This is a genomic window from Peteryoungia rhizophila, from assembly GCF_004912145.1.
GTDB lineage: Bacteria > Pseudomonadota > Alphaproteobacteria > Rhizobiales > Rhizobiaceae > Allorhizobium > Allorhizobium rhizophilum.
In genome coordinates this window covers 1-57671 of record NZ_STGT01000002.1, presented here as the reverse complement: position 1 = coordinate 57671, position 57671 = coordinate 1, and the positions used below count along the sequence as shown (strand labels likewise).

The window sequence follows — 57671 nt, the reverse complement described above, 5'->3', positions numbered from 1 at the left end:
GTATTGCGGTTTTCCGCTCCGTTGAGGGTGATCCGCAGCCGTCCGTCCTGCGTCTCGACCACCTGGCTTCTGACGAGGCCCGCCGGGTCGACGATGTCCACCACCGGCGTCTTGTAAGCGTCGAGCTGCGACGTGTAGAACAGAAGCCAGGTCAGCATCTCCTCGTAACGCGTCGTCTGCGCGAGGTGGTCGATCCGGGTCAGACCGACATCCGCACCGTATTCAGAAACCCCTTCGATCGCGGTGAACTCGACGTCGAATATGCGAGCGAGCTCGCTCTTCTGATCGAGGAAATAGACGATGCCGCCGCCCACGCCACGGATCGCCGGGACCTGCAGCTCGCCTGGGCCCACAGCCTGGCGAAAATCCTCGGCACCCAGCTCCAGGGCCCGCGCATGCGCCTGAGCCGCATCATCGACCATGAGGCCAAAGGCATAGGCATTGGCACCATGGACGAGATAGGAGGCATTGGCGAAGCCCCTCTCTTCCCTGTTGATGATCAGATTGATTTCGCCCTGACGATAGAGCGTGACCGCCTTGCTGCGGTGCCGGGCGACCGCTGTGAACCCGAGCATTGAGAACAGCGCCTCCAGGTCCCGCTCCTCGGCGTCACCTGCCGCGAATTCGATGAAGGCGACACCTAAGACCTTGGCACGGGGCGGCATGGCGGGGACAGGGATGCGGATCGCCGGCTCGGCACGCGCCACCTGATCCATGAGGTTGACGAGCGACCGTCGACCATCCTTCGAAATGGCATCTGGCGATCCACCGCGAAACTGGTCGTTGAAGATCTCCAGCGAGAGATAGCCGTTGTAACCGGTTGCCGCGACGGCCTCCATAAAGGCCGCAACCGGCAGATCCCCCTCGCCCGGCATGTTGCGGAAATGCCGGGACCAGTAGAGGAGATCCATCTCGATCAGCGGCGCATCGGCAAGCTGCACAATGAAGATGCGGTCGCCGGGGATCGTGCGGATCGAGTTGAGATCGATCTTCCGGGACAGGGTATGGAAGCTGTCCAGAATCAGCCCGATGTTGGCATGGTCCGCTCGACGCACGATCTCCCAAGCGTCACGATGGTCGTTGATATGCCGCCCCCAGGCGAGAGCCTCATATCCCACCTTCAGGCCGCGGCGGGCCGCTCGCTCGCCCAGCGCGTGAAAGTCCTCTGCAGCCCGATCGACCCCGCCGAGAGAGACTGGCGACGTGTTGGAGCAGATCAACATCATGTCCGTGCCAAGTTCCATCATGAGATCGAACTTGCGCTCGGCGCGATCGAAATTGCGGGACCGAAAGGGTTCGGGCATGCCCTCGAAATCGCGGAACGGCTGAAACAACGACACAGCAAGGCCATGATCGCGAACCATCTGGCCCACTTCAGCCGGCGAACGATCAAAGGCGAGGAAGTCGTTCTCGAAGATCTCGACGGCGTCGAAGCCGGCCCGCGCGATGGCTGCGAGCTTTTCTTCGAATTCACCGCTGATGGAGACTGTTGCAATCGAGGTCCTCATACCGGATCTCCCTGCATTTCGCGTAGAGAACTGCAAGCCGCCAGGACGCCATCAGGAGAAGCACTTCGGGAAAGCGGCAAGGCGATCGACGCCGTCACGGGGCGAGCGATAGTAAGCATCGCGGACATGTCTTCCTCCTCCCTGCCCCTCCTGGGCTGTTATTGCAATCATTTGGACCGGCGCCACAGCAGCGTCCCAGCTGCCGGCAACGCCGCCTCATTCTTTCATGCGCTCTGCAGGCGGACCTCGCCGCCTCCGCGCGTCAGCATCTCGAAATGACCGAGCATACGGCTCACGTCAGGTTCGAGACCGGTGAACAGGGAAAATGCCCCGACCGCCTGGAAGACGGCCATCCCGCCGCCGTTCGCCACGCGACACCCGCGCCTGCGGGCGGCCTGCAAGAGCGCCGTGTCGAGCGGAAAATACACGATCTCGGCAACCCAGAGCGACGGTCTCAGCAAGTCCGCGGGCAAGGGAATGCCTGGATGCTTGTCCATACCCATGGGCGTGGCATGCACCAGTCCCGTCGCCCGTTCGACGCTGGTCGAGAGTTCTCGAACCGGCTCGACACGCGCCTCGGGGAAAAGTCCCGCCATCAGCGATGCCAATTCGGCAGACTTCGTCTGGTCGATATCGGAGATGGCCAGCGCCTTCGCCCCCATCTCCAGCACGGCAAAGGCTGTCGCAGCGCCAGCCCCGCCTGCACCGATCTGAATCACGGACGTCAGATCTGCATCCGGCAACTGCCGCGTAAGCCCCTGCGCAAAACCCCACCAGTCGGTATTGTGCCCGATCCGCTTCCCGTCCCGCAGCACAACGGTATTTACAGCACCCAGCTTGCGCGCATCATCCGAGACGTCGGTGAGCAGCGGTAGAATCTTCTGCTTGCAGGGATATGTGATGTTCAGACCGCAGAACCCCCGCTCCTCCGCCTCGACAATCAGGTTTTCGAGGTCATCGGGACCGAGCTTGCGTTCGTTGAGGTCGATGAGTTCGTAAGAGTAGTCGAGGCCATGGGCCAGCCCCTCCTGCATATGCATGGCAGGCGTCAGCGACCGCTGGATGCCATATCCGATCAGCCCGGCCCGCATTATGTCACGCTGTTTCGTCATGACGGCTCCCATTTCCGAAGCGAGATCAACCCATCGCTTCAGGCCTCCCAACCTGCATTGGACGGTAATGTACTAACTAGTTAGTGTCAACAGCTCGCAGCTTGATGCGTTGGAGCCGTGGCTCTATGAACGGAAAGCTCGGCGCGCCACATGAAAGCCGTGAGCGCCGACCGGGGTGGAGAAACATGACGAAGACGGCGAGGGAAACGCGCAGGAATGATCCCGGACGCACGCGGGAGGACATTCTCGATGTGGCGACGGAGGAGTTTGCCGAATTCGGCCTGTCCGGCGCGCGGGTCGATTCGATCGCGGAAAAGACGCGCACATCCAAGCGGATGATCTATTATTACTACGGCAGCAAGGAAGGCCTCTATCTCGCCGTCCTGGAAAAGGCCTATCGGAAGATCCGAACGCTCGAAGCAGACCTGCAACTCGGCGAGCTACCGCCGGACGAAGCCCTTCGCCGATTGATCAGCACGACCTTCGACCACGACGAGCACAATCCCGACTTCGTGCGTCTCGTCAGCATCGAGAACATTCACCACGCCATGCACATGAAGCGATCGAGCGAGATTGCCGACCTGAACATTTCGGTTATTCGCACCCTTCAGGACATTGTCGACCGCGGCCTCGCAAGCGGAATGTTCAAACGCCGCGCTGATGCCATCGACGTCCATATGCTGATCAGCGCCTTCTGCTTCTTCCGCGTTTCGAACCGCTACACCTTCGGGACGATCTTCAAGCGCGACCTCTCCGAACCGGAGCTATACGCGCGCCATAAATCGATGATTGCGGATGCTGTCCTCGGATATCTGCGCTCAAGCGAGCCCTGAGTAACCTCTTGGCTAAGGCGCCATCTGGAAACTGTCAGGCTGGCGATTGCCGCGCCAACTCGGAACCGCCGACCTGACTAGACGATCCCACCGGAGCCACCCTTCACGGCCGGCCGTTCGCTGGCCACCCGCGCACGATAACCGCTCGCCCGGTAAGTGGCTACCGGATCGATGGCGCCACCGGCACGGCGACGAGCTTCGGCCAGGATCGGCTCGACATCGGTCCGATAGGCTCTCTTCAATGTCTCGGACGCCATGAGAGCGTCATTTTCGCTTTGATGGCCTTCCAACGCGACCCGATCCACGAGCAGGGCCTGCGCATATGCACGGCGGATCTCGTTGGCGCTGGAAATGAGGCTTTCGATCGGATCCGTCACATTGTGGCTCTGGTCTATCATGTGCGCGGGGTGGAAGCCTTTCAGTCCGCGATGTTCCGCATCCACCAGTTCGTTAAATACCAGGAACAGGCGATAGGGCTCGACCGAGCCGGCATCGAGATCGTCGTCGCCATATTTGCTGTCGTTGAAGTGGAACCCACCGAGCTTGCCGAACTGGATGAGCCGGGCGACGATCATTTCGATATTCGTGTTCGGCGCGTGGTGGCCGAGATCGACAAGGCAATAAGCCTTTTCGCCGAGCGTCTGCGCGATCAGGTAATTCGTGCCCCAGTCCTGCACCACCGTCGAGTAGAAGGCCGGCTCGTACATCTTGTGCTCGGAGAACAGGCGCCAGTCGTCCGGTAGCGCCCTGTAGATGTCACGCATCCCATCGAGATAACGCTCGAACTGACGGGTGAAATTGCTCTGGCCCGGAAAGTTAGACCCGTCACCGATCCAGACGGTGAGTGCCTTTGAACCGAGCGCCCGACCAATCTCGATACATTCGAGATTGTGCTCGACCGCCTGACGGCGCGTTGCAGCATCCACATGGCTGAGTGAACCATATTTGTAGGAATGCGCCTGATCCGGAGCGTCCGAAAAGGTGTTCGAGTTCATTGCATCGAAACCGAGCCCGAGCGCAGCAGCCTTGGCCTTCAGCTCCTTGGGGTCCGCCTTGTCCCAGGGGATATGCAGCGACACCGTCGGCGTAGCCCGGGTCAACTGATGGATGACCCCGCAATCGTCCAGCTTGTCGAAGATGTGACGTGGCTCGCCCTGACCCGGAAAGCGGGCGAAGCGCGTACCGCCGGTACCGACACCCCAGGAGGGAACGGCGACGAAGAACTCGGCGACCTTCGCAGTGATAGCCTCGATGTCGATCGAGCTGCGCGCGAGCTTTTCACCCAGCGCCTGATAATCACTGCGCTGTGCAGCCTCGCGTCTTTGGTTTTCATCCGCAACGATCTCGGCGGCAATTCGGTTTTCACTCATGCTTTCCTCCACCTCGCGCGATCGACTGCAATCGCAGCGCGTTTGTCTGCAGCGCTGATGGCGCCACCCTCGCCATCAATCTCATTTTTGGCAAACCACCTTTTGTCGCGACTGGCGCCCCGGCGACTTAAGCCATCAGCGCGGGAAGCTCTGCGAATTGCCTGCATCCACATTGATGATGTTGCCGGTCGATTTCGCCGAGAGATCGGAGGCCAGGAAGTAGATGGCCTCCGCGATGTCCTCCGGGAAGACGTTGAGCTTCAACATCGACCGCTTGCGGTAATGCTCCTCGAGATCATCCACCTCGATCTTCGAAGAGGCAGCACGCTGTTCGCGCCACTCGCCGTTCCAGATCTTCGAGCCCCGTAGCACCGCATCCGGATTGACCGTGTTCACACGGATGCCAGCATCTGCGCCTTCAAGCGCCAGGCAGCGCGCGAGATGGATCTCGGCTGCCTTTGCCGTGCAATAGGCGGAAGCGTTCGGCGATGAGGCAAGACCATTCTTCGAGGCAACGAAAACGACGTTGCCACCGAGCTTCTGACGCCGGAACAGACGGAAGGCTTCGCGCGACACGAGGAAATAGCCGGTAGCCAGGATGCTGATATTCTTGTCCCACATCGCAAGCGTCGTGTCTTCGACCGGCGCCGACGAGGCGATCCCGGCATTCGAAACGAGAATGTCGACGCCACCGAATTCCACACAGGCCTCTGCAAAGGCCCGGATGACCGCGTCCTCGCGGGTCACGTCGAGCTGTGCCGAACGCACAACATCCGCACCATGCCGCTTGGAGAAATCCGCGACTGTCTGCTCGAGTGCTGCCGCATCGATATCGGCCAGCACCACGCAGGCCCCTTCCGCCATCAGCCGATCCGCCGTTGCCCGGCCAATGCCGCCGGCACCGCCGGTGACGAAGGCGACGCGACCGGCCAGGCTCTTCGGCTTCGGCATGCGCTGCAGCTTTGCCTCTTCGAGCAGCCAGTATTCGATGTCGAATGCTTCCTGCTCAGGCAGCCCCTGATACTCGGAGACCGTCGAGGCGCCACGCATCACGTTGATCGCATTGACATAGAACTCACCGGCAATGCGGGCCGTCGCCTTGTCCTTGGCAAAGGACAACATGCCGACGCCCGGAACCAGAAAGATGACCGGGTTCGGATCACGGATGGCAGGCGAATTGTCGTGCTTGCAGGTCTCGTAATAGCGGGTGTAGTCGGCCCTATAAGCTCCGAGCGCTTGGTCGAGGCCAGCAAGAACCGCATCGACATCCGGCTGTGTCGGATCGAAATCGACGATCAACGGCCGGATCTTGGTGCGCAGGAAATGGTCCGGGCAGGACGTTCCCAGCGCGCCAAGCGGCTGCAGATGGCTGGAATTGACGAATTCGAGCACGGCATCCTGATCGTCGAAATGGCCGAGCTTACGCTCGCCCTTGCCGATCCGTCCGCGGATCTCGGGCATCAGACGCGCGGCAATCGCGCGGCGCTCGTCTGCCGGCAGGCTCTTCGACACGGCACCGCCGAAGATCGTCTTGCCCTCGGTTTCCTTCGCGAACCACTCGATCGCCTTGTTGATGATCTCAAGCGTCAGCAGGTAGCAATCCTTGGCATCATCGGCCCAGGTGAACAGGCCATGGCTTTCGAGAACCAGGCCCTTGGCGGTCGGATTGGCCTTCACGAAGGCTTCGAGATCGAGGCCGAGCTGGAAACCGGGACGTCGCCACGGCAGCCAGCCGATCTCGGAGCCGAAAATCTTCTGCGTCAATTCCTTCGAATTCTTCGAGGCCGCAATCGCGATGATCGCGTCCGGATGCATATGATCGACATGCGTGAACGGCACGAAACCGTGCAGCGGGGTATCGATCGAAGCGGCGCGCGGATTGAGATTGAAGGTGCAGTGCGGCAGGAAACCGACCATACGGTCTTCGTCTGCCACGCCCTTGTAGATGCCCTTCAGTGCTTCCAGCTTGTCCTGGTAAAGCGTCGCGAAACCATCGAGCTTGATTGTGCCGACGTCGCCGCCGGATCCCTTGACCCAGAGAACCTTGACCGTCTCACCGGTCAACTGATCCGCTTCCATCACCTTTGCGGACGTGTTGCCGCCCCCGTAATTGGTGATCCGCTTGTCGGCACCGAGCAGGTTGGAGCGATAGAGAAGCTTGCCGGGCTCGTCGAGCTTGGCGGCATGAGCATCATCCCAACGGCTTTCGAGAAGGCGGGTTTGACCCGTCATGTTCTTCCTCCCTGCAAATATGCCTCATGGACCGCCGTCGGCAGACCATCTCCTTCTTGCCCGAAGGTATCGCGCAGGCCACGTCCAATTGTCAATCAATTTCGATCATTTCTTTTCATTGTGCGGTGCAATATTATTATTTTTGATCGTTTCTGATTGACAGCGTAAAAACATTGCGAATAAATCATCATCGGGAGGACCCCATGCACGAACGCGAACGCCATCGCATCATTCTGAGCGCGATCCAGGAAAAGCCTGTGATCACGGTGCAGGATATTGCCGAGCTGACCGAGGCTTCCGAAGCCACGATCCGCCGGGATATCGCGTCACTTCACGTGCAGGGAAAGCTGAGACGCGTCCGGGGTGGGGCGGAAGCCGTGCATCCGCCGCAGCTCGGCAACCTTGCCGCCCGACCTTTCCGCGTATCCGAATCGGTCAACATCGACAAGAAACGCGCAATCGCACGCGCCGCCGTCGAACTCTGCGAAGAAGGGGATTCGATAATCATCAATGGTGGCACCACCACCTTCCAGATGGTCCATTTCATGTCGGCCCGGCGCCTGCAGGTGATGACCAATTCTTTCGCGATTGCAGAACATCTGGTGAAACATTCGAAGTGCACGGTCTCGGTGCCCGGCGGCGCGATCTATCGCGACCAGAGCCTGATCCTGTCACCATTCGAGAATGACGCAATCCGCAATTTCTATGCACGCCGCATCTTCATTGGCGCGCAGGGCATCAATGCTCTCGGCGTGATGGAATCGGATGCACTGGTCATCCAGAGCGAACAGAAACTGGTACGCCAGGCCGAAGAGCTGATCGTCATGGTGGACTCGAGCAAGTTCGCCAAGCGGTCCAGCCTGATCTTGTGTTCGCTAGACAAGGTCTCGACGATCATTACCGACGACGGAATTTCCGACGAGGCGGCCGCCATGGTCACCGATGCCGGCATAAGGCTCATGACCGTGAGGCCGATGGCTTCATCGGCAAGGGAGGATACCTCGTCGGTCGCCTAGAGGAGGCGACCGACGAGGGAGGGTAAAGCAGTTCATTAACCTGGGAGGAAAACATGAAACTGACAAAAATTCTGCTGGCCGGTGCAGCCATTGCGCTCGCCACCATGGGCTCTGCCGCACAGGCAGCCGACATGAAGATCGCACTCGTGGTCAAGTCGCTAGGCATAGGCTTCTTCGAAGCCGCCAACAAGGGCGCACAGGAAGCAGCCAAGGAACTCGGTGGCGTTGAAGTCATCTACACCGGCCCGACCTCGACGACGGCTGAAGGCCAGATCGAAGTCATCAACTCGCTGATCGCCCAGGGCGTCGATGCCATCGCGATCTCGGCAAACGACCCGGACGCAGTCGTCCCGGCCCTCAAGAAGGCTATGGACCGCGGCATCAAGGTCATCTCGTGGGATTCCGGCGTAGCGCCTGAAGGCCGCATCATGCACTTGAACCCGTCGTCCAACGCGCTGATCGGCAAGATGTGCCTACAGCTCGCCGCCAACCACCTGCCTGATGGTAAGGGTGACTTTGCAATCCTCTCGGCGACCACCACCTCCACGAACCAGAACATCTGGATCGAGGAAATGAAGGCGCAGCTGAAGGACTTCCCCGGCCTGAACCTCGTAACCACCGTTTATGGTGACGACCTCGCCGACAAGAGCTACCGCGAAGCAAACGGCCTCCTGACCTCGCAGACCAACGTCAAGGTCATCGTCGCCCCGACCACCGTTGGCGTTCTCGCCGCCTCGCAGGCCGTCAAGGATGCCGGCAAGATCGGCGACGTCTACGTCACCGGCCTCGGCCTCCCCTCCGAAATGGCGGGCGCCATCCAGTCGGGTGCCACGAAGGAATTTGCCATCTGGAACCCGATCGACCTCGGCTACTCCGCCACCCAGATCGCCTATCGTCTCGCCAAGGGCGAAACCGATGCGGCTCCGGGTTCGGAAATCGAAGCCGGCCGCATGGGCAAGATCAAGGTTGGTGACGGTGGCGAAGCCGCCATGGCCGATCCCTTCGTCTACAACGCCTCGAACATCGAGGAATTCTCCAAGATCTTCTAATCTCGGCGAACCAGACCCGGCGGCTCAAGCCGCCGGGATTTCACTCATTCGGTAAGCACATGATGACCGTTCAATCTGCCAAGCTCGCGGCGGGCGCGATCCCGGCTGGCGAGCCCATTCTCGAAATGCGGGGCATTTCCCAGATCTTCCCGGGCGTAAAGGCCCTGGATCGGGTCGATATCGCCCTCTATCCGGGCAAGGTGACCGCGCTGATCGGCGAGAACGGCGCCGGCAAGTCGACACTGGTCAAGATCCTCACAGGCATCTACCGTCCGAACGAGGGCGAGATCTTGATCGACGGCAAGCCCAGGAGCTTTGCCAATGCCCAGGACGCCATCGACGCAGGTGTCACTGCCATCCACCAGGAAACGGTGCTCTTCGACGAGCTGACCGTCGGCGAGAACATCTTTCTCGGTCACGCCCCCCGAACCCGCTTCGGGCTGATCGATTGGCGCACCATCAACGAACGCTCCCGCGACCTGATGAAGGCGCTGGAAAGTGACATCGATCCCACGACGAAACTCAAGGACTTCTCGATCGCCCAGCGCCACCTCGTGGCCATTGCCCGGGCGCTCTCGGTCGACGCGCGCATCGTCATCATGGACGAGCCCACCGCCGCCCTTTCCCGCAAGGAGATCGACGATCTCTTCCGCATCATCGAGGGCCTGAAGCGTCAGGGCAAGGCGATCCTCTTCATCAGCCACAAGTTCGATGAACTCTACGAGATCGCGGACAACTACGCCGTCTTCCGCGATGGTCGCATGGTCGGCTCGGGCGTGCTCAAGGACACGCCTCAGGACGAGATTGTGCGGCAGATGGTCGGCCGCGACGTGCACGATGTCTTCCCGAAGGTCGAAGCCGTCATCGGTGCGCCGGTCCTGAGCGTCCGCGGCTACAGCCACGAAACCGAATTCCGCGACATCAGTTTCGATCTGCGCAAAGGCGAGATCCTCGGCGTATACGGCCTGATCGGTGCCGGCCGCTCGGAACTCTGCCAATCGATCTTCGGCATCACCCGCCCTAAATCCGGTGCCCTTCAGCTTGAAGGCAAGAACATAACCATCAGAGACACCGCAGACGCGATCACCGCCGGCATCGTCTATGTGCCAGAGGAACGCGGACGTCACGGTCTGGCGCTCGAACTGCCAATCTACCAGAACATGTCCCTGCCCTCGCTGATCCGAACCTCCGTCTCAGGTTTCCTGAAAGCGGCCAATGAATTGAAGCTGGCGCGCCGCTTCGCCGAACGGCTCGACCTGCGGGCAGCCGCTCTGTCGGTTCCGGTCGGCACCCTGTCCGGCGGCAATCAGCAGAAGGTCGTGATCGGCAAGTGGCTCGCCACCTCGCCCAAGGTCATCATTCTCGATGAACCGACAAAAGGCATCGACATCGGCTCCAAGGCCGCCGTCCACGGCTTCATCTCCGAGCTTGCCTCCGAAGGCCTCTCGATCATCATGATCTCGTCGGAACTGCCCGAAATCCTCGGCATGTCGGACCGTGTCATGGTCATGCGCGAGGGTCTGCAGGCCGGTATCTTCGAGCGCGAGGGCCTGACGGCCGAGACGCTCGTGCGCGCCGCAACCGGCAATGCGTGAGGAATGACAATGCAGAACCTCTTCAAGAACCGGGAAATGCTGCTGGGCCTGATCATCATCGGCATGATCCTGAGCTTCACCACGCGCGCACCCAATTTCGCCTCGCCTGAAAACCTGGCGAATATCTTCAACGACACCTCGATCCTGATCATCCTGGCACTCGGCCAGATGGTCGTGATCCTGACCAAGTCGATCGACCTGTCGGTCGCCGCCAATCTCGCTTTTACCGGCATGGCGGTCGCAATGCTCGACAGCGCCTATCCGGGCCTGCCACTCGCCCTCCTTGTGCTTGTTGCAATCGGCATCGGCGCAGCACTCGGCGCCATCAACGGCTTCCTCGTCTGGGCCCTGCAGATCCCACCGATCGTCGTGACGCTTGGCACACTCACCATCTATCGCGGCATGAGCTTCGTGCTCTCGGGCGGCGCATGGGTGAATGCCCACCAGATGCAGCCAGACTTTCTGGGCGTGCCGCGCCTGCCGGTGCTGGGCTTGCCGATCCTCTCCTGGGTCGCGATCGCGGTCATCCTGCTGATCGGCTTCATCCTCGCCCGCACCCCCTTCGGTCGCTCGGCCTACGCCGCCGGCGGCAACCCGGTCGCGGCCATCTATGCCGGCATCGATGTCGGTCGCGCCCGCTTCCTCGCCTTCGTGCTGTCGGGCGCGCTTGCCGGCCTCTCAGGCTATCTCTGGGTCTCACGTTACGCCGTCGCCTATGTCGACATCGCCGCCGGCTTCGAACTCGACAGCGTCGCTGCCTGCGTCATCGGCGGCATCTCGATTGCAGGCGGCATCGGCACTGTCATAGGCACGGTGCTCGGTGCCCTCTTCCTCGGCGTCATCAAGAATGCCCTCCCGGTCATCGGCATTTCGCCCTTTGCCCAGATGGCGATCTCCGGCATCGTCATCGTGCTCGCGGTGGTCTTCAACGCTCGAGCCGAACGCAAAAAGGGACGTATCATCCTGCGTGATCGCGCAGCCACAACGGAGGGGGCAGCATGAGCACCTCGACCAGCCAAACCCACGAGACACGGGTCATTCCCGATCGCCTCGAGACACCGTTCCGTCGCCTGCTTGGCAGCTGGGAGGTTCTCCTCTTTGCTGTCGCGATCATGATCTTCATCGCGAATTCGCTGGCCTCTCCCTATTTTCTCAATGCCTGGAACCTCTCGGACGCCACTTTCAACTTCACGGAAAAGGCGCTGATCGCCTTTGCCATGGCGCTCCTGATCATCGCCGGCGAGATCGATCTCTCGGTCGCCGCCATCATCGCGCTCGCCTCGACCGCCATGGGGTATGCCGTTCAAATGGGAATGGGGACACCTGGTCTCGTCGCTATCGGCATTACAACCGGCCTTGCCTGCGGCGCTTTCAACGGCCTGTTGGTCGCCGGCCTGAAACTGCCGTCGATCGTCGTGACGATCGGCACGATGAGCCTCTTCCGCGGCATCTCCTATCTCGTGCTGGGTGACAGAGCCTTTGGCAAATATCCTGCGGACTTCGCCTTCTTCGGCCAGGGTTATGTCGTCTGGGTCATCTCGTTCGAGTTCGTCCTGTTCCTGGTTGTGGCCTGTCTCTTCGCCATCCTGCTGCATCGGACCAATTTCGGCCGCCATGTCTATGTGATCGGTATGAACCCTCTGGCCGCACGTTTCTCCGGCATCCCGGTCGAGCGCGTGAAGTTCATCCTCTTCTTGCTGACCGGGCTGATGAGCGGCATCGCCGCCGTCTGCCTCACCTCCCGGCTCGGCTCCACCCGCCCTTCGATCGCTCAGGGCTGGGAGCTCGAAGTTGTCACCATGGTCGTGCTCGGCGGCGTCTCAATCCTTGGCGGTTCCGGGACGATTGTCGGCGTGGTGATCGCCGCCTTCGTCATGGGCCTCGTCACCTTCGGCCTCGGCCTCCTGAATGTCCCTGGCATCGTCATGTCCATCTTCATCGGATTGCTGCTCATCATCACCATCGCGCTCCCCATCGTCGCGCGACGGATCAAGCATGCGAGGAACGCCTGATGAGCCAGACCGAACGTCACGTCTTCAAGATGAAACTCAATCCCGGCATGGAAACGGAATACCGCAAGCGCCATGACGAGATCTGGCCAGATCTAGTCGATCTTCTGCATGAAGCCGGCATCAGCGACTACACCATCCATCTCGATCCGGAGACCAACCTGCTGATCGGAGTCCTGACGCGCAAGAAGACACACGGCATGACGGACCTACCCTCCCATCCCGTGATGCAGCGCTGGTGGGTACACATGGCGGATGTCATGCAGACCAACCCGGACAACTCGCCATGGGCGGTCGACCTGAAACCCGTCTTTCACATGCCATGACAGAAAGCCTTGAGCGAATAGCCGTCATCGACATCGGCAAGACCAACGCCAAGGTGGTCATTGTCGATGGGCGGACAGGTGCGGAAGTGGCCGTCCGCAAGACTGCCAATATCGTGCTGGCCGGCCCGCCCTATCCGCATTTCGATACAGAACGGCTATGGGCCTTCATCCTCGACACCCTTGCCGAGTTCGCAGTCGACCCGGGCTTCGATGCCCTATCCATCACCACACATGGTGCGAGCGCGGCCCTGCTCGACGACAAAGGCGCACTTGCGCTGCCCGTGCTCGACTACGAACACACCTACCCGGACGAGGTGAACCGGGCCTATGACCTGATCCGACCGGACTTCAGGGAAAGCTTTTCACCCCGTATCACCGGAGGTCTCAATCTAGGTGCGCAGCTCCACTTCCAGCGAGACCGTTTTCCCAACGAGTTCGCGCGTGTCTCGACCATCCTCACCTATCCGCAATACTGGGCCTATCGCCTGACGGCTATCGCGGCCAACGAGAAAACTTCGCTCGGATGCCACACCGATCTATGGCTTCCCTTTGCAGACCAATATTCGGCTCTCGTCGACCGCCTTGAGATTGCGGACAAGATGGCGCCGATCCGCTCCGCATTCGATATCCTGGGCGATATCCGACCGGAAATCGCACGAAGGCTCGGCCTGTCGAAACCGGTCCCGGTCTATTGCGGCATTCATGATTCCAACGCATCGCTCTTGCCGCACCTCGTCGGCTTCGGCCTTCCCTGCACGGTCGTATCGACAGGCACATGGGTCATCTGCTTTGCGCCCGGAGGGCAGCCCGAAAAGCTGGATAGCGAGCGGGACACGCTTGCCAACGTCGATGCCTATGGCACCGCCGTACCGTCCGCCCGTTACATGGGCGGCCGCGAATGGGAGATTGCGACGAAAAAGCTGGCGGCCGTGACAGCGGAAGCGGAATGGGCGGCCGTCGCAGACGTGGTATTACACGAGCGCATGTTGTTGCCGAGCAGCGTAAGCGGCACCGGTCCGTTTCCGTCCATGAAAGGTCGATGGCATTTGGAAGCGGAGAAGGTTGCAGAACGTCAGGCCTCGGCCAGTCTCTACCAGGCCTTGATGACAGTGACCTGTCTCGACATGATCGATTCCAAGGGGCCGATCATCGTCGAGGGGCCTTTCGCCGCGAACCGCATTTTTGTCGCAGCCTTGCACAGCCTGACACGACGAGATGTTTACGTATCAACATCGCAGACCGGCACATCGTCGGGTGCGGCACTTCTTGCGGGGATCCGGCCATCGTGCCCACCCCGTTTCGTCGACGAGACCATTCCCGGACTCGACCGCTACGCTGCGACATGGCGGAAACTGATTGCCTTAGAAAGGGATCAATGAGCCGCCCGAAGCGCTGAATTGCAGGCCAAACCCAAGCGTCGACGACCACAGAAATATGACCGATTAAGTCATCTTTATTGACCCCGCGCATTTTTCTGGCCAAAGGTACCCCCGTGTCCCGGCAGCCGTGCAAGCCACCGACGATGGGCGAGAGGCGAGAGAGTTGACCTATCTACACCAGATGCAGACCGAGATAGACGGCATTCGGGCCTTGCTGCCGGCTAAATGGCGCTCATTGGACGGCATTGTCGGTGTGCATTGGGATGCGGAGGGCCATGCGGGTGCCAGCGGCTACTATCTGTCTCCTGATCCCCGCATCATGTTCTTCTTCAACGACGTGAGCACCCAGATCCAGGTCGCCGACCAGCGCGGGGAAGTCGGCCACGGTGAGCGCGGAATGGCGCGGGCGATCTATGTCCCGGCCGGCGTTCCCATGTGGACGAGGTTCACGCGGCGCCACCGCTTCTCGCACCTCGACCTGCATCTGCACCACGATCGGATGATGCGCTACATTTCGCCAGTGATCGGCACGTCGGCTGCACGCGCGACACTGAAACAACCTGTGGAACTGCACGACCCGGGACCGCTGACCAGTCTGGCGAACCTCGTGGTCGAAGAGCTCTCGACACATGTCCGGCACACGGCTTTTGCCGAAAACCTGATCGGCAGCATCGTCACCGGGCTCCTCGATCTGCAGGGGGACGAGACGAGTGTTGGTGCCGCCAGTGGGCGGCTGACCCAGGCACAACTGAACCGACTTTCGGCCTACTTCGCCAATTGCGGTGGTCGGCGCCTCGCCGTGAAGGAGATGGCGGATGTGGTCGGGCTGTCCGAAAGCTGGTTCGCGACCGTGTTCCGTCAGACGACCGACATGACCCCGCTCCAGTGGCAGCTGGCACGCCGCATCGACCTCGCACGAAAGCTGCTCGGCGATACCTCGATGAGCATCGCCGAAATCAGCGTCCAGCTCGGCTTCACCGACCAGGCGCACTTGACCAAGGTCTTCCGCAGCGTGACCGGCGAGACCCCTGCCGCCTGGCGGCGCGCACATCAACTGGATTGAGGAAGCGCGCCCCGCCAGATGTGAAGCCGGCGGGGCCCGTTCATCTCACCAGGTCTGGCGGATGGTCGCGTAGATGGTGCGCCCCGGATTGTAGAAATCGGCACCGTAACCAGCGTTCGCAATATACTTCTCGTCGAACACGTTGCTGACGTTCAGTTCAAAGCTGGTGTTTTCCCGGATCTTGTAGGTCAAGGCTGCATCGAAGACGATATTGCCATCGGTCGAGCCCGTATTGGCGTCCGTGTAGAAGTAAGAGCCGATATAGCGAGCCCCGCCACCGACAGTCATGTCGCCCCGCTGCCCGTCCCCATCGATCGTGTAGTTCAGCCAGAGCGAAGCAGTCTGGCGCGGAACCATGGCGAGCTCATTGCCTTCATTTCCAGCAGTGCCGTTCTCCATGATCTCGGACACGAGGTAAGAGTAACCGCCGGTCAAGCTGAGATTGTCGGTGAGCTCTGCCTTGGCTTCCAGATCGATACCACGAACGCGCACTTCGCCGATCGTCTCAGGCAGTGCGGTTGATGGGTTCGTTCGCGTGATATTGGTCTTCGTCAGATCATAGATCGATGCGGTGAACAGAGCCGGGAAAGCCTCCGGGCTATATTTCACACCAAGCTCCATCTGCTCCCCACGCTCGGGATCAACGCCGACGCTTGGAGGGGCGACGGACTCGGCATAACTCGCATAGACCGCGAACTCGTCCGTGACGCGATAGGTCGCGCCGATACGCTTGGAAAACTCGCTGAAGTCACCCGCGCTTTCGGTCGTGATCGGAGAACCGTTGGTGTACCACTCGGTATCCACCGAAGACAGATCCATCCAGTCGTTCCGCAAACCGACGGATACGATCAGCTTTTCCGCGAATGTCGCCTCTTGCTGCAGGTACAAACCAACCGTCGACTGCTTGCTGACATCGGCGACATAGGGCGTCGCATAGGTCGGCGCGCCACTATAGACCGGATTGGTCCAGTTGATGTCCGGCGCACTCATATAGTAGGTCGTGCCGGTCCCATTGTGGCGCTTGTAGTCGAGACCTGCGAGCGTTCTGCTCTCAACGAAATCGAAGCTTCCATCATATTGCAGATGGGCATCGATGAGGAAATCTTCTCGATTCTGCGCGTTGCCGTAATAGTCTCGCGAAACGGTCGTCCCGGCATAATCGGGAGTATTGTCCTGAACATAGGCATAACCGAAGCCTGTATTCGACTTGCTGTAGCGGGCATTTGAGCCGAACGTCAGGCCATTCCCGAAATCGTGGTCGAACAACACACTGAAGGTGTTCCGGTTCGTCGTATCGTAATTGTAGTCCGGCTCGCCGAGAAACACACTGCGGTCGAGATTCGTGCCGATCGGATGCCCACCACCACCGGGAACGCTGTCACGGTTGAGGTGATCGTAGACCAAGCTCAAGCTGGTCATGTCCGTTGGCCGCCAGGTCAGGCCGCCCATGATGAACTTCTCGTCGTCCTGTGAGAAATCGTATTCCTTCTCGGCATTCTGCAGCTTGCCGGTCAGGCGGTAGGACAGGGTATTGTCCTCGGTCAGATTGTCACCGAAGTCGAAGCCGACTTCACCACGCTTGTTCGACCCTGTCGTGCCATAGACTTCGCCGAAGCGATCCGTCTTGGGTAGCTTCGTCGCATAGTTGATGGCACCACCGGGGTCCGATACGCCGTAGACCGTCGAGCTTGCCCCCTTCAGGACCTCCACACGTTCGAACGCGTAAGGCTCCTCGCGGACGCCGCCGAAGGGGTCACCGAGGGTGAGGCCATCGCGATAGGCCCAGGCGTCGAAGCCGCGAATTTTATAGTAGTCGAAACGGTCGTCGGAGCCGTAGAAATCTGCGGTGACGGCAGGCGTGTACTGAAGCACCTCTTCGATACTCTTCGCCGCACGCTGCTGGATTTCCTTGGCCGTCACGACGGAAACCGATGCGGCGGTATCCATGATGTCTGTGGTCATACGGCTGCCGGCTGCCGCTTTCGTTGCAACCACGGTCTTAGAATCCGCGTCACCCTGACCGGCGCCCTCCACGGTGATGGTCTGGAGAACGGTGGTTTCGCTATCCGCGTCCTGCGCTCCCGCAAATGCAGGCATCAAGGCGATGAAAGCTGTGCAGCCCAAAAGCACGGCAGTACGCTGGCGGATGGAAGCTCGGCTCGTGCTTCCGGAAGAAATGACTCTGATCATGATGTTTCCAGGATTTGGCGTTCAGACATTCCGTCTCGACGACCCCTGAGGATCATCGTCGGGAGCCAACCGATATCCAGGATCAACTTGCAGTCTCCTTCGGCCCTATCCCCAAGCCCGGCTCGCCACAGATTAATCCCTCATCGGTCTGCCGGCCATTAACTGGATAATTTTCATCCAGTATTGTAGAATCCCCTTTTTTGTAAATTCCCCCGGAAAATCAAGAGGCGCTTTTGCCAGCGCGGTGCAAAAAGCTTGACCCCACCCGGTGAAGCTGAGAGGGAAAGTCAACTTAATCAAGGGATGATTGTGACCCATGCGGATCAACTTGCATCACCTGGGGCTTGCCGCCGCGCTCCTGTGCCTGTCATGGACCACCTCCGTGCGAGCGGCCGAACAGACCCGTTTTCCACTCGATATTTCTCATGCGCTCGGAAAGACCACGATCGCCGCGAAGCCGAAACGCGTGGCGACGGTTGCCTGGGCCAATCATGAAGTGCCTCTCGCTTTGGGCGTGATCCCCGTCGGCATGGCCGCGGCGAATTTCGGCGACGATGACGGTGACGCGCTGCTGCCCTGGGTGGCTGAACGCCTGAAGGAACTCGATGCCGATGCACCGCAACTCTTCGATGAAGGCGATGGCATCGATTTCGAAGCTGTCGCCGGCACGCAGCCGGAGGTCATTCTTGCCGCCTATTCGGGATTGAGCCAGTCTGACTACGACACCTTGAGCCAGATTGCCCCGGTCGTCGCCTATCCGCAGGCGCCCTGGTCGACGGACTGGCGCGAGATGATCCGTTTCGACAGCGCCGGCCTCGGCCTCGCTCAGGAAGGCGAAACGCTGATTGCCGACATCGAAGAGAAGATCGCTGCGGAAGTTGCGAAATATCCGGAGTTGAAGGGCAAGACGGCCATGTTCGTCACCCATCTCGACGCTCATGATCTCAGCATCGTCAACTTCTACACGACGCAGGACACACGCGTCCGCTTCTTTGCGGATCTCGGTCTCTCCATGCCGAAAAGTGTGACGGAGGCGTCTTCGAACGGAAGTTTCGCCGGTTCGATCAGCGCCGAGCAGATCGATCTCTTCGATGACGTCGACATCCTCGTGACCTATGGCGACCGGGGATTGATCGAGGCCATGAAAGCCAATCCGCTGCTCGCCCACATGCCGGCCGTCAAGCATGACGCGATCGTCACGCTGGGCCGCGATCCAGTCGGCACTGCCGCCAACCCTACGCCCCTCTCGATCACCTGGGTGCTACCCGCCTATGTCGCCATGCTGGCAGAAGCGGCCAGAAAGACGGAATGACGGCGCTGGCGAGACATCAGGCACACCGGCAATCGTCCGGTCGCGCGACAAACACCAGCCGATTATTCTGGCTCGGTACGGTCGTCGCAATCGGCGTCGCGGTCGCGGTCCTGTCACTGATGATCGGCACGCGCGATGTCCCGGTGGCCGATGTTCTGGCTGCAATCTCTGGCGATACATCGACGCTGGATCGCGCAGCAGTGGCGACGCGCATTCCGCGGACCATCCTTGCCTTGATGGCAGGCGCGGCCCTCGGCCTCGCCGGCGCCGTCATGCAGGGTGTCACGCGCAATCCGCTCGCCGACCCCGGCATTCTCGGAATCAATATCGGCGCCTCGCTGGCAGTGGTCGTCGGCGTCGCGTGGTTCGGCATCAGTTCCGCCCACACCTTCATCTGGGTCGCGATCGCAGGCGCGGCAGCGACTGCGGTCTTCGTCTATGTCATCGGCTCGATGGGCCGCGGTGGCGCGACGCCGCTGAAGCTCGCGCTGTCAGGCACGGCGACATCGATTGCCTTTTCCTCGCTGGTGATCGCCGTCGTTCTTCCCCGGGCAGACATCGCCGGCGGCATCCGCTCCTGGCAGATCGGCGGTGTCGGCGGCGCGACGTTCGAACGTATGGAGCCGGTTTACGCCTTCCTCTTGGTCGGCTTCGTCCTGTGCCTCCTCTCGGCAAGACGGCTCAATGCGCTGGCCCTCGGCGACGAACTCGCAGCCGGCCTTGGGGAACGCGTGGCACTTGCCCGGGGCATGGCAACGCTCGGCGCCGTGATGCTCTGCGGCGCAACGACAGCCGTCTGCGGTCCCATCGGCTTTGTCGGTCTCGTCGTTCCGCATGCCTGCCGACTGCTGGTCGGCGTAGACCATCGCTGGCTGCTGCCGTTCTCGGCACTTGGAGGTGCTATTCTGCTGACCACGAGCGATGTCCTGGGACGTCTCGCAGCTCGCCCGGCCGAATTGGAAGTCGGCGTCGTCACCGCCCTGATCGGCGCACCCTTCTTCATCTTCATCGTCCGGCGACAGAAGGTGAAAGACCTGTGAACGGCCTCCAGATCCCTCCGCTGACGGCTGCGATGATCGCATCGAGCCGTCGCCGCCAGGCCCGGCATCGTCACGCGCTTCTGGCCTCAATGATGGTCCTGGGGCTGCTCGGCTTCTTTCTGACGCTGATGGCAGGACAGACTTTCACCCCCATTCCCGACGTCGTGCATGTTCTCATGGGTGAGAGTGTTCCCGGCGCCGATTTCACCGTCGGCCAGTTGCGCCTGCCGCGGGCTATTCTCGCAATCGTCGCAGGTGTCAGCTTCGGGCTGGGTGGAGCAGCCTTCCAGACGATGCTGCGCAATCCGCTTGCCAGCCCTGACATCATCGGCATCACGTCCGGAGCAAGCGCAGCGGCGGTCTTCGCGATCGTCATTCTGTCGCTGAGCGGCCCCACCGTCTCCTTGCTTGCCGTGGCCGCCGGTCTCGCGGTCGCGCTTCTGGTCTATGGCCTCTCGGCGAAAAATGGTGTGGCCGGTTCGCGCCTCATCCTCGTCGGGATCGGCGTTTCGGCCATGTTGGAAAGCATGATTGCCTATGTGCTCTCCCGCGCCCCCGCCTTCACCCTGCAGGAAGCCATGCGCTGGCTGACCGGCAGTCTCAACGGGGCAAAGCTCGAACAGAGCCTCCCCGTGATGGCATCCCTTCTCGTCTTCGGGGCGCTCATCCTCTTCAAGGCGCGCGATCTCGAAGCCATGCGAACCGGCGACGAGACGGCAACGGCTCTCGGGGTGAACGTACCAGCGACGCGCCTCATCGTGATGATTTCAGCCGTGGGATTGATCGCCACCGCCACCGCCGTCACCGGCCCGATCGCCTTCGTCGCGTTTCTCGCTGGCCCGATCGCCACCGGCATGTTCGGGCGCCGCAGTTCCATACTTCTGCCGGCCGGTTTGGTAGGCGCCGTGCTGGTCCTGATCGGAGACTTCGTCGGTCAGTTCCTGCTTCCCGGCCGCTACCCGGTCGGCGTTGTCACCGGCGCGCTCGGCGCCCCCTATCTCATCACCCTGATCATCCGGAACAACCGCCGCGGAGGTACTCCATGACCGATCCCCGCCTCGAGGCGAAATCCCTTTCTGCAGGCTATGGCGAGAACCTCGTCCTCAATGACCTGGACCTCGCCATTCCCTCCGGCCGGATCACCGCGATCGTCGGTGCCAATGCCTGTGGCAAATCCACCCTGCTCAAGGCCCTGTCACGGCTGATCGCACCCAAGCGCGGCGAAGTCCTGCTCGATGGCCGGGCGATCCACCGGCTCCCGACCCGTGAACTCGCCCGGCGGCTCGGTCTGCTTCCGCAGTCCCCCATCGCGCCGGACGGCATCACGGTCATGGATCTCGTCAGCCGGGGCCGACATCCGCATCACGGTCTTTTCGCCTCCTGGACTAAAGCTGACGACAAGGCCATCGCAGACGCACTCGAGGCCACCCAGACCGCAGACCTCGCGGAGCGTCCGGTGGACGAGCTGTCAGGCGGCCAACGGCAGCGGGCATGGATCGCCATGGCACTGGCGCAGGAGACCGAAATCCTGCTTCTCGATGAACCCACGACTTTCCTCGACATCAGCCACCAGATTGACGTGCTCGACCTGCTGACGGATCTCAATCGGTTCCGCCGCACGACCATCGTCATGGTCCTGCACGACCTGAACCTCGCGGCTCGATATGCAGACCATCTCGTCGCCATGCTCGACGGCAAGCCATTCCGGACGGGCGCCACCCAGTCCGTGCTCACCGAGGACATGGTGCGCCACGTCTTTGGCCTTGAAAGCAAAATCCTCACCGACCCGACCTCGGACAGACCGATGATGCTTCCCATCGGACGTCACCATATGCAGCAGCCCTCCGTTTCCAATCTTCAGGCACGATCATGACCGATTTTCAGCCCGCCCGTCTCTCAGGGGTCGCACACCCCGCCGATGTCAGCGCCATGCTCGACGAGATCTGCGAACATTTCGTCGAGCATTCCGACGTCGTCCACAAGGGCGGCATCGCCACCCTCAAATCGGAGGACTGGACGATCGACATCGCAACCATGAACGACCATCTGGCAATCGAGATCAGTACGGACAGCGACGAAGCGCTGGCGGCGACGCGCACCATGTTCGCCGAGCACCTCTTTTATTTCGCGGGCGACGAACCTTTCTCGCTCGAATGGTCGAAGCCCGCGCCGAAGGTGAGACCACCCGGCTTTGTCGAGGCGAAGGTCGTATCGGCGCATGACGTGACCCCACGCATGCGCCGCGTCACCCTGTCTCTCGCGGATGTGTCGCCCTTCATCGGCGGCAACATGCATGTTCGATTACTCGCGCCGCCGAAGGGCCGGCCGCCGGTCTGGCCGAACCTCCAGGAGAATGGCCGGATCGGCTGGCCCGAAGGCGACGACGAATTGGTCGTCAGGGTCTACACGATCCGCTCCGTCGATCCGGAAGCCAACCATGTTTGCATCGACATCCTGCAGCATCCGGCCGAAGGCATTGCCACGCCCGGCGCGGACTTCGCGCGCGATACGGTGCCCGGCGAGCGCGTTGCACTCATGGGACCCGGCGGAGGTGGCCTGCCTGACGCGCAGGATATATTATTCGCGGGAGATGAAAGCGCGCTTCCCGCCATCCTGCGCATGGTCGAGGAGGCACCGCCGGGCGTGACGATGAAGGCGATCATAGAAATCGAAGACGCCGGCGAGGAGCAGCCTCTCCGAAGTAAGGGGCAAGTACACGTCGAGTGGCTTCATCGTGCGTCCTACGCGCCGTATGCAGCCGGCACTCTAGTAGAACGTGTGAAGGCGGCGCTCGATACGGTGGACGAAAGCACCTTCGTCTGGTTCGCAGCCGAGAAGGCAGACGTCCGCACGATCAAGCGTTATCTGGCTGAGCGAAAGCGCGATAGAAAGCGGCAGTATGTTGCCTGGTACTGGGAGAAGGACGCGTAACGCAACCAAGCGCACGGCAGAAACAGGAAAGCTCCCCGGCGTTCGAGCCGAGGAGCTTGGTGCGGCAATCCAGTAGCGGAAATCTGAATTGAGGGATCGCCAGGTCGGCGTCCCTTATCGGCAATCGGTCAAAGATTGCTCATGTGAAGATCGAGCAACTCATCATAGCAGGACGTGTTCGCGGCAAGCACGGGATGCCCATCGAGGAACTCGGCGCCGCTTCCCGGGAAGGCAAGGCTCTTGCCCCCGGCTTCACGCACGAGGCAGAACCCCGCCATGCAGTCCCACGCCCGCATATGGGGCTCGTAGTATCCGACCAGACGCCCGGCTGCGACATAGGCGAGCATCAGCGCGCCCGACCCGTTGCGAATGAAATTGCCGCCGCGCTGCATCAGACCTGCGATGATCGCGCCGACACGTTCAGGCGTGACGTAGCTGTTGCAGCCGATGCCCGTCATTGCGTTCTGCAGGTTGCGGGTCGGATCGAGGCGCAGGGGCTTGCCGTTGAGCGTCGTACCGAAACCATGGGCCGCCGCGAAGAGTTCGTCCGAGCAGGGCACGTGAATGACACCGACGACCGGTTGGCCATCCCGAACGATCGCGACGGACACGCACCAGGTCGGCATGCCGTTGACGAAGGGAGCAGTGCCGTCGATGGGATCGACAACCCAGGTGAAGCCGGAGGAGCCCTCATCGTGTCCGAATTCTTCTCCCAGAAACCCGTCATTGCCGTAGATGTCGGCCACCTGCTCCTTGAGAAAGGTCTCGACATTTCGATCGGCGATAGAGACCACATCCTGCAAATCCCGCTTCGTCTCGATCACCAACGTGTCGCGCCGGTTGAAATAGTCGAGCGCCATGGCGCCCGCCTCCGCCGCCAGCGTCTTGGCTAGCGCAAAACGCGCTGCGAGTGCCGTATCATTCACTGTCATTCTCATTATCCTTGGTCTTTTTGAAAAATTATCAGCCGCTGATCACGGCAATGCCACGGTTCTTGAACGCGAGTGTGACATCACTTGCAGCGGCGTGGGCACGGTCGACGTCATGATCAATCACGAAAAGCGTCCCGACATCGGTCTCGACTTCATATTCGACATGGCCGCCGAGATAGGCAGAGTGAAGGACGCGACCCCGCAGCCCCTCCGCGCCGGCTGCACCGATCCTGATCGCACCGGGTCGGACTGCAAGCTTGGCCGGGCCCCGACCCGCGCTGGAACGGAGGCGATGCTCAAGATTGCTCACCCGCACCAGCACCTCGCCGGCATCGGAATTGACAACCTCGCAAGGCAACACGTTGGCCTCTCCCATGAAGTCGGCAATGAAGGGCGAGGCCGGGGCCTCATATAGTTCGCGCGGGGCGCCGGACTGGGCAATCTCGCCATCCTTCATCACGATGATCCGATCGGAGACGGCGAGCGCCTCGTCCTGGTCGTGGGTAACGTAGACGGCCGTGAAGCCGAGGCGCTGCTGGAGGTCGCGGATTTCGGTGCGGACGCGACGGCGCAGACGTGCATCGAGGTTCGAGAGCGGCTCATCGAGCAGCAGCACCTGCGGCTCCAGAACCAGGGCACGGGCGACGGCGACGCGCTGCTGCTGGCCGCCTGAAAGTTCTGCCGGCAGGCGATGGCCCATGCCGGCGAGGCCGACGAGCTTCAGGCCCTCTTCGGCCTTCTCGCGCGCTTCCTTCTTGCCCAAACCAGACGACTCCAGGCCATAGGCGACATTTTCCAGCGAGGTCATGTGCGGAAAGAGCGCGTAGGACTGGAAGACCATGGAAACGTCGCGCTCATTGGCGGGCAACATGGTCACATCCTTGCCGCCGATCAGGATCTTGCCGGAGGTCGGGTGTTCTAGGCCCGCCAGCATGCGCAGCGTCGTCGTCTTGCCACAACCGGAGGGGCCGAGCAGGGTCACCAGCGTGCCGGGCTCGATGGTGAGTGACAGATCATGGATGGCAGTGAAGGCGCCGAAGGTCTTGCGAACATTCTGAAAGGTGACGGATCCGGCTTTGACGGTGATCATGCGGTTTTCTCCTGACCGAGAGGAACGGGGCTGTTGTTGCCGAGACCGGCAACACGATTTTCACGGCGCAGCTTGCGTTCGCCGACAAGGAGCTGGAAGCCGGCGATGACGGTGATCATCACGACGATCAGCATCGAGGAATAGGCGATCGCCACCCCATATTCGCCGTTCTCGACAAGGCCGACGATGTAGGAGGTCGCCATGTTATGTTCGGCGCTGACGAGGAAGATGACGGCGCTGATCGAGGTGATGGCGCGGACGAAGGAGTAGACCAGTGCTGCAGTAATGGCCGGCCGCAAGAGAGGTAGGATGATCTTGCGCACGGTACGGAAGCTGTCTGCTCTCAGCGTCAGTGAAGCCTCGTCCAGGCTTTTGTCGAGCTGGCTCATCGCGGCGATCCCGCCGCGCACGCCGACCGGCATGTTGCGGAAGACGAAGCAGGCGATGAGGATGAGGGCCGAGCCTGTTATTTCGAGCGGCGGCAGGTTGAAGGCCATGATGTAGCTGACGCCGATGACCGTTCCCGGAATGGCAAAGCTCATCATCAGGGCGAACTCGAAGAGGTTCCGGCCGGCAAACTTCTGCCGAACGATAATGTAGGCCGTGAGCAGACCGACAGCGGCTGTCAGAGGCGCGGAGATGAGCGAGATTTCCATGGTCGTCCAGAACGAGTTCCAGGCAACACCCGTCCAGGCGATCGAACCATTCTGGATGCTGACGGAAAAGGCTCGAGCGTAGTGATCGAGGGTCAGCGTGTTATCAAGGCCCCAGGTGGTAACGAAGCCACCGACGAGGATCATGCCGTAGACGACGACGGTGAAGATCATCCAGGGGATGACGATCGCATGCACGCCGATCGAGATGCCACGCGGCAGGGCGATGTGAGCGCCACTGTCACCCTTGCCGGTCACGGTCGCGAAGTTCTTGCCCGACAGCCAGAGGCGCTGGGCGAGGAAGGCCGAGAGCGTGAAAAAGAGGAGGACCAGCGCCAGGACGGCGGCCCGCGACGGATCGTTCTGCGAGCCGACCACGGCGAAGAAGATCTCGGTCGAGAGCACGCCATTGCTGCCGCCGAGGACCAGCGGGTTGCCGAAGTCGGCCATGCTTTCAATGAAGCCGATCAGGAAGGCATTGGCGAGGCCCGGCTTCATGAGAGGCAGAGAGACCCGCCAGAAGGTGCGCCAGCGGTCGGCCCTCAGAGTTTGCGAAGCCTCTTCCATCGATGGGCTGACGCCCTCGACGACGCCGATGAGGACCAGGAAGGAAATCGGGGTGAAGGACAGCACTTGCGCAATCCATATGCCGGTCAGGCCATAGAGCCAGCGGCCAGGCTCGATACCAAACAGGCTGGACAGGGCTTCGGTGACTACGCCGGCGCGACCGAAGAGAAGGACCAACGCCAAGCCAATGACAAAGGGCGGCGTGATGATCGGCAGCACTGTGAGAAGCCGCAGGCCCTTCTTGAAAGGAAAGCGGGTGCGGGTCGCCACGAGTGCGAAGGCGAGGCCCAACAGGGTGGAGGCGGATGCCGTCATGATGGCGAGCGTGAAGGTGCGCCAGGCAACGCCGCATCGGCCATCCCCGATGAGGCAGCTCAGGCTCCAGATGCCCGGATCCTGCATGTTGCGGATGAAGCCATCCGGCTTGAAGGAGCCATCGAAATCCTGAACGGCAGCCACGAGCATGCTGCCGATCGGATAAAATACGAAGACGAAAACCAGAAACACAAGCAGTGAAATCGAACCGACGACGAAGGCGTCGCCCTTCATCACGCCGCGCTCGACGAGACCGAAGGCGAACATGAGGACAAAGACGATCGCCATGGTGACGGCACCGGCACCCATGGATGGCTGCCCGTCGGAGAGCGGTCCGAAAAGGGTTTCGCTGATCCCCCAGGTCCAGCCGGAAAACCCGACCGCAAGTCCCTGGAGGCAGAGATAGACGAGGCCTGCCGCGCCTGCTGCCGCAAAGAACGCACCACGGCGCATCGGGTCAGCAATGAAACGTGCTGCGAAACCGAGACCGAAGAAGAGGACGACACCGAGAAGCCAGAGGCGGCCGTAACCCAGAAGCTGCAAAACGCCCGGCGCGGTTTCTTCGGTGAACGGGAACGCGCGCAGCCAGGCAAGGCCGAAGAAGCCGCTTTCCAGCCTGTACCAGGGAAGCAAAATGAAGGATGCGGCTCCAAAGGCCAGCAACAGGTCCAGTCTGCGGTTGCCATGTCTCATGGTCGACCTCATTCAAAGAAATTAGGAAGAGAGCAGAAGGAGCCGGCGGTCCACAAACCGCCGGCGGATAGGGTCAATCGTCAGTTGGCGACGGCGCCGATCTCACGATCCCAGCGTTCCAGCAGCGCCTTGCGCTTCTCTGGGTCGCCGTAGGTCTTGAAGTCGTAGTCGATGAGCTTGATATCCTCGAAGCGAGGCGCTTCCTTCGGGATCTCCGCGGTCTTGTTGGACGGCAGCTGGAAGGACTTGGCATCCTTCATGCGCGACTGGACCTCCGGCTTCAGCGACCAGTCGTACCAAGTCTTGGCGTTCTCCATGTTGCGAGCACCCTTGACGATCGACATGGAGCCGATCTCGTAGCCGGTGCCTTCGCAAGGTGCGATCGACTTGACCGGGAAGCCTTCGGCGGTCTGCGCGACGGCGTCATGCATGAAGACGATGCCGAGGCCGGTTTCGCCACGGGCAGCCGCCTTCACCGGTGCGGAGCCCGACTTCGTGTATTGCGAGATGTTGCCGTTGAGCGCCTTCAGATACTCGAAGGCCTTTTCCTCGCCCATGATCTGCACGAGCGATGCGAGCGCCGTATAGGCTGTTCCGGACGAATTGGGATTGGCCACCTGGATCTCACCCTTCAGTTCGGGAGCCAGGAGGTCGGCCCAGCAGACCGGTTCCTTGTAGCCCTTCTGCTTGAAGATCTCGGTGTTGTAGCCCCAGCCGAGCGCACCGGCATAGACACCGACGGTCTTGAAGCCAGAGCTTTCGGCCTGGCTCTTTGCCCAATCCTGCAGCTGATCGAGCATCGGTGACTTGTATTCTTCCGTCAGGCCCTCGGAAGCAGCCTGCAGATGGGGATCGCCGGTACCGGCCCACCACAGGTCGGTCTTCGGGTTGCGGGCTTCGGCACGGATTTTGGCATAAGCCTCGCCCGAGGACATGCGCACCATGTTCACCTTGATGTCATGGGCTTTCTGGAAATCGCCCTGCATCTGTTCGCAGATGACGACATCGGCAGCGCAGATGAGGTTGAGCTCACCGGCTGCCAGGGCCGAGCCGGCAGACAAGCTCGTGCCGGCAAAGAGAAGTGTGGAGAGTATAGTCAGTCGCATGGGTATCCTCCTGTTGCTTGCGTCTAATGGAAGTCGAAGAAAACGGACAAACCTTCGGCGTCGGTGTCGCGAAGGCACCGTGTCTGGGATCGTCCGGTCGTAGAAAAATCAGTTCGTCGGATTGATCTCGCTGTCGAAGCGGCTCAGCAGCCGACTTCGCTGTTCGGGCGATCCGAAGGTGGCAAAATCATAATCCACCATCTTGATCATCGAGATATCGGGAGCGGCCGGCGGCAGCACAGCCTTGGCATTGGATGGCACCTGGTTCTGGCCCGCAGCAGCACCGGTTGCCTGGCCTTCGGGGCTCAGCGCGAAATCGACGAAACGACGCGCCGCCTCCAGATTACGGCTGCCCTTGACGATGCTGACTGCACCGATTTCGTAACCTGTCCCTTCGCAGGGGGCGACGATGACGAGTGGAGCCCCCGCCTCCTTCTGTGTGACGGCATCATGCATGAAGGAGATGCCGATGGTGATCTCTCCCCTGCCCGCAGCCTTGACGGGCTCGGCCCCGGCCTTGGTGTACTCGGTAATGTTCTGGCCAAGTTCACGCATGTAAGCGAAGGCTTCATCCTCCCCGAGCAATTGCACGAGCGTGACGAGCGTCGTGAAGGCGGTGCCCGAGGAATGCGGGTTTCCCGACAGGATATGGCCGCGATAGATCGGCTTGGCGAGATCCTTCCAGCAATTGGGCGCCGGCAGTCCTGCAGTCGAGAGAAGCTCGCCGTTGTAGGCAAAGCCGAGCGCTCCGGCATAAAGGCCAACGGATGTGCCGCCAGACAGGGAGAAGAAATTGCGAGCCCAAGGCAGAAGGTCTGCTTCCTGCTTCGGACGATAGGGCTCAAGAAGCCCCTCGTAGGCCGCCTGCAGGTGTGTGACCCCCGTGCCTCCCCACCAGACATCGACGGTCTGTGTATCTTTCTCGGCCCGCACATAATCGAGTATTTCGCCGGTGCTCATCCGCGGCATTTTGACGGCGAGCCCAGTCTTGGTCTCGTACGTCTTCTTCATGACGGCACACCAGGCCTCATCGACACCGCAGAGAATGTTCAGTGTGTCGGAAGCCCGGCAAATCGTGGCCGTGGCCAAGGTCACGAAAACCCCTGCGCCGATGGCGGTCAGTAACTTCACGTCGTCCTCCCTCGGAACCTCCCCGTTCCAATGAATGAAGCATGGCCGTATCGACCCGGGCTGGCAACCTGAGAATGGTTACCGATCTTTCACCACCCTACCGCGACCCATTTCAGAGATTTCAAATGTTACAATTGTGACGTTCGTCGATAACCACCAAGTCTTTGGCGTTTTCGCTCCCCGCAGTTATGATGCCGATGGGAGGACTGCAACGTGTTGAACCAAAAGGTGAAAATTCTGATCGTTGAGGACGATCCGGATATGGCGGAGCTTATCTGTGACCTGGTGGAGGCGGAGGGGTGGATACCGGTGACGGCACCATCGGCTGAGGCTGCGCAAGATCTGTTGCAGCATGAGACGGTTCAGTTGGTTCTGGTCGATCACAATCTGCCGGGCCTGTCCGGTCGGGCTTTCGCCCAGCGCTTGAGGGCGCAGACCGATGTCGGTATCGTCATGGTGACGGCAGCCGGCAGCGCGACCGATCGGGTTCTTGGATTAGAAACAGCGGCTGACGACTATGTGGTAAAGCCGTTCGAACCGATCGAACTGACCGCACGGATCAAGGCGGTTCTCCGTCGCACCCACCCGCAATTGCGCCACGACCGCGAGGCCGAGCGCGAACAGACGCCGACAGCGCTCAAGCTCGGCGACTGGGCCGTCGATCTCGGTCAGCGCCGGGCAGTTTGCCTCACCGATCCGACGAAAACGCTCACGGCAGCCGAATTTGCCTTGCTGGAGATCCTCGCCGAAACCGCGAACACGCCTGTCAGTCGCGCCCAGATTCTCGATAGGATGGGCGCCGATTCCGATCGTTTCGTCGATCGAAACGTCGACGTTTTGGTGCTGCGGCTGAGACGCAAGATCGAGCGCAACCCTGACCTGCCCCGCCACATCCAGACACGTCGCGGCAAGGGGTATGTATTGCACACAGACGATGCCGGACCATCACCTTGATCAATCGCGCCTTTCTATCCTCCATCGCCTTCCGATTGCCCTTCGCGATCTCCTTCATCTGCGTCTCCGTCCTGTTGCTTTCGGCCGTCGCCATCTACGGCCTGGAGAAGGCACGCAACGAGATGTCGGATTATAGCGTGCAGGCCTTTTCGAGCCTCGCGAAAGCGTCGCTTGTATCCAGACAGGTCTCCGACCTCGTCTCGAGCGCACCGTTCCTGATGAATGCCACTTCGCCCTACCGTGTCTCGAGCGAAAGCCGCGCTGTAGTCGCGCAAGTGAAGGCGCTCCTTGAAACCATGTCACCGGATCAGCCCGGCGCGGCTATCCAGGGCACCGGCGCGCGCCGGATCATTGAGCTCCTTGAAAGCATCGAGGCTCAGACACTGGCACTGGCGGCAAATGCTGATGCCGCCCAGGTGCATAAGGCCGAAGCGGCTGTTGCCCTCGGCGAGATCGCGACCAGCCGCACCATCCGGGATCCAGATCTGCGCCTGCGTCTGAACGGCATTGCGCAGGCTGCATCGACATCCGACAGCCTGTTCCAACTCGGAGAGCTTCAGCGTCGCTTCGTCGCAGAAACTGCAGTCCGGATGCTGGCCCCCGGCCCCGATCTCAGGGTCTCTGATCAACAGCTTGCGCCCTATCGAAGGATATTCGAAGCCCAGACGCGCTATCTCCTGGAGATGTTCACGATACGCGCCTCCGTCTCGCGATTGCATACCGTGTCCCGTGACCTCTCCCACGCCACGGAAACCCAGAGCGAGACCGTAGCGGGCGCGCTCAATCGCAACCTCGAATCCACATCGAGCGCCCTGCGCCAATTGCTCGTGATGATCGTTCTCGCATCGCTCGCCGTCGTTATCCTGGCGATTCTCTCCATTCGCTCGGTCATGCGCGTCTCGCATGGGATCGGCGACCTTTCGCGCGGGATGAATGCGCTCGCTCGCGGTGAGGAAAACGTAGGGCCGCCTGTTTACGCAGGGACCGAAACGGAGCTGATCCGTTTGCTCGATGCTTTCCGTGCCTTCAAGGAAAGCGTCGATCGTGTCTCCCGGCTGAGACGCACGGCGGAAGCAGCTGCGCGCACGATCCGGTCCACCTTCCGCACGATGAATGAAGGCATCGCGCTTTTCGACCCGGCGGGCCGGCCGATCACGATGAACCGCCGGATCATCGAGCTGATGCGACAGTCAGGCTCGTCGCGGAAAATGCCGCTCAGACGTTTCATCGGGACCATTCCCGAAATCGATCCCCTGCTGATGCCGAACGAACAGGAACCCGGCTCGCTCGTCGAGAGGCGGCTTTTGCGACATCGTTTCCCCGACGATCAAGTCGTGGAAATCTCGGCCTCGCGACAGCCTGATGGCGGCGTCGTGCTGCTGACGCGTGACGTGACCGCCATGGACCGTCAGGAAGTGGAGGCTGCGCGGGCCCAGCGCCTCGACGTGGTCATGCGCATGACGCACCAAGTGAGCCATGAAGTCGGCAACATGATCGGCATCATCACCGGGAGTTTGGGCTTGCTCGAGCGCGAACCCGACTTCACCGACCGGCAGAAGCGCCATCTCGGACGCATCCGCAAGGCTGCAGAACGGGGACGGGCACTCGCCACGAGCATGCTCTCGGTCGGCAGCCAGCAACAGATCCGCCCGGCCTCGATCGACGTCGCCGCCATTCTTCACGGCATGGCCGATGTGCTGGAAATGGCAATCGGCTCCCGCAATCGGCTTGAGCTCCTGGTCGCCGCCGACTTGCCGACAATCAAACTTGACCCGGCGCTTCTGGAGCAATCCGTCCTGAACCTTTGCCTGAACGCGGCGGCAGCAATGCCCACGGGAGGACCGATCCGTGTGCAGGCACACAAAGTCATGGATACTCTGGTGATCGCGGTTGTGGACGAAGGGGTAGGAATGTCGCCCGAAGTCCTTGACCAGGCGCTGGAACCCTATTTCACCACGCGTTCGAAGACGGGGGGCTCCGGTCTGGGGCTGGCGATGGTCTACGGCTTCGTCCGTCAATCCGGCGGGGATGTCAGGATCGTGTCACGTCCGGGCGAGGGCACAGTGGTGGAACTGCATTTTCCGGTGAGCGAAGCTGAGAGCAATGCAAGAGGGGCAGCCTAACAAACTGCACCCCGGAGTCACGAGCATTATGTCTTTGCTGCATCGTGTCATTCGTGCTCTCCCTGAGCCAGGGACCGAGCTCGTCGATGATCGCAGATCTGGCGGTCGGCATGGGTCTCCCTCCGCAATATGGAAAGCAGATGGCCGCTCCTTGTGTTGCCAACCTTCTCCCTTCTTGCCTCCCTGCACCGGGCTGACGCCACTCTGGTCTGAGCCCTCCGTGCGCTCATTCTTCTCGCCGTTGATGAAAACGTTCACACTTGCGGAGTATCCAAAACACGCGAGATAGTAGCGGACGCAACCAGGTTACGGCGGCAAGGCAATGAACGGGGCAACATTTTTCCTGGTAGTCAACTTTGTTGTCGCCATGTCGTTTGGCGCCGTGTTTGTCGTCGTCGCCCGGCGCAGCCAGTCTCGCAAGGGCGCAATGTGGCTCGGCGCAGGTTTCGGTATCGCCTCGACATCTGCGGTCTGCGAGCTTCTGCTGGCCTATCTGGGTCCACCGAAGATCTGGGCATTGGGTGCCTTTGCAACGGTTCTCTGCGGAATGGTGATGTTGACCATCGGGATCGGTGAAATGTATCGCCGAAGGGTCGACACTCGGATCACCGCCATATTCGTGTCGGCGGCTCTGTTCCTGGCCTATGTGATCTACGACCTCCCCCGAGGAACGCCCCTTCAGGCATTTCTTTACCAGAGCCCCTTCGCGATTGTTGTTCTCGCGGGCGCTTTGATCGTGATCTTGGCGCGCGAGCGCACGGCAATAGACCGATTTCTGGGCTTGCTGCTGTTGACGACAGGCATCCATTTCTTCGCCAAGGCGGGACTGGCTGTCGTATTCGGATCAGGCGCGAAGGCAAGCGACTATATTCACACGAATTATGCCCTCATCTCCCAGAGTATGACGGCCGTCTTGATGGTCGCGGTCGGCTTGACCCTGCTTGCAAAGCTCGTGCTGGAAATCATCGCAGTGCAAAGAACGGAGTCGGAAATCGACATCCTGTCTGGGCTCTCGAACAGGCGGGGATTCGACCGCCGTGTTCAGGCGCTGTTTCGTCACGACCCAACCGGCCCCCACGCCATTATCTTGTGTGATCTCGACCACTTCAAACAGATCAACGATACGTTCGGCCACCATGTCGGCGACACAGTCATCCAGGCCTTCGGCGCGCGCCTTCGTCTCAATGCGCCCCCTAACTCCGCTGTCGGCCGCCTGGGCGGTGAAGAGTTCGCCCTGTTTCTTTCCAGGACCGAAGTGGATGCTGCGGTTCAGCTTGCCCAGCGGCTGAGGCTCGAGACCATGTCCCTGCTCAATCTTCCGCCTTCCATCAATGTCACGGCAAGTTTCGGCGTGGCGTCAGTCTCGTCCGAATTCGGGCTGACAGAGGCGTACCGTCAGGCAGATCAGGCCCTTTACAAGGCCAAGAATTCAGGGCGCAACAGGGTCAAGCTGGCCACGACGGGTTTCGGGAATGGATCGTGACCTCCGTAGAGCATCGATGATCACACGTCGATGGAAAGCGAAACGCGGCAACCAGAAGGCCTGATCTCCGCGTCGCCAAAAACCACCTTCAACTGCTGGAAGCCGGATCTGCGCCGATTGCGTGAAGGGCTGCGCGCGCCACCTCCTCATCCTGGTCGCCGCTGCCGGAACCGATGCCGATGCCACCGACAAGAACACCGCCGAAACGGATCGGCAGGCCGCCCTTGAGCCCGGTCACTTCGCCCTGGGTGGCGCCGGAAATCAGCAAACGCGCATGCTCCGGAATAGCCGTCGACGGCGCATTGATGGACGCAGCCGTTCTGGCCTTGGCAAGCGCACTCTTCAGGGACAGGAAGCGCGAGCCCTGCATGCGGAAGGACCCGAGCACCACTCCGCTCTGATCGACAACGACAATACATTGCGGCTGCCCCATCGCGGAGGCCATGTCGATCGCCGCCTGCAGCATGGCGAGCACGCCCTTGTCCGTCAATTGCGCCGAAGGCTCGAAGAAGCTGCTCATGCACGCGTTCCTTATTCAAATTTGATAGACGCGGCCGACACGGAGGAGCCGTGCCGGCCGCGGACGGCCAAGTGTTACTTGCCCCAGATCTTCGCATACTGATCGCGATAGCCATTGCCCGGATCGAAGATGTTCTTGTCACCACCATCCGAGCTTATGTTCGCCTTGGTGACGACATGCAGCGGCGAGGTGTAGCCTGACCACTCTACCTTGCTGACGGCGCGGTTCAACTCGTCGATCAGCTGCCAGCCCTGCAAGTTGAGGGGCTCGGCGACCGTCACAGCCTGATACTGGCTCGAACGGATACGCTGATAGGCAGACTCAGAGCCGTCACCGGCAGCGACAGCCTTCGGCGCGCCATCACCGGCAATGCCGGCAGCAGCCAGGCTCGGCCCCATGAAGTCGAAATAGATGTCGTTGATGGCAAGCGCATGCGTCCAGCTCGCGCCATATTTCTGCAGGAGCGAGGTCGTCAGCGTCGGCATGCGGTTGGAGGTATCGGCAATCGGGGTGTCGACATATTCGAGCACAGTCCCGCCGAGCTTCTCGATCGTTTCCTTGATCTTGTCGGCCTTGGCAATGGCGATGGCATAGGTCGAGTCGGTGAAGATCACCACACCCGGCTTGCCGCCGGCATCGGCAAAGGCCCATTTCCCGGCAGCGGCGGAGACTTCCATGGCATCGGTCGAGACATTGGCGAAAAGGCAGTTGGTCGGGTCAGGACCGATCACGGGACCGGCATGCCAGCTCACCATCGGGATACCGGCATCACAAGCCTGCTTCAGGGCCGCCTGCTGCTCGACGGCATCGAAGCCGTTGATGATGATGCCATCGGGTTTGAGCGCAAGCGCCTGGCCGAAGGCACCGGCGCGGCTCTGGACGGAGCCTGCACCATCAAGAACGGTGACCTCCCAACCGATCTTTGCTGCCGCTTCCTCGATACCGTTTGTGACACCGAGAATACCGCCATTCTTCATGTCGGCGGCCAGTACGACAACCTTCTTGGCGCTCGCTGCGGTCGGGCCGCTGGTCGGGCCATCCCAGGTGGTCTTTTCGCCGGCATATTTCTGGACTTCCGCCATCGCGTCCGAAATCGCGTCGGCATGGGCAGGCATGGCGGCCGTCAGCGCCAGAATTGAAACGGCTAGGGCTCTCTTCAGCATGGTTTCCTCCCAAAGTAGCTGAACGAACTATTTCGACTTCGCGCCTTTCTTTCTTTGCGCGTAACCGGCGATCCCGATGGCGATCAAAAGGGTCGTGCCGTTGAACAACGGCTCCACCCAGAAGCTGCCGCCGAACTGCTGGATGCCGGAAATACCGACGGCGAGGATCATCACGCCGACGATGGTGCCCCAGACATTGACGCGTCCGGGTTTGATGGTGGTGGAGCCAAGGAAAGCGCCGACAAGCGCCGGCAGCAGGAATTCGAGACCGACCGAAGCCTGGCCGATGCGCAGCTTCGAGGCGAGCAAAACGCCGGCGAGTGCCGTCATCAGACCTGACGCGACGAAGGCACCGATGACGAACTTGCGCGTCGGAATACCGTTGAGTTCGGCCGCCCGCTGGTTGGCGCCGATCGCATAGAGATAGCGGCCGACCGGCGTGTATTCGAGCGCGATCCAGAGCACGAAGGTGATGATCAGCACATAGACCGCTGTGATCGGCAGGCCGAAGACGAAGGTGCCGTTGATCGCGTAAAAGGCGTCAGGCAAGGCGCCGACCATTTGGCGGCCGCCGGTATGCCAGAGCGCGACGGCATAGAGGACGGTCCCAGTCCCAAGCGTTGCGATGAAACTGTCGATGCGCGCGACCTCGACGAGGAGGCCATTCAGCGCGCCGATCACGACACCGAGAACGAGCACGATGGCGACCGCAACCGGCCAGGGGAAGCCGTAGAGCGTCTGCAGGCTGATCGCGAGAATGTGCCAGAGGACGATGCCGTAACCGACCGTGAGGTCGATGCGTCCGGCGACCATGGGGATCATGGCCGCGAGCGACAGGAGCGCGATGATCGCCTTGTCGGAGAGGATGGCCCTGACATTCAGCATGGTCGGGAATGTGGTCGGCAGCAGGATCGAGAACAGCACGATCAGGCCGAACATCAGGATCACCAGCCCATAAGTGGGCGCCTGGCGCACAAGCTTGCGACCGGGCGACAGGCCCCGCAATTCGTCCTTGGTGGGTTCGACAGCGTTGGATTGGATACCGGGCATGGCGGTCCTCAGGCGGCTTCACCGGCCGATGCGGCCTGGATCAGGGATTCGGTTGACAGTTCGACGCCACTCAGCTCGACCACGGGCAGGCCGCGGCTGAAGACGATGGCGCGATGGCAGATATTGGCGGTCTCTTCGAAATCGGTGGACACCACGAGGACGCCCATGCCGCTTGCGAGAGCCTGATAGAGAAGGTGATAGATCTCGGCCTTGGCTCCGACATCGACGCCGGCGGTCGGATCTTCCGCGATCAGCAGGCGCCGCCCGGAATCGAGCCAGCGCCCAACCACCACCTTCTGCTGATTGCCACCCGAGAGAGCCTCGATCGCAAGTGTCGGGTCATTCGGCGAAAGCCCGACGCGGCGACCGAGCTCCTGAGCAAGAGCGTCTTCCGCCTTGGGAGACAAAAGGCTCAGCAGGCGCCGGCCGGTGGCGGATGGATTAAGAAACGCATTTTCCCGGATGCTGAGCCCCGGTGCGACACTTTCGGCGACCCGATCGCGAGCCACGAGACCGATCCCGGAGCGCATGGCGGCACCGGCATCCTTCAAGTCCGGCGCAACGCCGTTCAGCGTGATCTTCCCTGCATGCGGGATGAGGCCGAAGAGGGCCCGGCCGACATCCTCGTGACCGGCACCGCGAAGCCCTGCGAGCCCCAACAACTCGCCACGACGGATCTCGAAACTGACAGGGCCGACGGCTCCGGTCGCAAGACTATCGACCTTCAGGATGGAAGGCCCTTCGAGAATGGCAGGCCGTGCGATTTCGCGCGCCTTCCTCCCCACGATCAGCCCGACCAGTTCCTCCGGCGTCGTATGTTCGATCGCCCGCATCCCGACCATCTGGCCATCACGCAGAACGGCGACCCGATCGGCGATGCGGAAGATTTCATCCAGCCGATGGCTCACATAGATCATGCCGACGCCGCCCGCTTTCAGCGGACGGAGAGCCGCAAACAGCCGCTCCACCTCATCTGCCGGAAGGCTGGCAGTCGGCTCGTCGAGGACGAGGTAGTCGCAATCGGCAGCGAGAGCACGGGCGATGGCAACGAGCGACTTCTGCGTGCGAGTGAGACCCGAGACACGCGCCGTCGCTGAAAAGTCGGCCTCGACAAGCGAGAGCGCCTTGTCGGCCAGAGCCTCGGTGGCAAGCCAGTCGATCCGGCGACCTTTCTTCACGTAACCGAGGGAAAGGGCAATGTTCTCTGCAACGCTCATCCACTCGATCAGGCCGAGGTCCTGATGGATGAAGGCGACCTTCTGGCCGCCGGCCTTGCCGGCCTCATGGGCGTAAGGCACGCCATCGATGAAGACGCCACCCTCGTCGGGGCGGTGGATGCCGCCGAGGACCTTGATGAGCGTCGACTTGCCGGCTCCGTTCTCGCCGAGCAAGGCGACGATTTCGCCACGCTCGACCTTCAGCGAAACACCTTTGAGGGCCTGCGTGCCACCAAAGGATTTCATGATTCGATCGAAAAGCAGGCCGCCTGTAGACGGTTGCATGATGATTCTCCTCCCGAGCCGGTCAGATCTTGCGTCTGGTTTACCGGTAACGTAATTAACCTACCTCCATGTTTTACCGAGTCAAGCCGAAAGTTATCGATAACATGAACTGTGCCTCTGGCCGTGACATTACGGGGCAAACGCCCCGATGAAGGCCAATCTTGAGGATATCGCCCGTGCCGCAGGCGTGTCGAAGATGACGGTCAGTCGCGTGCTTCGCGATGGATCCGGTTTTTCCGACCAGACACGGCGGAAGGTCATGGAGATCGCCGGGCAACTGGGCTACGTCCCGAACCGCCTTGCGGCCGCCTTCGGCTCCGATCAGGCCGAGACCCTCGTCGGCATGTGTGTCCCGCGCCTGACATCGGGCTTGTTTGGGCATGTGCTTGATGGCGTGGACCGGGCCTTGGGTCGCCTCGGCTACCAGCTGATCATCGGCGCCAGTGATCACTCGATGTCGGAGGAAGAAGCCTGGATCCGGCAGGTGGTCAGCTGGCGTCCGGCGGGCCTCATTCTCTCCGGGCGCCACCACACACCCGGCACGATCGAGCTCCTGCGCAGCGCGGCAATTCCCGTGGTCGAGATCTGGGATCTGACGACGAGCCCGATCGATATGGCCGTTGGCTTTTCCCATGCCGACTGCGGCGCCGAAATGGCCCGGCATCTCCTGGCGCGCGGCCGCCGCAAGGCTGGCTATGTCGGTGCGCTCGCTCGCTCGGACGTGATGGGACAAGCGCGTTTCGAGGGGTTCCGCGATGCACTCGCCCGTGCCGGACATCCGATCGTCGATTCAGAAATGCTGCACGATGCGCCGGGCTTCTATGCCGGCTACTATGGCCTGGAGACCCTGCTCAGCCGAAAGAACGACTTCGATGTCGTCTATTTCCATAACGACGAGATGGCGATCGGCGGCCTCGCCTTCTGTCAGTCGCGGGGTTTGAGCGTGCCGGAGGATATCGGCATTGCCGGTTGGGGCGGCATGGAAGCGGCCTCCATCCTCCAGAAGCGCCTGACCACGACCGTTGTGCCGACGACCAGTATCGGCAAGGCGGCGGCCGAGGCACTGGTCGCGAAGCTGAAAGGCGAGCCCGTACAGACCATCACCTTCGTGCCGACGCGGCTCGTGCCGGGCGAGACCGTTTGAAGCGCCAGGCGGGCGTTACGGTGTCTGGATGCCGCGTCGATTGAGCACGATCGAGTAGAGGCTGGTGGTGGCGGTGATGAAGAGCCGATGCTTCGAGTGGCCACCGAAGCAGATGTTAGACACCATCTCCGGAACCAGGATCTTTCCCATCAGATGCCCGTCGGGCGCAATACAATGAACGCCATCAGCCGCGGATGACCACAGGTTCCCGTCGCTGTCGACACGAATGCCATCCGCACAACCGGGCGTGATCACATTGAAGACACGACCATTCTCCGGCCGGCCATCGACCATGTCGAAAACCCGGATATGCTGCGGATCGGCGGAGAACATCCGCCCCGTATCGGCAACATAGAGACGGCTGCCATCCGGGCTGAAGGCGAGACCATTCGGTCCCTGCATCTCGGTGATCACAGCCTCGATCCCACCATCCGGCGAAACGCGATAGACGGAGCACGGCAACTCCTGCTCTGCCTTCGCCCCCTCGTAATCCGTCATGATCCCGTAATGCGGATCGCTGAACCAGATCGCACCGTCAGGCGCAACGATGACGTCGTTCGGACTGTTGAGGCGCTTGCCCTGAAAACTGTCAGCGATCACAGTGATCGATCCGTCCCATTCGGTCCGCGTTACTCGGCGCGTTCCATGCTCGCAACTGACGAGCCGACCCTGACGGTCCCGGGTATGACCGTTGGCGTGGTTCGATGGCTGGCGATAGGTGGTCACGCCATCCTCGCTCCAGCGGACGATGCGGTTGTTGGGAATATCTGAGAACAAAAGGCAGCCGGCATCGCCAAACCAAACCGGCCCTTCAGTCCAGTCGAACCCGGTCGCCAGCCGTTTTACCGGTGCATTGCCGAGCACATAGGTGGCGAACATCGGATCGATGACCTCGAAAAACGACATGGCTTAAGTCCCTCCCTGAACCGTGGCGCCACTCAGGCCGAAAACGCGATCTGCGCCTTCATCGCCTGGCTCCGATCCGATGCGAGCAGAAAGCCCTTCTCGGCCTCGGCCAGCGATACGGTATGGGTGATCAGCGGCTTCACGTCGATCAGCCCCTTGCGCATCAATTCGACCCCGATGGCAAATTCCTGATGAAAACGGAATGAACCGCGCAGTTCAAGTTCCTTGGCGGTGATCGCCATCATCGGCAGTGTCATGTCGCCGCCGAGGCCGAGCTGCAGAATGATGCCGCGGGGCCTCAGCGCCGGAATGGCGCCAGCCAGTGCCGCGGCAACGCCCGTGCACTCATAGAGGACATCGAAGGTGCCCTTGTCGCCAGCATAGGCAGACAGCGCATCCGGCTCCTTCGCCGTGTTGATGACGCGGTCAGCCCCGACCTTCGCCGCAAGCGCGAGCGTGAAATCGGAAAGATCGGTGGCAACGATCTCGGCTGCCCCAGCCCGACGGGCCGAAAGGATCGAGAGTACGCCAATCGGTCCGCAACCGGTAACGAGAACCCGTTTGCCGAACAGGCTGCCCGCCCGCGTCGTCGCATGAAGCGTAACGGCCAGAGGTTCGGCCATCGCAGCTTCGCCGGCAGAGAGACCGGTGGCGTCGACGCATTGATAGGCGTCCGCCACCAGGCTTTCGCGGAAGGCGCCCTGGATATGCGGGAAGGGCATCGCGCTGCCGTAGAAGCGCATGTTGAGGCACTGGTTCTGCAGTCCTTCCGAGCAATAGCGGCACTCGCCACAGGGGCGAGACGGCGAGACGGCAACGAGCTGTCCGATTCCGAAACCGGATACACCAGGACCGATCGCCTCGACCCTGGCTGAGACTTCGTGGCCGAGGATCATCGGCTCGCGAAGCCGGACGGCACCGAAGCCACCATGATTGTAATAGTGCAGGTCCGAACCGCAGATCCCGCCGGTCGCGAGGCTGAGCCGCAGCTGGCCCGCTTTCGGCTCTTCCACCTGACGATCTTCGATCCGGAGATCACGGGCAGCATGAATGACGATGGCTTTCATCAGAGCACCGGAGTGAGGAGGGCTTCACCGGCAAAATGCGCGGTGAGATTGTCACGGACAAGCTTGCCCATGGCCTGGCGAGTTTCCAACGTTCCGCTGGCATGATGAGGCTGGAGGAGCACGTTCGGCAAGGTGAGGAAGCGTGGATTGAGATTGGGCTCGCCCTCGAAGACATCGAGCGCGGCCGAACCGAGCTTGCCGGTTTCGAGCGCCTCGAGCAAAGCCTCCTCGTCAATATTCGAGGCACGGCTGATATTGATCAGCATGCCCTCGGGTCCGAGTGCCTCGATCACCTTGGCCCCGACGATATGCCGGGTCGCAGTGGAAGCAGCCAGCGTGACAAACAGAAAGTCCGAGCGCTGAGCGAGCGCCACCGGATCGGCGATGAATTCCCAATCCTTGGCGAAATCCTTGGCCGAGACGTCGCTATAGGCGATCTCCATGTCGAAGCCGGCGAGACGTTTGGCGACCTCAAAGCCGATCCGGCCTAGACCAAGCACCCCTGCCCTGCGCCCCCAGACCCTGCGCTTCAAGGGATAAAGTCCCTTGGCCGCCCAAGACCCGTCCTTCACCCAGGTTTCAGCACCAATCATCCCGCGTGACTGCACCAGCATCATTGCGACCCCGAGATCGGCAACATCGTTGGTCAAAACGTCGGGCGTGTTCGTCACCCTGATGCCACGCGCCCGGCAGGCTGCGAGATCGACAGCATCGAAGCCGACGCCGTAGACCGAGATGACTTCAAGATTGGGGCAGGCCGCGATGATCGAAGCATTCGCTCCGAGCTCGCCACGGGTTGCAATACCCCGGACCTTCGGACCGACGTCAGCCAGGAAACCGGCCTCGTCGGCGGCCTCGAAGTAGCGATGCATATGGAAGCTTTGCTCCAGCGGCACCTGATCCCAGTCCGGATACGGGCCCATCTGCAGGATGTCGGGCTTGCTCATCGTGTCTCCCAAGAATGCTTGACTTTCTATTGTTATCGATAACATATACAAATCATCCGACGCTTGTCGAGAGCGAAACTGAAGGGAGTAAACCGTGGCACTGAACCTGTTCAACCTGAAGGGCACGCGCGCCCTGATCACGGGATCCTCGCAAGGGATCGGCTTTGCGCTGGCCGAGGGCTTAAGAGCAGCTGGCGCAGACATCGTCCTAAACGGGCGTGACGCGGGCAAACTGAAGGATGCTGCCGCACGGATTGAAGGTGCCGACACGCTCGCTTTTGACGCGACCGACCATGACGCCGTACGCGCGGCCGTGGATGCCTATGAGGCCTCCGGCAAGACGATCGACATTCTGGTCAACAATGCCGGCATGCAGCATCGCGCGCCGCTCGAAGACTTCCCCGCAGATGCTTTCGAGCGTCTGCTGCAGACCAATATCGCCAGCGTCTTCCATGTCGGCCAGGCCGTTGCCCGTCACATGATCGCCCGTGGTCGCGGCAAGATCATCAATATCGCCAGCGTCCAGACCGCCCTCGCCCGCCCGTCGATTGCCCCCTACACCGCAACCAAGGGCGCCGTCGGCAACCTGACCAAGGGCATGGCAACCGATTGGGCCAAGCACGGCCTGAACTGCAACGCGATTGCACCCGGCTATTTCGACACGCCATTGAACGCAGCGCTTGTCGCAGACCCGACCTTCTCGGCCTGGCTAGAAAAACGCACGCCGGCCGGACGGTGGGGCAAGGTCGAGGAATTGCAAGGCGCCTGCATTTTCCTGGCATCCGACGCCTCAAGTTTCGTCAACGGACATATCCTCTATGTCGACGGCGGGATCACGGCTTCGCTATGAGCTTGCGCCTCGTCATCATGGGCGTCGCGGGTTGCGGCAAGTCGACAGTCGGCGCAGCCCTGTCCGAACAGCTTCGGATTCCCTATCAGGACGGCGACGACCTCCACAGCGCAGAAGCCGTGGAGAAGATGCGGGTCGGCATTCCGCTTGACGATGACGATCGCTGGCCCTGGCTCGATCGGATCGCCAATACGCTTGAGAGTGACGCGCCACTGATCATCGGATGCTCGGCACTGCGCCGCAGCTACCGAGACCGCATCCGAGCAGGATCTGGCGGCCCCGTAACGTTTGTCCACCTCGCGGGCGATCGCGATCTCATCGCATCGCGCATGGCGGCACGCTCAGGCCACTACATGCCCCTGTCACTGCTCGACAGCCAGTTCGCCACCCTGGAGCGACCGGGACCGGACGAGGCCATCGAAGTGACAATCGACCAACCGATGGACGCCATCGTCGGACAGGTCCTGTCCCATCTTGGAGGAACCCCGCAATGACAGACAAGATCGCCCTGATCGGGGCCGGTGCCATGGGCGGCGCCATCGGCGCACGCCTCGCCGAAACGGGAACGGATCTGATCGTCTACGATCGTGACCCCGAAAAAATCGCCGCCCTTGTCGCCAAGGGCGCCGTATCGGCCTCGTCCGCCGCTGATGCCGCGCGCCAGGCGAAGGCCGTCATCCTGTCGCTCAATTCAGCCGCCATCGTCCGCGCAGCCGTCTTGGGGCCACAGGGCGTTGCCGATGGCGCGAAGCCCGGCACACTGATCATCGACATGTCCTCGATCGACCCGGAGACCACCAAGGCACTCGCAACCGAAGGTGCGGCCCGTGGCTTACGCTGGGTGGACAGCCCTCTGTCAGGCGGCATCCCGAAGGCAACCATCGGCCAATTGACCCTGATGCAGGGCGGTGCACCGACCGATGTGCAGGAAACGCAAGCCATCCTGTCGAAGCTCGCCGGCAACCAGACCCATATGGGCGGCCCGGGTGCAGGACAGACCACCAAGATGATCAACCAGGTACTCTGCGGCCTCGGCTTCCTTGCCGTCGCCGAAGCAACCGCCCTTGCCGAATCTGCCGGAGTCGATGTCGAGAAGATCCCGCAGGCGCTCAAAGGCGGCCGCGCCGACAGCGCACTTCTGCAGGAATACATGCCGCGCTTCGCCAGTAGGGATTACCGCCGCACAGGGCGCATCGACAACATGGTCAAGGACCTCAACGCCGCCCAGGATCTGGCACGGCTGAGCAACACATCGATGCCGCTGACGGCGATTTGCGCCGAGGTCCATCGCATGCTGACGGCAGCCGGCCTCGGCGGCGAGGATCAGGCTGCACTGATGGAATTTTTCAAGGGACCCAACAAGGAGATTGCCCCATGATCACCCGCTACGCACTGTTCGATGGCAAGATCCATGAAGGACAGACCGAGGCTTTCCGCGCCGCCGTCCTCGCCGAAATCCTGCCAAAGTGGCGCCAGTTCCCCGGCGCCCTCTCCGTCCGCGTCACCTTCGCCGAAAGCCGCGATGAGGGCGCACCGGAGTATCCGATGATCCTCGCCATCAGCTATCCGGATCTGCCGAGCGTGGACGCGGCTCTCGCAAGCCCGGTTCGCAGCGAAGCACGGGCTGCGACCGAGGCCGTTCTGGCGCGTTTCTTCACCGGCAAAATCCACCATCACGTAACGACTGCCCATGAATACGCTCCGCTGTGAGGCAGTCGTTCTGAGGCTGGATTTTCGCCAGAGATAACGATAACAAAATGGTATGAATACGCCCCGCAAAACACCAACCATGGCCGATGTCGCCCGCCTCGCGGGGGTATCGCCCATGACGGTGAGCCGGGCGTTCAAGCGTGACGCCTCTGTCAGTGATGCGACCCGCAGTTCCATCCTCGAAGCTGCCGACACCCTCGGATATGTCTTTGACAGCACCGCCTCGAACTTGCGTTCACAGCGCACGGATTTTGTCGCCGTCACGATACCCTCGATCAACAATGCCAACTTCGCCGATACCGTGCGGGGCCTGTCGGAGGGGCTGAAGGAACGCGGCCTGCAGATCCTGCTCGGCTATACGGATTATGACATCCAAGAAGAAGAGCGGCTGGTCGAACAACTGCTGCGCCGCCGGCCGGAGGCGATCGTGGTAACAGGCGGCCGTCACACTCCGCGCACCCGACGACTGCTGGAAAATGCAGGCATACCTGTCATTGAGACCTGGGACCTTCCAGACAATCCTGTCGGCCATGTGGTCGGCTTCTCCAATGCTGCCGCGGTGCGCTCCATGGTTGACCACTTCGTGTCGGTCGGGATCACCCGGATTGCCTTCATCGGCGGAGATGCGGATCGCGACACCCGTGGCACCGATCGCCGCGCCGGGTTCATTGCCGCCATGCAGGCTCACGGCCTGGACGCCAGTCGGCTGATCGCCGCCGGGACACCGCCGATCTCGATGAGGGAGGGGGCTGATGCCATGGGTCGACTGCTCGACACGCTGCCGGATACTCAGGCCGTCATCTGCGTGTCCGACCTATCCGCCTTCGGCGCCCTGACCGAATGCCAGAGGCGCGGCGTCAATGTCCCCGGGCAGATCGCGGTCGCCGGCTTCGGCGACTACGAAATTGCCGGGATCTGCGTGCCCTCGCTGACCACCATCAACCCTCTGCCCCGAGAAATTGGCAAACGCGCCGCCGACCTCATTCTCGATGTGCTCGATGGCAGGCAGGCAGACGCCGCGACCATTGCCCTTGAACCGATCCTGATGCGGCGCCAGTCTAGTCCGTGATGGCATGAAAAAAAGGGCGCTGATTAAGCGCCCTTTCTCTACGTCAATCTTCGATGTGTTACTTTTGGGTGGCCAGCACGGCATTGACGACCGTATCGCCATTCGCTGCGGTATAGCCATCCCAGACCGACTTGACTGCGGCCTGGAAGGCAGCAGCGTCGACATCCGTATTGACCTCCATGCCGGCTGCCTGCAGCTCAGCGATCATCGAAGCTTCCTTCTCCTGCGCCAGCTTGCGCTGCATGGTGACAGCTTCGGCCGCCACATCGAGGACCACCTTCTGCTCGTCGGCCGTCAGGCCGTTGAATTTGGCGTCGTTGATGGCAAGCGCCAGCGCGGAATAGGCATGCTGCGTCAGGCTCAGATACTTCTGAACTTCATTGAACTTGAAGGACAGGACGATGCCGATCGGATGATCCTGTGCATCGACCACACCCGTCTCAAGCGCCGTGTAGAGTTCGGCGACCGGCAGCTGTGTCGGATTGGCGCCGAGTCCTGCGAACATGTCGTTCAGGGCTTTGGAGTTGTTGACGCGCATGTTCAGCCCCGACACATCGGCCGGCACACGGATCGGCCCACGACTGTTGGTCATGTTCCGATAGCCGTTTTCCGGATAGCCGAGCATTTTCAGGCCATGCTGAGTGAACTGCGCGGATACGCCCTGGCCAACCTCACCGTCGAGGACCGTGTAGGCGAGCTCCCGGTTGGGGAACATGAAGGGCAGTTCAAAGGCACCGGCATCCGGAACCAGTCCGGTCAGGTTGTTGAGGCCCGTCATGACGATGTCGATGATCCCGGAACGCGCGCCGTCGATCATCGCCTGGTCGTTGCCCAGCTGTCCCTGCGGGAAGATGGTCACCTTGACCGATCCGTTCGTGCGCGCTTCGACCTGCTCCTTGAAGAACACGGAGAGGGTCTGCTGCAGATCCGTATCGGGCGCGGCATGGGCGAGTTTCAGTTCCGTCTCGGCATGAGCCGAAACGCCGGTGAAGGCGATTGCGGTTGCCAGTCCAAGCACTTTCAAGATTTTCATGTCAGGCTCCTCCCTGTTGTGAAGTCTCAGCCGCCAAGGAACTTGGCGGGTACGGTAATGAGTTGCGGAAAGATGATGAAAAGGCCGAGCAGCGCGGCATAGGCGAAGAGAAACGGCATCACACCGCGCACAGCCACGCTCATCTGCACGCGTCCAACCCCGCAGATGACGTTGAGAACTGTGCCGACCGGGGGTGTCAGAAGGCCGATCGAGCAGTTGAGGATGAACATCAGCCCGAAATAGACCGGATCGATACCCGCCATCTTCACCACCGGCATGAACAGCGGCACCAGGATCAGAACGGTCGGAGACAGATCCATCACCATGCCGACGGCAAGCACAATCAGCATGATGACCAGCATCAGCAGGCGCGGACTGTCGATGAGGGGCTGGAGCATCTCTGCCAGCTGTTGCGGAAGTTGAGCGACGGTGATCAGCCAGGCTGCAACCATGGCTGCCCCCACCAGGAACATCACCATGGCGGTCGAGCGACCGGCAGTCACGAGCACGTCGAACAGGATCTTCCAGGTCAGGGCGCGGTAGACGAAGGTAGAAACGATGATCGCGTACACTGCGGCCACGACGGCGGCCTCGGTCGGCGTGAAGGCGCCGGAGCGGATACCACCGATGATGATGACCGGCAGCAGCAGTGCCCAGATGCCGTCCTTCAAGGCTGCAAGCCGCTCCGCCCCACTTGCCTTCGGCAAGGTCTCGATCTGTTCCTTGCGCATGATGAACGACCAGACGACCATGAGTGTCAGGGCCATCATCAACCCCGGCGCGATGCCAGCCATGAACAGTTTCGCAATCGAGATGTTGCCGGCGACGCCGATGAGGATCAGCGGCAGGGACGGAGGAATGATCGGCGCGATGATACCACCCGAAGCCAGCAGGCCGAGACTACGACCTTCGGGATAGCCGGCCTTGCGCATCATCGGATAAAGGATTGCGACCAGAGCCGCGGCATCGGCGACGGCCGAACCGGATAGCCCGGCCAGAACGATCGCCGTCAGGATGGCGACATAGCCGAGGCCGCCGCGCTTATGGCCGACAAGCGTCATGGCAAGCCGGACGATGCGTTCCGAAAGCCCGCCCTTCGACATGACTTCGCCGGCCACCAGGAAGAAGGGGATGGCGAGTAGCGGGAAGCTGTCCACGCCGTTGATCAGCCCCTGCGCCAGGATATCCGGGCTGAACGTGCCCAGATGCAGCATGAGTGCCATGGCGGAAAGCAAGAGGGCAAAGGCGACGGGAAGACCCGCGAGGATGGCGACAAAGAGGACGCCGAGAAACAGAATAAGGGTCATTCCTGGTCCCCCTGCGTGCGGGCATCTATGCTCATCGGATCGATGAAGCGCACGACGGCAATGGCAGCCATCAAGACGGCCGACACGACGCCCGCGAGATAGAAGAGACCAGACGGCAGCCCTGTCAGAGGCGACAGATTGTTCCAGTTCGCCATGGTCTGGTTGAGCGCGCCGATGAAGAGCATGCCGACGGCAACCATCACCACGACCCAGCACAGGCGACGCAGGATCGGGACCGCCCTCGGCATCAACGCTTCGGAGAACTCGGACACGGCGAGATGTTCGCCCCGACGCAAGACGACGGCAGCGCCCAGCATGACGATCCAGACGAACCACAGCCGTGCCAGTTCGACGGATTGCCTTATGCCCGACGAAAAGCCGTAACGCAGCACCACATTGGCGAAGACGAGAGCGATCATGGCCGCGAGAATGACGGCCATCAGGATGTCGATCATCGACCAGATTGCCTGGATCAGGCGTCGCATGAGATCCTCCTCCCCGAAGACTCGTTGCGTTAAACCCATCAATGGGTTATCGTTAACCCAAATTGGTATCGATAACATCGCCATGAGTCAAGCCCCGCATTTCCCTCGCATGATCACGATCGCCGATGTGGCCAGGGCCGCCGGCGTGAGCAGCATGACGGTCTCGAAGGTCCTGCGCGGGACAGGCCGGATCGCGGCAGAAACGCGCGCCCGCGTAACGCAGATCGCCGAAGAACTGGGCTATGTTCCCAACCGTTTGGCAGGCTCACTCTCGTCACAGACGAGTTCCCTGATCGGCATCGTCATCCCCTCCATTGGCGACCAGGTTTATGCCGGTGTGCTGGCGGGAATAAATGAGGTTCTGAACGGCCAAGGTTACACGGCCTTTATCGGTGAGAGCTTTTTCGATCCCGAGATCGAATTGCGGATCGTGCACATGATGCTGACGATGAAGCCGGCTGCCCTGATCCTCACGGGAGGACTGGCGCGCGATGAGCGCACCATACGCCTGCTGCGTCGCTCAGGCATCCGCGCCGTGCATCTCTGGGACGGCGACCATCCAAACCTCGACGCGACGGTCGGCCTGTCGCATCGAAACGCGGGCCAATTGGCAGCCCAGGTCTTCATCGCGGCCGGCCTCACCCGTTGCGTCTATATCGGATCACAGCTCGACCGGGATCTCTGCGCGGCCTGTCGACTGGAAGGATATTCGGGGGCGCTGTCGGAAGCTGGCGCTACCCTGCTATGTATGACGGATCCCGACCTGCCGCGGACGGCAGAAACCGGATACGTACTCACCAGAAGACTGCTCGAACAGGGTGCGCCCCCGCAAGCCATCCACTACCTCAACGACGCCATGGCCATCGGCGGCCTGCGTTTCATGAACGAGGCCTCGATCACAGTTCCTCAGACTATCTCGGTCAACGGCTTCAACGGAACTGCATTAGCCCATTCCCTCACGACGAGACTGACGACCATCGAAGTGCCGCTCATGGAGGTCGGCCGCAGAGCAGCCACAGCCGCTCTCACTATCCCGCCGGCTGACGCGGAGAGGTCAGTCGATCTGATCGAAATCACACTGACCATGGGAAACACAACGGCATGCCGCCCCTGATTGCACGGGACTTGAATGCGTCAAGCCCCCGCATCTTAATCGCCGAGCGCTTTCGGAACCGATATGCCGCTGAACACGAGATCCAGATGACCCTCCACATAGGCCGAGAGATCGACAATTCGCCGGTCGCCGTGGATCAGCTGGTCCATCATCAACGACAGGATCGGCGCCACGATGATGTCAGCATTCGCTGCCGGTGACTTGCGAAACTCCCCGGCCATCACCCCCTCGTCGAGAATCATCTGGGTGCGACTAAGCAGCGGTTCGATGACTTCGGCGAAGTGGGCATCGATCAACTGCCGAAAACGCGATCCTTCGGAGATGACGAAGCGGAGCAGCTCGCGGCTCCGCCTGTCCTGCGCAATCCCGCCATAGGCGAGCAGGAGAAATGATCGGAGGCGCTCCGCATGTGAGCCCTGCAATCCGCCTGCCTCTCTGAGCAGATCCTCGAGCGGCAGGGAAATATGCCGGATCATCGCGGAGAACAGGTCTTCCTTGGTCGGGAAGTACACATAGATCGTCCCCTTGGTGACCCCAATGCGGTCCGCAATGTCTTCCACGCGTGTTGCACTGAAGCCGTGCGCGACGAACTCGTCGAATGCAGCATCGAGTATCTGGATAGGCCGCAATGCCTTCTGTTCGGCCCTCGTCAGTTTCGTTTTCTTTGCCATGTCGAACACCTCTCGCCAGCACTGCAGATCATTTCATTGACTTTCCAGTCATTCAATGATAGCGCTTAATCTCCGATGTTCAAGAGGCGATCATGCAACCGCTGCACTCCCTGATCCTTATAACCTATTGTTGCGCTTCCCTGGCCGCCTGTACTCCGGCGGACGTGGCGAGCGAAAAAGCCCCCCGGCTGGTCGAGACCGTCACGGTCGAGGCCGAACCCTGGTCTGAAAGCGTATCGAGCACCGGCGAGATACGGGCAAGCGTCCAGTCCGAGCTGTCCTTCCGGATCAGCGGACGCATTACGGAACGGCTGGTCGACGTCGGAGACAAGGTCGAGAAGGGCCAGGTGCTCGCACGCATGGATGCAGAGGAACAACAAGCAGATCTCCAGGTCGCCCTCGCCACCCTACAATCCGCCGAGGCCCAACAGACCCAGGCACAGCAGGCACTCGATCGCCAGCAAAGCCTGCTCACCACCGGGGTCTCCACGCAAGCCGCACTGGACGAAGCCCGGGAATCGCTGCTGCGGGCCGAGGCAACGGTCGATTCCGCAGAGGCACAGGTGGACACGGCGCGCGATACCTTAGCTCAGACTGAATTGAGGTCGGACGCAAACGGCATCATCACCGCGCGCAACGCCGAAGTTGGTCAGGTCGCGCAAGCCGCTCAGCTGATTTTCACAGTGGCCCAGGATGGACCGAGGGATGCGGTCTTCAACATTGATGAATCGCTTTTTCTAGGCTTTGGCCGTGAGTTCGAGAGCGAGGTCGATATCGTCCCGCTCAGCGGGGGAGATCCGATGAAAGGCACACTGCGGGAGATTTCTCCGACCATCGACCGGAGCACCGGGACCATTCGCATCAAGCTCGGCCTCGAGGAAGATGCCCAAGTCAGCCTGGGAAGCCCCGTCATGGCGGTCGCTCGTTACAAGCCGGTCACATCGATCAGACTTCCCTGGTCCGCCATCGCCTCCGACGCTGGTCGTCCGGCCGTCTGGGTCGTGGATTCCCAGACCGCGAAGGCTTCACTTCGTCCGGTCGACATCACGACCTATGGCAGCGGATACTTCTCCGTCAGCGCGGGCGTGACGCCGGGAGAGATCGTTGTGACGAACGGCAACAAGTTCCTCAGCGACGGTGAAATCGTGTCAATCGAGGGAGCCGGCGAATGAGAACGCTATCGAAATTCGCCGTGCTTTTACTGGCAGGCAGCGCACTGGCCGCATGCCAGGCGGAGCAGCAGCAGGAGACGGCGGCTCCCCGCCCGGTTCTCTCGCTCGTCGTACAGATGGAGCCTGCCGTCCAACTGTCACTGTCCGGAACGGTGGAGGCTCGTGTCGAGACCGAATTCGGCTTCCGCATCCTCGGCCGGGTCGTCGCCCGCAATGTCCAAACGGGCGACCTCGTCAAGAAGGGGGATATCCTCGCGGCCATCGACCCGCTGGCGCTTGAGCTCGCGGTAAAAAGCGCCCAGTCCGATCTGGCCAACAGCGAGGCCCAGCTTGCCAATGCCGTTACCACCGAACAGCGTCAAAAGACGTTGTTCGAGAGGCAGTCCGGGGCCAAGGCGGTCTATGAGACGGCCGAACTGGAGCGCAAGACGGCAGAGGCTGCGGTCGCAAAGGCCAAGGCCAATCTGAGCAAAGCGACCGAACAGCTCGGATATGCGCAACTCGTCGCCGAGTTCGACGGCGTTGTGACGTCCACATCTGCAGAGATCGGGCAAGTCGTCTCGGCCGGCCAGGCGATCGCAACCGTGGCCCGGCCGGACGTGCGTGACGCCGTCATCGATGTGCCGGAAGCACTCGGTGCAGGCCTGCAGGTGGGAGCCCCTTTCGAGGTGGCCCTGCAACTCGATCCGACGCTGCACGCGAACGCAGTGGTCCGCGAGATCGCGCCCCAAGCCGATGCGATCACCCGCACGTACCGCACGAAATTGACCCTCATTGACGCACCCGAAGTCATGCGCCTCGGTTCCGTGATCACGGCCACGAGCATCAATGGAAGTGCACCGACCATTCGCCTGCCCGCCTCTGCCATAAAAACACATGACGGCCAGACCTCGGTCTGGATCGTCGATGCGACGAGCAAAACCGTCGCATCGCGTCCTGTCGCACTCGACACGACACCGCCGGCCGGCGGCAGCGTCGCCGTCGTTTCCGGCATCGAGCCCGGCGACCGCGTCGTCACCGCCGGTGTCAACAGTCTCGAAGAAGGCCAGTCCATCCGCGTCGATCAGGAGATGACCAAGTGAAATCCTTCAACCTCTCGGATTGGGCGCTCGAACATCGCTCCCTCGTCTGGTACTTCATGCTCGTTTTCGTCGTCGCGGGCACCTTTTCCTACCTCAATCTCGGCCGTGAAGAAGATCCGGCATTCACCATCAAGACGATGATCATCAATGCCCAATGGCCGGGCGCTTCTGCCGAGGAGGTGACCCTGCAGGTCACCGACCGGATCGAGAAGAAACTCGAGGAACTGGACGCGCTCGATTACACGAAGAGCGTGACCAAGGCCGGCCAGACCACGATCTTCGTTGAGCTTCTTTCATCGACGAAGGCGAGCGAAGTTTCAGACAACTGGGTCCGCGTCCGCAACATGGTCGACGACATCAAGGGTAATCTCCCGTCCGGCGTCGTGGGTCCCTTCTTCAACGACAGTTTCGGCGACGTCTACGGCAATATCTTCGCCTTCACCTCCGATGGCCTGACACAGCGCCAGATGCGCGACCTCGTCGAAGATGCACGCGCCAAGCTCTTGACCGTTCCCAATGTCGGCAAGATCGACGTGATCGGGGCTCAGGACGAGGTGATCTATCTCGAATTCTCGACGCGCAAGATCGCAGCCCTCGGGATTGACCAGCAGCAGATCCTCGAAACGCTCCAGGCCCAGAACGCCGTCACGCAATCCGGCGTCGTCGAGGCGGGTGCCGAGCGCATCGCGCTACGCGTCAGCGGCCAGTTCACTTCCGAGGAAAGCCTGAAAGCGATCAATCTCAGGATCAACGACCGCTTCTTCCCGCTGACCGACATCGCGACGATCAAGCGGGGTTACGTCGATCCGCCGTCGTCACTGTTCCGCTTCAAGGGAGAGCCGGCAATCGGACTTGCTATCGGCATGAAGACCGGGGCCAATCTGCTGACCTTCGGCGAACAGCTGGACGCACAGCTCGACCGGGTCGTCGCCGACCTGCCGATCGGTGTTAATGTCGAGCGCGTATCCGACCAGCCAGCGGTCGTGGAAGAGGCAGTCTCGGGCTTCACCACGGCGCTGTTCGAGGCGATCGTCATCGTTCTCGCGATCAGTTTCATCAGCCTCGGCGTGCGGGCCGGTCTGGTCGTTGCCATCTCCATTCCGCTCGTGCTCGCAATCACCTTCGTCTTCATGGAATATACAGGCATCTCGCTGCAGCGCATCTCGCTCGGTGCCTTGATCATCGCGCTCGGCCTGCTCGTCGATGATGCCATGATTGCCGTCGAGATGATGGTGTCACGCCTGGAAGCCGGCGATACGCTGCGCAGCGCCGCCACCCATGTCTACACCTCGACCGCCTTTCCGATGCTCACCGGCACCCTGGTGACAGTCGCAGGCTTCATTCCGATCGGTCTCAACAACAGCGCCGCCGGCGAATTCACCTTCACGCTGTTCGTCGTCATCGCAGTCTCGCTCATCGTGTCCTGGGTGGTTGCCGTGCTCTTCACGCCTTTGCTCGGTGTGTCGATCCTGCCGAAGACCATGAAATCCCACCACGAGAAAAAGGGCCGCTTCGCGACCATTTTTGCGTGGCTCCTTGGGCTGGCCATGCGTTGGCGCTGGGTGACAATTGTCGTGACTGTCGTCACGTTTGCAGTATCGATTGGTGGCCTAAGCCTCGTGCAGCAGCAGTTTTTCCCCGCCTCGGATCGCGTCGAACTGGTCGTCGACTGGGACCTGCCGCAAAACAGCACAATCGCCGAAACGAACCGCCAGATTTCACAGTTCGAGCAGGAAAAGCTGATCGGCAACCCTGACATCGACCATTGGTCCACCTATGTCGGCGAGGGCGCACCACGCTTCATCCTGTCATACGACGTCTCGACACCAGCCGCCTGGATGGGGCAGGTCGTGATCGTGACCAAGGATCTCGATGCGAGAGACCGCCTGCGTGCGGACCTGCAGGACTACCTCTCCAAGACCTTCCCTGGCACGGATGCATTCGTGAAGCTGCTCGATATCGGGCCGCCTGTCGGAAAACCCGTGCAGTATCGCGTCGCTGGACCCGATGTACAGACAGTCCGCCGGATAGCGCGTGACTTTCGCGCGATCGTCAACAGCCACCCTCTGCTTACCAACATGACCTTCGACTGGAACGAGCCATCGCGCGTCGTCAAGGTCGACGTCCTGCAGGACAAGGCTCGTCAGCTGGGCATTTCCTCCAGCGACATCGCAACAGGCCTGAACAGCATCGTCGAGGGATCGTCGGCAACCAAGGTGAAGGATGACATCTATCTCATCGACGTTATCGGGCGTGCCCAGGATTCCGAACGGGGCTCGATCGAAACGTTGAAGAACCTCCAGCTGCCGAGCTCGAGCGGCAACTCGGTCCCCCTATCGGCAGTCGCCAAGTTCCGATACGAGCTCGAACAGCCGCTGATCGCGCGCCGAGACCGTATACCAACGATCACAGTGAAGGCGGCCGTCGTCGGCTCCACCCAGCCAGCGACCATTGTCGAGCAGCTGAAGCCTGAAGTGGAGGCTTTCAGCAAGTCTCTGCCCGTCGGCTACACGGTCGAGATCGGCGGCTCAGTCGAATCCAGCGCCGAATCGCAAGGCCCGATCATTGCTGTCGCGCCCCTGATGCTGTTTGCCATGGCAACCATCCTGATGATCCAGCTGCAGAGTTTCAGCCGCCTGTTTCTGGTCTTCGCGGTCGCTCCGCTGGCACTGATCGGCGTCGTGGCGGCACTCTTGCTCAGCAATGCGCCGATGGGCTTCGTCGCCATTCTGGGTATCCTCGCCCTGGTCGGCATCCTGATCCGAAACTCGGTGATCCTGGTTGTGCAGATCGAGCAATTGAGGAGCGAGGGAATGGCGCCATGGCGCGCGGTCGTCGAGGCGACGGAACATCGTATGCGGCCGATCATGCTGACGGCGGCAGCCGCCACGCTGGCCCTCATCCCGATTTCGCGGGAGGTCTTCTGGGGTCCGATGGCCTATGCCATGATGGGCGGCATTGTCGTCGGCACCGTGCTGACGCTCCTCTTCCTGCCTGCCCTTTACGTGGCTTGGTTCCGGATACCGGGTGACGTCGAGGAAACGATCTGAACTCTGCAAGGGGTAAGGCCCGACCGTGGAACGTAACTTCACTTTGGGTCTGACATGTGAGTGCATGCCAGACCCATCTACGATGACAGGCCTGCAGGGATCAGGGACGCCGAAGGCGTTTCTAGCTTCCTCGGCCTTCGAGAATTAGAGCTGGCGCAACAACAATCACGCTTGGCCTTCCTTGGACCCGACCGCCTGAACAGCTTTCTTCGCATGCGGCCAGGCGGAGTGATCCAGATCGAGATCGGCAAACGACGCCGGATCAAATACCGGCCGCGCTACGCCTGATTTCAACTGCGCGCGGAAATCGTCGAGAACGCGCAGCGCCACCGGAAACAGCATCATGATGGCCATCAGGTTGACCACCGCGAGCACGCCCATCAGTGGATCGGAGAAGAAGAAGACGGCCGTCGCGCCGGGCGCCGTCGCCCCGAGGAAGACGACCACGACGATTGCGAGCCGCAGCACATGCAGCGCGCCAGCCTTCGACGTCATCACCTTCAGAGCCGTTTCGCCGAGATAGTAGTTATAGATGATCGAGCTGAAGGCGAAGAGCAGGATCGCAAAGGTCAGGAAATACTGCGACCAGTTGCCGACTTGGCTGACCAGCGACTGCTGAGTCAAGACGACGCCGTCGATCCCTTCCGCACCCGGCTGATAAATGGGGCTCAGCAGAATTATGAAGGCTGTGCACGAGCAGATGATGATCGTGTCGATGAAGACCGAGAACGACTGGGTTATGCCCTGACTGATCGGATGACGCACATCCGCAGTCGCTGCGACATTCGGCGCCGAGCCAAGCCCGGCCTCGTTGGAGAACAGGCCGCGCCGGAGCCCCTGGGCAAGTGCTGCACCGACACCGCCGCTGACGGCCTCCTCCAGCCCGAATGCATTGGCGATGATGGACCAGACGACACCGGGCACTTCGGTGATGTTCGACAGGATCACCAATAGCGCCAGGCCGATATAGATGAACGCCATGATCGGTATGATCACGTCGGCGACCTTGGCGATGCGGCGGATGCCACCATAGACGATGAAGCCGGTGATGATCGCGAGGCCGAGCCCGCTCCACAGGCGATCGACGCCGAGGCTGTCATTGACAGCACCGGCGAAAGTGTTGCCCTGGAAGGCATTGAAGCCGAAGGCAAATGCGAGCATCAGGCAGAGGGCGTAGACGGTCGCCAGCCACTTATACTTCACGCCCAAGCCATACATGATGTAGCTGGCGGGGCCGCCTGAATAAGTGCCATCGCCGTTGGAGCGCTTGTAGAGCTGGGCGAGTGTCGACTCCACCAGGCTCGTCGCCATACCGATCAACGCAATCGCCCACATCCAGAAGACGGCGCCAGGTCCGCCAAGCGTGATCGCAACCGCGACGCCCGCTATATTGCCGCCGCCGACACGCCCCCCGACTGAAACCAGAAGTGCCTCGCGTGCACTGATCGCATTCGGGTCACCAGTCTGATTCTTCGTGAAAAGAACCCGGAACATCCGAGTGAAATATTCGATCTGGACGAACCCACTCATCACCGTGATGAACACGCCAAAAACGACGAGGATCGGGATCAATGCCCATCCCCAGGTAAGGTCCTCGACCAGTCCGAAGAAGCCCGTGATGAAATACATAAGCCGCATACTCCCAGAAGCACGAACGCGCGCCACGCGCATAGCAATAGAAATGTGTCTCGGCACCTCTAGCACGAGATAGATAATTTGCCCAAAGCCCGACCCAATAAAATCACGACATCAAACCTAGGAGGCAGTGGTCTGGGACCAAACCTTAGACCGCCAGATGGCGTGCATGATACTTTTCA

At 61.2% G+C, this 57671-nt stretch carries 49 protein-coding genes (1 of these 49 running past the window's edge); 27 read left to right on the top strand and 22 right to left on the bottom strand.

Translation table 11 applies throughout. The features are described from left to right. Together E9677_RS06260 and E9677_RS06255 are read right to left on the bottom strand one after the other, a co-directional pair. Positions 1-1508: the 5' portion of a bifunctional sugar phosphate isomerase/epimerase/4-hydroxyphenylpyruvate dioxygenase family protein gene (locus E9677_RS06260; protein ID WP_136557259.1), read on the bottom strand. The gene continues 382 nt to the left of window position 1, outside the view; only the first 1508 of its 1890 coding nucleotides appear in the window; the start codon lies at positions 1506-1508; its stop codon lies off the left edge, out of view. Between the two features lie 224 nt (positions 1509-1732). Next, a complete protein-coding gene (locus tag E9677_RS06255; protein WP_136557258.1) occupies positions 1733-2620 on the bottom strand; it encodes a shikimate dehydrogenase in 888 nt (295 codons plus the stop codon). Between the two features lie 185 nt (positions 2621-2805). Here E9677_RS06255 and E9677_RS06250 point away from each other — a divergent pair, with 185 nt between their 5' ends. Continuing rightward, positions 2806-3453 (top strand): TetR family transcriptional regulator, encoded by a 648-nt coding sequence (locus tag E9677_RS06250; RefSeq protein WP_136557257.1) that lies wholly within the window; start codon positions 2806-2808, stop codon positions 3451-3453. 77 nt (positions 3454-3530) lie between these two features. On the opposite strand, the gene rhaI is transcribed toward E9677_RS06250, so the two are convergent. Both rhaI and E9677_RS06240 read right to left on the bottom strand, forming a co-directional pair. Beyond that, positions 3531-4823: an L-rhamnose catabolism isomerase gene (gene rhaI, locus E9677_RS06245; protein WP_136557256.1), complete on the bottom strand. Its 1293-nt coding sequence runs from the start codon at positions 4821-4823 to the stop codon at positions 3531-3533. 135 nt (positions 4824-4958) lie between these two features. Next, positions 4959-7055, bottom strand: a complete 2097-nt coding sequence (locus tag E9677_RS06240) for a bifunctional rhamnulose-1-phosphate aldolase/short-chain dehydrogenase (RefSeq protein ID WP_136557255.1) — start codon at positions 7053-7055, stop codon at positions 4959-4961. 203 nt (positions 7056-7258) lie between these two features. Here E9677_RS06240 and E9677_RS06235 point away from each other — a divergent pair, with 203 nt between their 5' ends. The 8 genes from E9677_RS06235 to E9677_RS06200 all read left to right on the top strand — a co-directional run bounded on the left by E9677_RS06235 (position 7259) and on the right by E9677_RS06200 (position 15492). Further along, entirely contained in the window at positions 7259-8071 is an 813-nt protein-coding gene (locus E9677_RS06235) for a DeoR/GlpR family DNA-binding transcription regulator (protein WP_136557254.1), read from the top strand. A 53-nt stretch (positions 8072-8124) separates the two neighbouring features. Next, entirely contained in the window at positions 8125-9120 is a 996-nt protein-coding gene (rhaS, locus tag E9677_RS06230; protein ID WP_076397770.1) for a rhamnose ABC transporter substrate-binding protein, read from the top strand. 59 nt (positions 9121-9179) lie between these two features. Next, complete coding sequence (locus E9677_RS06225; protein ID WP_136557253.1) at positions 9180-10715, top strand: sugar ABC transporter ATP-binding protein; 1536 nt, start codon at positions 9180-9182, stop codon at positions 10713-10715. Between the two features lie 9 nt (positions 10716-10724). Continuing rightward, positions 10725-11717, top strand: a complete 993-nt coding sequence (locus E9677_RS06220) for an ABC transporter permease (RefSeq protein WP_136557252.1) — start codon at positions 10725-10727, stop codon at positions 11715-11717. After that, complete coding sequence (locus E9677_RS06215) at positions 11714-12727, top strand: ABC transporter permease (RefSeq protein ID WP_136557251.1); 1014 nt, start codon at positions 11714-11716, stop codon at positions 12725-12727. Before E9677_RS06220 ends, E9677_RS06215 begins: the two co-directional genes overlap by 4 nt. Further along, positions 12727-13050, top strand: a complete 324-nt coding sequence (gene rhaM / locus E9677_RS06210) for an L-rhamnose mutarotase (RefSeq protein WP_136557250.1) — start codon at positions 12727-12729, stop codon at positions 13048-13050. Before E9677_RS06215 ends, rhaM begins: the two co-directional genes overlap by 1 nt. Then, positions 13011-14429 carry an FGGY-family carbohydrate kinase gene (locus E9677_RS06205; protein ID WP_408014691.1) on the top strand — a complete coding sequence of 473 codons (1419 nt, stop codon included), beginning with the start codon at positions 13011-13013 and terminating at the stop codon, positions 14427-14429. The genes rhaM and E9677_RS06205 overlap by 40 nt, the downstream gene beginning before the upstream one ends. Positions 14430-14592: 163 nt before the next feature. Next, positions 14593-15492, top strand: coding sequence for a helix-turn-helix domain-containing protein (locus E9677_RS06200; protein WP_136557248.1), 900 nt, complete (start codon positions 14593-14595; stop codon positions 15490-15492). 45 nt (positions 15493-15537) lie between these two features. Here the strand turns inward: E9677_RS06200 and E9677_RS06195 are convergent, their stop codons facing one another. Continuing rightward, positions 15538-17682 carry a TonB-dependent siderophore receptor gene (locus E9677_RS06195; protein WP_136557247.1) on the bottom strand — a complete coding sequence of 715 codons (2145 nt, stop codon included), beginning with the start codon at positions 17680-17682 and terminating at the stop codon, positions 15538-15540. A 316-nt stretch (positions 17683-17998) separates the two neighbouring features. Between E9677_RS06195 and E9677_RS06190 the strand changes: the two genes are divergently transcribed. The 5 genes from E9677_RS06190 to E9677_RS06170 are packed head-to-tail and all read left to right on the top strand — an operon-like array spanning position 17999 to position 22965. After that, on the top strand, positions 17999-18994 hold the full coding sequence (locus tag E9677_RS06190) for an iron-siderophore ABC transporter substrate-binding protein (protein WP_136557246.1): 996 nt from the start codon (positions 17999-18001) through the stop codon (positions 18992-18994). Further along, positions 18991-20034: a FecCD family ABC transporter permease gene (locus E9677_RS06185; RefSeq protein ID WP_136557245.1), complete on the top strand. Its 1044-nt coding sequence runs from the start codon at positions 18991-18993 to the stop codon at positions 20032-20034. The genes E9677_RS06190 and E9677_RS06185 overlap by 4 nt, the downstream gene beginning before the upstream one ends. A gap of 32 nt (positions 20035-20066) precedes the next feature. Next, complete coding sequence (locus E9677_RS06180; protein WP_205910126.1) at positions 20067-21080, top strand: FecCD family ABC transporter permease; 1014 nt, start codon at positions 20067-20069, stop codon at positions 21078-21080. After that, positions 21077-21907 carry an ABC transporter ATP-binding protein gene (locus E9677_RS06175; protein WP_136557244.1) on the top strand — a complete coding sequence of 277 codons (831 nt, stop codon included), beginning with the start codon at positions 21077-21079 and terminating at the stop codon, positions 21905-21907. Before E9677_RS06180 ends, E9677_RS06175 begins: the two co-directional genes overlap by 4 nt. Continuing rightward, positions 21904-22965: a DUF2218 domain-containing protein gene (locus E9677_RS06170; RefSeq protein WP_136557243.1), complete on the top strand. Its 1062-nt coding sequence runs from the start codon at positions 21904-21906 to the stop codon at positions 22963-22965. The genes E9677_RS06175 and E9677_RS06170 overlap by 4 nt, the downstream gene beginning before the upstream one ends. Positions 22966-23093: 128 nt before the next feature. Here the strand turns inward: E9677_RS06170 and E9677_RS06165 are convergent, their stop codons facing one another. The 5 genes from E9677_RS06165 to E9677_RS06145 all read right to left on the bottom strand — a co-directional run bounded on the left by E9677_RS06165 (position 23094) and on the right by E9677_RS06145 (position 29452). Then, positions 23094-23897: an inositol monophosphatase family protein gene (locus E9677_RS06165; protein ID WP_136557242.1), complete on the bottom strand. Its 804-nt coding sequence runs from the start codon at positions 23895-23897 to the stop codon at positions 23094-23096. A 31-nt stretch (positions 23898-23928) separates the two neighbouring features. Further along, positions 23929-24987, bottom strand: a complete 1059-nt coding sequence (locus E9677_RS06160; protein WP_136557241.1) for an ABC transporter ATP-binding protein — start codon at positions 24985-24987, stop codon at positions 23929-23931. Next, positions 24984-27215, bottom strand: a complete 2232-nt coding sequence (locus E9677_RS06155) for an ABC transporter permease (RefSeq protein ID WP_136557240.1) — start codon at positions 27213-27215, stop codon at positions 24984-24986. Before E9677_RS06155 ends, E9677_RS06160 begins: the two co-directional genes overlap by 4 nt. An 80-nt stretch (positions 27216-27295) precedes the next feature. After that, on the bottom strand, positions 27296-28321 hold the full coding sequence (locus tag E9677_RS06150) for an ABC transporter substrate-binding protein (protein ID WP_136557239.1): 1026 nt from the start codon (positions 28319-28321) through the stop codon (positions 27296-27298). Between the two features lie 108 nt (positions 28322-28429). Continuing rightward, positions 28430-29452, bottom strand: coding sequence for an ABC transporter substrate-binding protein (locus E9677_RS06145; protein ID WP_136557238.1), 1023 nt, complete (start codon positions 29450-29452; stop codon positions 28430-28432). A 213-nt stretch (positions 29453-29665) separates the two neighbouring features. On the opposite strand from E9677_RS06145, the gene E9677_RS06140 reads away from it, so the two are divergent. From E9677_RS06140 to E9677_RS06130, 3 genes are all read left to right on the top strand, one after another. Beyond that, positions 29666-30406 (top strand): response regulator transcription factor, encoded by a 741-nt coding sequence (locus E9677_RS06140; RefSeq protein ID WP_136557237.1) that lies wholly within the window; start codon positions 29666-29668, stop codon positions 30404-30406. Next, positions 30403-32529 (top strand): sensor histidine kinase, encoded by a 2127-nt coding sequence (locus tag E9677_RS06135; RefSeq protein ID WP_136557236.1) that lies wholly within the window; start codon positions 30403-30405, stop codon positions 32527-32529. The genes E9677_RS06140 and E9677_RS06135 overlap by 4 nt, the downstream gene beginning before the upstream one ends. Positions 32530-32851: 322 nt before the next feature. Next, the gene (locus tag E9677_RS06130) at positions 32852-34012 is read left to right on the top strand and encodes a GGDEF domain-containing protein (protein ID WP_136557235.1); all 1161 of its coding nucleotides are present in this window, start codon (positions 32852-32854) and stop codon (positions 34010-34012) included. A gap of 88 nt (positions 34013-34100) precedes the next feature. Here E9677_RS06130 and E9677_RS06125 read toward each other — a convergent pair whose 3' ends face one another. The 4 genes from E9677_RS06125 to E9677_RS06110 all read right to left on the bottom strand — a co-directional run bounded on the left by E9677_RS06125 (position 34101) and on the right by E9677_RS06110 (position 38247). Further along, the gene (locus E9677_RS06125; RefSeq protein WP_136557234.1) at positions 34101-34532 is read right to left on the bottom strand and encodes a GlcG/HbpS family heme-binding protein; all 432 of its coding nucleotides are present in this window, start codon (positions 34530-34532) and stop codon (positions 34101-34103) included. Between the two features lie 74 nt (positions 34533-34606). Beyond that, a complete protein-coding gene (locus tag E9677_RS06120) occupies positions 34607-35695 on the bottom strand; it encodes a substrate-binding domain-containing protein (protein ID WP_136557232.1) in 1089 nt (362 codons plus the stop codon). Positions 35696-35722: 27 nt separating this feature from the next. Further along, on the bottom strand, positions 35723-36745 hold the full coding sequence (locus E9677_RS06115) for an ABC transporter permease (RefSeq protein ID WP_136557231.1): 1023 nt from the start codon (positions 36743-36745) through the stop codon (positions 35723-35725). 8 nt (positions 36746-36753) lie between these two features. Further along, positions 36754-38247, bottom strand: coding sequence for a sugar ABC transporter ATP-binding protein (locus E9677_RS06110; protein ID WP_136557230.1), 1494 nt, complete (start codon positions 38245-38247; stop codon positions 36754-36756). A 148-nt stretch (positions 38248-38395) separates the two neighbouring features. On the opposite strand from E9677_RS06110, the gene E9677_RS06105 reads away from it, so the two are divergent. Next, the gene (locus tag E9677_RS06105) at positions 38396-39391 is read left to right on the top strand and encodes a LacI family DNA-binding transcriptional regulator (RefSeq protein WP_136557229.1); all 996 of its coding nucleotides are present in this window, start codon (positions 38396-38398) and stop codon (positions 39389-39391) included. A 15-nt stretch (positions 39392-39406) separates the two neighbouring features. On the opposite strand, the gene E9677_RS06100 is transcribed toward E9677_RS06105, so the two are convergent. Genes E9677_RS06100 through E9677_RS06090 form a run of 3 tightly spaced genes read right to left on the bottom strand, consistent with a single transcriptional unit; the run spans position 39407 to position 42311 of the window. Then, the gene (locus E9677_RS06100; protein ID WP_136557227.1) at positions 39407-40297 is read right to left on the bottom strand and encodes an SMP-30/gluconolactonase/LRE family protein; all 891 of its coding nucleotides are present in this window, start codon (positions 40295-40297) and stop codon (positions 39407-39409) included. A gap of 32 nt (positions 40298-40329) precedes the next feature. Continuing rightward, entirely contained in the window at positions 40330-41364 is a 1035-nt protein-coding gene (locus E9677_RS06095; RefSeq protein ID WP_136557226.1) for an L-idonate 5-dehydrogenase, read from the bottom strand. Then, complete coding sequence (locus E9677_RS06090) at positions 41364-42311, bottom strand: 2-hydroxyacid dehydrogenase (protein ID WP_136557225.1); 948 nt, start codon at positions 42309-42311, stop codon at positions 41364-41366. The genes E9677_RS06095 and E9677_RS06090 overlap by 1 nt, the downstream gene beginning before the upstream one ends. Before the next feature lie 94 nt (positions 42312-42405). On the opposite strand from E9677_RS06090, the gene E9677_RS06085 reads away from it, so the two are divergent. Genes E9677_RS06085 through E9677_RS06065 form a run of 5 tightly spaced genes read left to right on the top strand, consistent with a single transcriptional unit; the run spans position 42406 to position 45940 of the window. Next, entirely contained in the window at positions 42406-43161 is a 756-nt protein-coding gene (locus tag E9677_RS06085) for an SDR family oxidoreductase (protein ID WP_136557223.1), read from the top strand. Continuing rightward, the gene (locus E9677_RS06080) at positions 43158-43655 is read left to right on the top strand and encodes a gluconokinase (protein ID WP_136557222.1); all 498 of its coding nucleotides are present in this window, start codon (positions 43158-43160) and stop codon (positions 43653-43655) included. Before E9677_RS06085 ends, E9677_RS06080 begins: the two co-directional genes overlap by 4 nt. Continuing rightward, positions 43652-44539, top strand: a complete 888-nt coding sequence (locus E9677_RS06075) for an NAD(P)-dependent oxidoreductase (protein WP_136557221.1) — start codon at positions 43652-43654, stop codon at positions 44537-44539. Before E9677_RS06080 ends, E9677_RS06075 begins: the two co-directional genes overlap by 4 nt. Further along, entirely contained in the window at positions 44536-44871 is a 336-nt protein-coding gene (locus E9677_RS06070) for a hypothetical protein (RefSeq protein ID WP_136557220.1), read from the top strand. The genes E9677_RS06075 and E9677_RS06070 overlap by 4 nt, the downstream gene beginning before the upstream one ends. Before the next feature lie 52 nt (positions 44872-44923). Continuing rightward, the gene (locus E9677_RS06065; protein ID WP_136557218.1) at positions 44924-45940 is read left to right on the top strand and encodes a LacI family DNA-binding transcriptional regulator; all 1017 of its coding nucleotides are present in this window, start codon (positions 44924-44926) and stop codon (positions 45938-45940) included. Between the two features lie 58 nt (positions 45941-45998). Here the strand turns inward: E9677_RS06065 and E9677_RS06060 are convergent, their stop codons facing one another. From E9677_RS06060 to E9677_RS06050, 3 genes are read right to left on the bottom strand one after another with little or no spacing between them, the layout of a single operon-like run. Beyond that, positions 45999-46973 (bottom strand): TRAP transporter substrate-binding protein, encoded by a 975-nt coding sequence (locus tag E9677_RS06060; RefSeq protein ID WP_136557217.1) that lies wholly within the window; start codon positions 46971-46973, stop codon positions 45999-46001. 26 nt (positions 46974-46999) lie between these two features. Beyond that, positions 47000-48280, bottom strand: coding sequence for a TRAP transporter large permease subunit (locus E9677_RS06055; RefSeq protein ID WP_136557216.1), 1281 nt, complete (start codon positions 48278-48280; stop codon positions 47000-47002). Beyond that, complete coding sequence (locus E9677_RS06050; RefSeq protein WP_136557215.1) at positions 48277-48765, bottom strand: TRAP transporter small permease; 489 nt, start codon at positions 48763-48765, stop codon at positions 48277-48279. Before E9677_RS06050 ends, E9677_RS06055 begins: the two co-directional genes overlap by 4 nt. Positions 48766-48847: 82 nt before the next feature. Here E9677_RS06050 and E9677_RS06045 point away from each other — a divergent pair, with 82 nt between their 5' ends. Next, entirely contained in the window at positions 48848-49879 is a 1032-nt protein-coding gene (locus tag E9677_RS06045; protein WP_168801144.1) for a LacI family DNA-binding transcriptional regulator, read from the top strand. A 35-nt stretch (positions 49880-49914) separates the two neighbouring features. On the opposite strand, the gene E9677_RS06040 is transcribed toward E9677_RS06045, so the two are convergent. Then, positions 49915-50550 (bottom strand): TetR/AcrR family transcriptional regulator, encoded by a 636-nt coding sequence (locus E9677_RS06040; protein ID WP_136557212.1) that lies wholly within the window; start codon positions 50548-50550, stop codon positions 49915-49917. 101 nt (positions 50551-50651) lie between these two features. Between E9677_RS06040 and E9677_RS06035 the strand changes: the two genes are divergently transcribed. From E9677_RS06035 to E9677_RS06025, 3 genes are read left to right on the top strand one after another with little or no spacing between them, the layout of a single operon-like run. Next, positions 50652-51722 (top strand): efflux RND transporter periplasmic adaptor subunit, encoded by a 1071-nt coding sequence (locus tag E9677_RS06035; RefSeq protein ID WP_408014708.1) that lies wholly within the window; start codon positions 50652-50654, stop codon positions 51720-51722. Then, positions 51719-52804, top strand: a complete 1086-nt coding sequence (locus tag E9677_RS06030; RefSeq protein ID WP_136557210.1) for an efflux RND transporter periplasmic adaptor subunit — start codon at positions 51719-51721, stop codon at positions 52802-52804. Before E9677_RS06035 ends, E9677_RS06030 begins: the two co-directional genes overlap by 4 nt. Next, the gene (locus tag E9677_RS06025; protein ID WP_136557209.1) at positions 52801-55854 is read left to right on the top strand and encodes an efflux RND transporter permease subunit; all 3054 of its coding nucleotides are present in this window, start codon (positions 52801-52803) and stop codon (positions 55852-55854) included. The genes E9677_RS06030 and E9677_RS06025 overlap by 4 nt, the downstream gene beginning before the upstream one ends. A gap of 165 nt (positions 55855-56019) precedes the next feature. On the opposite strand, the gene E9677_RS06020 is transcribed toward E9677_RS06025, so the two are convergent. After that, positions 56020-57483 (bottom strand): alanine/glycine:cation symporter family protein, encoded by a 1464-nt coding sequence (locus E9677_RS06020; RefSeq protein ID WP_136557208.1) that lies wholly within the window; start codon positions 57481-57483, stop codon positions 56020-56022. Positions 57484-57671: the final 188 nt, after the last annotated feature.

What these genes read in the sequence shown, in the direction of transcription:
- E9677_RS06255 (WP_136557258.1), bottom strand. Translation starts at nt 2,620, where the DNA reads ATGACGAAACAGCGTGACATAATGCGGGCCGGGCTGATCGGATATGGC.
- E9677_RS06165 (WP_136557242.1), bottom strand. Translation starts at nt 23,897, where the DNA reads ATGACAGTGAATGATACGGCACTCGCAGCGCGTTTTGCGCTAGCCAAG.
- E9677_RS06155 (WP_136557240.1), bottom strand. Translation starts at nt 27,215, where the DNA reads ATGAGACATGGCAACCGCAGACTGGACCTGTTGCTGGCCTTTGGAGCC.
- E9677_RS06125 (WP_136557234.1), bottom strand. Translation starts at nt 34,532, where the DNA reads ATGAGCAGCTTCTTCGAGCCTTCGGCGCAATTGACGGACAAGGGCGTG.
- E9677_RS06235 (WP_136557254.1), top strand. Translation starts at nt 7,259, where the DNA reads ATGCACGAACGCGAACGCCATCGCATCATTCTGAGCGCGATCCAGGAA.
- E9677_RS06225 (WP_136557253.1), top strand. Translation starts at nt 9,180, where the DNA reads ATGATGACCGTTCAATCTGCCAAGCTCGCGGCGGGCGCGATCCCGGCT.
- E9677_RS06170 (WP_136557243.1), top strand. Translation starts at nt 21,904, where the DNA reads ATGACCGATTTTCAGCCCGCCCGTCTCTCAGGGGTCGCACACCCCGCC.
- E9677_RS06150 (WP_136557239.1), bottom strand. Translation starts at nt 28,321, where the DNA reads ATGCGACTGACTATACTCTCCACACTTCTCTTTGCCGGCACGAGCTTG.
- rhaS (WP_076397770.1), top strand. Translation starts at nt 8,125, where the DNA reads ATGAAACTGACAAAAATTCTGCTGGCCGGTGCAGCCATTGCGCTCGCC.
- E9677_RS06045 (WP_168801144.1), top strand. Translation starts at nt 48,848, where the DNA reads ATGAGTCAAGCCCCGCATTTCCCTCGCATGATCACGATCGCCGATGTG.
- E9677_RS06175 (WP_136557244.1), top strand. Translation starts at nt 21,077, where the DNA reads ATGACCGATCCCCGCCTCGAGGCGAAATCCCTTTCTGCAGGCTATGGC.
- E9677_RS06250 (WP_136557257.1), top strand. Translation starts at nt 2,806, where the DNA reads ATGACGAAGACGGCGAGGGAAACGCGCAGGAATGATCCCGGACGCACG.
- E9677_RS06130 (WP_136557235.1), top strand. Translation starts at nt 32,852, where the DNA reads ATGAACGGGGCAACATTTTTCCTGGTAGTCAACTTTGTTGTCGCCATG.
- E9677_RS06115 (WP_136557231.1), bottom strand. Translation starts at nt 36,745, where the DNA reads ATGCCCGGTATCCAATCCAACGCTGTCGAACCCACCAAGGACGAATTG.
- E9677_RS06205 (WP_408014691.1), top strand. Translation starts at nt 13,011, where the DNA reads ATGGGCGGTCGACCTGAAACCCGTCTTTCACATGCCATGACAGAAAGC.
- E9677_RS06080 (WP_136557222.1), top strand. Translation starts at nt 43,158, where the DNA reads ATGAGCTTGCGCCTCGTCATCATGGGCGTCGCGGGTTGCGGCAAGTCG.
- rhaM (WP_136557250.1), top strand. Translation starts at nt 12,727, where the DNA reads ATGAGCCAGACCGAACGTCACGTCTTCAAGATGAAACTCAATCCCGGC.
- E9677_RS06090 (WP_136557225.1), bottom strand. Translation starts at nt 42,311, where the DNA reads ATGAGCAAGCCCGACATCCTGCAGATGGGCCCGTATCCGGACTGGGAT.
- E9677_RS06105 (WP_136557229.1), top strand. Translation starts at nt 38,396, where the DNA reads ATGAAGGCCAATCTTGAGGATATCGCCCGTGCCGCAGGCGTGTCGAAG.
- rhaI (WP_136557256.1), bottom strand. Translation starts at nt 4,823, where the DNA reads ATGAGTGAAAACCGAATTGCCGCCGAGATCGTTGCGGATGAAAACCAA.
- E9677_RS06215 (WP_136557251.1), top strand. Translation starts at nt 11,714, where the DNA reads ATGAGCACCTCGACCAGCCAAACCCACGAGACACGGGTCATTCCCGAT.
- E9677_RS06020 (WP_136557208.1), bottom strand. Translation starts at nt 57,483, where the DNA reads ATGTATTTCATCACGGGCTTCTTCGGACTGGTCGAGGACCTTACCTGG.
- E9677_RS06240 (WP_136557255.1), bottom strand. Translation starts at nt 7,055, where the DNA reads ATGACGGGTCAAACCCGCCTTCTCGAAAGCCGTTGGGATGATGCTCAT.
- E9677_RS06100 (WP_136557227.1), bottom strand. Translation starts at nt 40,297, where the DNA reads ATGTCGTTTTTCGAGGTCATCGATCCGATGTTCGCCACCTATGTGCTC.
- E9677_RS06070 (WP_136557220.1), top strand. Translation starts at nt 44,536, where the DNA reads ATGATCACCCGCTACGCACTGTTCGATGGCAAGATCCATGAAGGACAG.
- E9677_RS06055 (WP_136557216.1), bottom strand. Translation starts at nt 48,280, where the DNA reads ATGACCCTTATTCTGTTTCTCGGCGTCCTCTTTGTCGCCATCCTCGCG.
- E9677_RS06060 (WP_136557217.1), bottom strand. Translation starts at nt 46,973, where the DNA reads ATGAAAATCTTGAAAGTGCTTGGACTGGCAACCGCAATCGCCTTCACC.
- E9677_RS06190 (WP_136557246.1), top strand. Translation starts at nt 17,999, where the DNA reads ATGCGGATCAACTTGCATCACCTGGGGCTTGCCGCCGCGCTCCTGTGC.
- E9677_RS06185 (WP_136557245.1), top strand. Translation starts at nt 18,991, where the DNA reads ATGACGGCGCTGGCGAGACATCAGGCACACCGGCAATCGTCCGGTCGC.
- E9677_RS06110 (WP_136557230.1), bottom strand. Translation starts at nt 38,247, where the DNA reads ATGCAACCGTCTACAGGCGGCCTGCTTTTCGATCGAATCATGAAATCC.
- E9677_RS06195 (WP_136557247.1), bottom strand. Translation starts at nt 17,682, where the DNA reads ATGATCAGAGTCATTTCTTCCGGAAGCACGAGCCGAGCTTCCATCCGC.
- E9677_RS06180 (WP_205910126.1), top strand. Translation starts at nt 20,067, where the DNA reads ATGATCGCATCGAGCCGTCGCCGCCAGGCCCGGCATCGTCACGCGCTT.
- E9677_RS06040 (WP_136557212.1), bottom strand. Translation starts at nt 50,550, where the DNA reads ATGGCAAAGAAAACGAAACTGACGAGGGCCGAACAGAAGGCATTGCGG.
- E9677_RS06075 (WP_136557221.1), top strand. Translation starts at nt 43,652, where the DNA reads ATGACAGACAAGATCGCCCTGATCGGGGCCGGTGCCATGGGCGGCGCC.
- E9677_RS06160 (WP_136557241.1), bottom strand. Translation starts at nt 24,987, where the DNA reads ATGATCACCGTCAAAGCCGGATCCGTCACCTTTCAGAATGTTCGCAAG.
- E9677_RS06120 (WP_136557232.1), bottom strand. Translation starts at nt 35,695, where the DNA reads ATGCTGAAGAGAGCCCTAGCCGTTTCAATTCTGGCGCTGACGGCCGCC.
- E9677_RS06095 (WP_136557226.1), bottom strand. Translation starts at nt 41,364, where the DNA reads ATGAAAGCCATCGTCATTCATGCTGCCCGTGATCTCCGGATCGAAGAT.
- E9677_RS06220 (WP_136557252.1), top strand. Translation starts at nt 10,725, where the DNA reads ATGCAGAACCTCTTCAAGAACCGGGAAATGCTGCTGGGCCTGATCATC.
- E9677_RS06065 (WP_136557218.1), top strand. Translation starts at nt 44,924, where the DNA reads ATGAATACGCCCCGCAAAACACCAACCATGGCCGATGTCGCCCGCCTC.
- E9677_RS06030 (WP_136557210.1), top strand. Translation starts at nt 51,719, where the DNA reads ATGAGAACGCTATCGAAATTCGCCGTGCTTTTACTGGCAGGCAGCGCA.
- E9677_RS06050 (WP_136557215.1), bottom strand. Translation starts at nt 48,765, where the DNA reads ATGCGACGCCTGATCCAGGCAATCTGGTCGATGATCGACATCCTGATG.